Below are 56,755 nucleotides of genomic sequence, written 5' to 3'. Positions count from 1 at the left end.
GACGAGGCGGGCGTGCTGAGCCAGTTGGACATCGTCCGATGGGTGGGCCACCTGCCCTATTCCGCCCGCCTGATCCATGAGATCGACGTGCTGGCGGCACCGCCGGTGGCGGGCGCGCAGCATGGCCACGCCCTGCCGGACGCCTACACGGTGGAATTCTTCGGCGCCGCCCAGGCCCGCCATCACCAGGCCGATGTCGCCGCCGCCGGCTTCACCATCCTGGAGGAGGCGCCCGGCAGTTCCCTGCTGGTGGTGGAAACGACGGCGCCGGGCGAGGGCAGCCTGCGCGACAAGCTGCTGGCCCTGGCCCGGGTGCACGGGGTGAAGCGCATCGGCCGCCATGTGCTGCCCATGCCGTCCACCGACCAGGCCACCCGCATCATCGGCTCGGCCGGTGTGCCGGCCGACGCCACGGGCCTGGGACTGACCGGTGCCGGCGAGGTGGTGGCGATGTGCGACACCGGGCTGGATTCAGGCGATCCCGCCACCATCCACCCGGACTTCGCCGGCCGCGTCCTGGCCCTGGAAAGCTATCCCATCAGCCCCAGCTACGCCACGCGCATCAACAACCCAGGCGCCGACGACGGCCCCGCCGACGTCAACCGCGGTCACGGCACCCATACCGCCGGGGCCCTGCTGGGGGATGGCACCGCCAGCGCCGAGTTGCCCAACCTGGCCGGCCCGGTGCGCGGCTTGGCCTATAAGGCGCAGGTGATCATGCAGGCGGTGGAACAGTTCTTGGACTGGAAGCCCGTCGACGGACAAACCCCGCCACCGCCCTATTCCCTGGCCGGCCTGCCCAGCGACCTGAAGGTGCTGTACGGCGCGGCCTACGGCAAGGGCGCCCGTATCCATTCCAATTCCTGGGGCGGTGGCACCAAGCAGGCCTATAATTCCTACTGCACGGACATCGACACCTTCATCTGGAACAACCCGGACTTCTGCATCGTCTTCTCCGCCGGCAATGACGGCGCCGACAATGACGGCGACGGCCGGATCGATCCCGGCAGCGTCACCCCGCCCGGCACCGCCAAGAACTGCATCACCGTGGGCGCCTGCGCCAACAACAGGCAGAACATCGCCATCACCAACGGTGCCAAATGGGGCGCCAAGGCCGCCCCGGTCGACGCCTTGGTGGCGGGCGGCCCGGACCAGATGGCCCCCTTCAGCAGCCGGGGCCCCACCCAGGACGGGCGGATAAAGCCCGACGTGGTGGCCCCGGGCACCTTCATCCTATCGACCCGGTCGCAGCGGCTGGCCAGCTACAACGGCCAGACGCCCTATTACACCCCCGCCACGCCTTTCTACATGTATGAGAGCGGCACCAGCACGGCGGCACCGCTGGTCGCCGGCGCCATCGCCCTGATCCGTGAATACCTGCGCACCCGGGCCGGCTTCCCGGCGCCTTCCGCCGCCCTACTGAAGGCCGCGCTCATCGCCGGCGCGGTGCCCTTGAGCGGAACGGATGGTAGCGGAACGGATGGTCCGGTGCCCGACGTCAACCAGGGCTTCGGTCGCGTCCACCTGGATACCATCCTGGCGCCGGCGGCCCCCCTGCGCGCCACCTTCCTGGACGGCGACAGCGTCGCTACTGGCGACCTTTACCAACACAGCCTGCAGGTGGTGGTGGACGGCAGCCCCTTACGGGTGGTGATGGCCTACAGCGATTATCCCGGCGCCAGCCTGGTGAACAACCTGAACCTGGTGCTGCGCGGGCCTGACGGCTCCACCATCACCGGCAACACCGGACCTGGCGGCCAAGCCCCCAATGGTCAACCCCCCAATGGTCAGGCCCCAAGTGGCCAGACGATGGACAGCGCCAACAACGTCGAGGCCATCGCCGTGCCGGCGGCGGCGGCCGGCACCTGGATCGTGCAGGTGATCGGCGCCAACGTGCCCCAGGGGCCGCAGCCTTTCGCCCTGGCCCTGCTGGCCGCCAGTTGAATGGAAAAGGGCGGCGCCCCCAAGGCCGCCGCCCCTCTCTTTCAACGTGTCCGGGCAACACCGTTCCCAACACCAGCCCGGGGTCTGATCGCCGGGCTGGCCGGTGCCGTTGCGTCCCTTGACCGGCGGCCTTACAGCGCGTCGGTGTCGGTCTCGCCCGTGCGGATGCGGACGGCTTGCGCCAGTTCCAGCACGAAGATCTTGCCGTCGCCGATCTTGCCGGTGTTGGCGGCCGCCTGAATGGCCTCCACCGCCTTGTCGGCCAAATCGTCGGGCACGGCCACTTCGATCTTCATCTTGGGCAGGAAGCTGACGGCGTACTCGGCGCCCCGGTAAATCTCGGTCTGGCCCTTTTGACGGCCATAACCCTTGACTTCGGTGACGGTCAGGCCCTGGACCCCCAGACCGGTCAGGGCGTCGCGCACCTCATCCAGCTTGAAGGGTTTGATCACCGCGATAATGAACTTCATCAGACCACTCCCTGATTGGACATTCGTGATCGCCGGGGGCGGGGTCGGCCGGGTCAGTCTAACATCACCGGCCGATGTCCGTTCCCACGGAACCGCTTGGACTTCAGTCCCTTAGGGATAGCTTGGCCATCCCCCTTGGGATACGCAACCAAGGCTTAGTGGATGGACTCGCCATGCAGGGCGATGTCCAGGCCGTCGCGCTCGACTTCCTCATCGACGCGCAGACCGATCACCAGGTCAATCACCTTCAGCAGCACGAAGGTGATGACGCCGCACCACACGATGGTGAAGGCCACACCTTCCAACTGGGTGATGACCTGGGCGGCATTGCCCTCGATCAGGCCCAGCTTCGTGTCCGGCGCGTCCTTCAACGTGGTGGCGAAGGCACCCTCGCTGTTGGCCACTGCCATCTTGGCGAACACACCGGTCAGGATGGCGCCGACGATACCACCGATGCCGTGCACGCCGAAGGCGTCCAGGCTGTCGTCATAGCCCAGGGCCTTCTTCAGCGAGGTGGCCGAGAAGAAGCAGATGATGCCGACGGCGATGCCGATGGCGAAGGCGCCGACGGTATCGACGAAGCCGGCGGCCGGGGTGATGGCCACCAGGCCGGCCACGGCGCCCGAGATGATGCCCAGGACCGAGGGCTTGCCCTTAACCGCCCACTCGACGAACACCCAGGCCAGCGCCGCCGCGGCGGTGGCGACCTGGGTCACGGTCATGGCCATGCCGGCGCGCGGACCGGCCGTCAGGGCCGAACCGGCGTTGAAGCCGAACCAGCCCACCCACAGCAGCGAGGCGCCGATGAGGCTCAGCACCAGGTTGTGCGGGCTGAAGTCGGCGTTGGGGTAGCCCTTGCGCTTGCCGATCACCAGGCAGGCCACCAGGCCGGCGATGCCGGCGTTGATGTGCACGACGGTGCCGCCGGCGAAGTCCAGCACGCCCAGCTTGGCCAGGTAGCCATTGGGATGCCAGACGGTGTGGGCGATGGGGGCGTAGACGACCAGCGACCACAGCGTGATGAAGATCAGCATGGCCGAGAACTTCATGCGGTCGGCGAAGGCGCCGGTGATGAGGGCCGGCGTGATGATCGCGAAGGTCATCTGGTACATCATGAACACCGGCTCCGGGATCGTCGGGGCCAGGGCGTGGGTGCCGGTCGGGTCCATGCCCGCCAGCAGCACGCGGCTGAAGCCGCCGATGAATTCCTTGGCGTCGGTGGCGTCGCTGGCCGCGGAGAAGGCCAGGCTGTATTCGACCAGCGCCCACAGCACGGTCACCAGGCAGGTGATGGCAAAGCTCTGCATCACCATGGCCAGCACGTTGAACTTCCGGACCATGCCGCCGTAGAACAGCGCCAGGCCGGGGATGGTCATCATCAGCACCAGGGCGGTGGACGTCAGCATCCACGCCGTGTCGCCCCCACTGATGGTGGGCGCGGCGGGCGCCGCAGCGGCGGCCGCAGCCGCGGCGGGTGCCGCGGCATCCTGAGCGAAGGCCAGCGCCGGCGCCATGCCGGCCAGCGCCATCACCATCAATCCAAGTAAACGGTTCCCAAGCAAACGGTTCATCTGGCTCCCCATTCCCGTTCGTTTAAGCCGGTTCCGACACCCCCAGGTCTGCCCCCGGGAACCGGTCCGGCCATCAGCCAACCGTCCACCCCTTTCAAAGTTCGTGCCGCAGTGCGAACAAGGGCCCGGGATGGCGGGAACGCTGGGCCCCATACCCCCGCAGGCCACCCCCATTTGTTGCCAAAAGGTTAAAAAATCCGCACGCTTTTCGGGCTGACCGCCCGGCACCACAGGTCATTGCCCGTATTTTAGGCATTTCTCACTTTGCTGCAGCTTGTGGTTTCAGCTTATTTTTGAAGCTGTTTCAAGCGGCTGGGCCTAATGGTTGCGGTAACCGGTTCCAGGCGAAACGTACAATTTCGTTCCACGCCTAAAAATCGTGCATATTTTTTCAAATTTCCCTGCACCGGCACAACTTATGGAAACCAGTTTCACTCTCTACATGGTTTCTTACAACTTCTTAGCGTAAAAACGGCCTCAACAGGCCGGGGCCTGGCAAATCAACCTTTTGTGGCTGCCTCCATTGAACTGCGGCCAACCGTCTCAGGCGCCCGCGACCAGGACACCGCCTTATTTTCAGGCAGCGGGTGCGGTTGGCATCGATCTTGCTGCGACGCAATACGCAGTCATCGCCTACATAAAACAATCAACAAGCCTCACGGAGAATAAACAATGGCCTCAGTTCGGGAGATTGAAGTCGACTGTCCGCTTGCCACCCGCGCGCCGGCCCCGCGCGGGCGCGCCACCAAGACCGTCCTGCTGGCGGCCACCGCCGCCGCGGCCATCAGCCTGATGGTGGGTCTGTCCGCCATCGCCACGCCCGCGCTGGCGCAGGAGGCGGCCCCCGCCGCCGCCGCCCCCACCGAACCGCCGGGCATCAAGTGGTTCGCCTATGTCGAGGCCGGCGCCACCTTCAATAGCAACGGCCCCACCGGCGGCACCAACTACGGCCACCTGTTCACGGACAAGACCAACCAGCTGGTCCTGAACCAGCTGTCGGGCACCGTTTCCAAGGATCTGGACCCCAAGGCCGAAGGCTTCGACTGGGGATTCAAGGTGCAAGGCTTCTACGGCACCGACGCGCGCTACACCCATTTCCTGGGTATCCTGGACACCGGCATCAAGGAACGCACCCAGTTCGACCTGGTGGAAGCCAACGTCCTGCTGCACTTCCCCAGCCCCGGTGCCGGTGGCCTGGATCTGAAGGTGGGCGCGTTCTCCACGCCGCTGGGCGCGGAGGTGATCGCCGCCCCGTCCAACCTGCTGTACAGCCACAGCTACATCTTCAACTTCGGCCTGCCGCTGAAGCACACCGGCGCCCTGGCCACCCTGCACCTGACGCCGGACATCGACCTGTACGGCGGCATCGACAGCGGCGTGAACACGACGCTGAGCGATGGCGACAACAACGGCGCCGCGGCCGGCATCTTCGGTATCGGCCTGAACAACCTGGTGGACGGCAAGCTGACCGTGCTGGCCCTGACCCACGTGGGCCCGGAGAACCCCAGCCTGAAGGCGCCGCTGGGCTATGCCGACGCCAACAACGAGAACCGCTGGATCAGCGACATCACCGCCACCTTCAAGGCGACGGATGAACTGACGCTGATCACCGAGCTGAACTACATCAAGGACGACTTGTTCAACGTCGACGGCGGCGGCATCGCCCAGTACGTCAGCTACACCCTGTCGCCGGAACTGACGGCCACCCTGCGCGCCGAATGGTGGCGGGACGGCCACGGCTTCTTCGTGGCGGCCTTCCCCGGCAACCGCGATTTCGTCTTCCTGGAGAAGGGGGAGCCGCTGGAGAAGGGCGCCATCGGTCCCGGGGTGGGCACCAGCTATGGCGAGCTGACCCTGGGCCTCACCTGGAAGCCGGCAGACCTGGGCCTGTTGGACGGCCTGACCCTGCGGCCGGAGGTGCGCTACGACAAGGCCAACCACGCCGCCTACGACAACCTGACCAAGGACGATCAGTTCACGTTCGGTGTTGATTTGATCCTGCCTTTCGGCGGTTGATCCGCTAGTATGGGCGCGGGCGGGCGGTTCCCTGGGGCCGCCCGCCCCTCATGATTAAAAGCGAATGGGGTCCGACGCTGGCAAAAGCCGGCGTCCGTATTGTTTTCGTATTTCTGATCTGGCCGCTTGTGGACGTGGATACCACCCCGTGCGCCTCTGCTCCCTGTGCATCCCGCGGGATGCCCAAGGACACCGGATGGGAACATCGCGTCTTGAATGTCCGTATTGGGGTCGCGCGGAGGCGTGTTTGCTGACAGGTTTGCCGGTATCCTTGGCTATCGAGCCCCCACCCGCCATGACGGTTCCCACCCCGGCCGCGCTGGATGCGCCCGTCCTCCCCGAACCGCCCATCCAGGTGGTCGCCGCGGTTCAAGGGTCGGCGCCTGCGGAGGCCGACGCCGCCAATCCCGAGGACCGCTACCGCCGCCTGTTCGAGCAGGCGCCCTGGGGCCTGTTCCAGACCACCGTCGACGGCCGCTATCTGGATGCCAACCCGGCGCTGGCCCGGCTGTACGGCTATGACAGCCGCGAGGACATGCTGGGTACCTTGACCGATATCGGCGTGCAGCTTTATGTCGATGCCGGCCGGCGCGAGGCCTTCGTGGCGGAGATGCGGGCGCGCGGCGTGGTCCAGGGCTTTGAGTCCCGCATCCGGCGCCGCGACGGCACCATCATCTGGATTTCCGAGACCTGCCGCGAAGTGCGCGATGCCAACGGCCAGCCCCTTTATTACGAAGGCACGGTAGAGGAAATCACCACTCGCAAGGAGGCGGAGCAGGCCCTGCGCGCCGCCAATGAGAAGGCCCAGCGCGCCAACGAGGCGAAGGAGCGCTTCCTGGGCCTGGTGACCCATGAGTTGCGCACGCCGCTGCACGCCATCCTCGGCTTTGGCGACCTGATCGGCCAGCTGGACCAGGAGGAAGTGGCGGAGCGCGACGACTATCTGCGAGAAATCACCAGCGCCGGCAACCGGCTGCTGCGCACCATCAACCGCCTGCTGGACTATACCCGCCTGGCGTCGGGGTCCATCGAGAGCGAGTTGCAGTTGATCGAGCTGGAACCCTTCGTCACCCGTCTGGTCCGTCAGGTCGGCGGTGGGCGGGACAAGCGCGTGCGCGTCCGGCACGACGCGGAAACCACGGCGCCCTGCGTGCTGGAGATCGACGGCAATCTGCTGAACCGCGCCCTGACCGAGTTGCTGACCAACGCGCTCACCTACTCCCCGCCCGACCAGGCGGTGGTGGTGGAGATCGGCCAGCGGCGGGAGGGTGTCATCCTGCGCGTCATCGACCAGGGCCGCGGCATGTCGCCGGAGGAGTTGCAGGCCGCCGCCGTGCCTTTCGGCAGCGTCATCCTGCAGGCGCGCGCGCGTCAGCAGGGCCTGGGGCTGGGCCTGCCCATCGCGCAGAGCATCGCCAGCATGCTGGGCGGCCACCTGGATCTGGCCAGTTCCCTGCTGAACGGCACCGTCGCCACCCTGCACCTGCCGACGCCGGCGGCGCGTTAGACTTCATGCGCCCCTTGATGCCGCCCCTGGGGACCTAGACCGACACCCCCGACCGGGTGGCGCACAGTGCCTCCACCTTCGCGGCCAGGCGCTCCACCACCACCGGCTTCAGGAAGAAGGCGTCGGCGCCGCCGGCCAGCACCGCCTTCTCGTCCGACCGCTCGCTGTAACCGGTGTAGAGCACGCAGGGCAGATCAGGCCGGCGGGTCTTCAGCAGGGCGATGAGGGCCATGCCGGTCATGCCGGGCATGGTCTGGTCGCTGACAACGGCGTCGAAGGCCAGCGGGTTCTCCTCGAACACCTCCAGCGCCTCGGCCGGGGTTTCGCAGATGGCGACCTCATGCCCCCGGCGGGACAGGCCTTCCAGCAGCATGTCGCCCATCTCCGCCGCGTCGTCCACCACCAGGATGCGCAAGCGGCGGTGCGGCACCGCCTTCACGGAAGCGGGCGCCAGCATGGGGGCCGTCATGGCGCCCGGCCCACCCACCGGCAGCAGGACGCGCAGAAGGGACCCCTCACCTTCAGACGACATCACCGTCATGCCACCGCCATGCGCGCGAACGATACCGTAGACCACGGGCATGCCCAGCCCGGTGCCATGCCCCTTGCCCTTGGTGGTGAAGAAGGGTTCGAACAGGCGGGTCATGACCTCCATGGTCATGCCATGCCCTTCATCCTCCACCTCCAGCACCACGTGCGGGCGGCCCTTGTCGAAGGGCAGGGCCTCATGCTCCACCCAGCGCCCCTCCCTCACCCGCGCATCCTCCGGCGCGGGGCCCGGGAACAGGCGGACACGGATGCGCCCGCCCTCGCCCCGGCGGGCGTCGTGGGCGTTGATCACGAGGTTCATCAGCACCTGGACCAGCTGGGTGGGACTGGCGCGCACATTGGGCACCGAGCCCGCGATCTGGAAGCTCATCTCCGTCGTGGCCGGCACGGCCGAGCGCAGGATGCCCCGCGCATCCTCCAGCACCGCCACGGGCGACACGGCCTGCAGTTCCCCCTTGTCCGAGCGCGCGAAAGTCAGGATCTGCCCCACCAGTTCCTTGGCGCGCTTGCCCACGGCGTTGATGCGGGCGACATAGCTGTGGGCCTTGTCCTGCGGATCCAGGTCGTCCAACAGGAACTCGACATAGCCCAGCATGGCGCCCAGCAGATTGTTGAAGTCGTGCGCCACCCCGCCGGCCAGCCGGCCGATGGCCTCCATCTTGTCCTGCTGCAGGACCTGGCGCTGTAATTCCTCACGCTCGCGCGCCACACGGCGGGCGGCGGAGACGTCGCGCAGCACCATCACGATGTCGCCGTTGGGCCGCAGGCTCAGCGTCGTCTCGTACGCCTCCATGGTGCGGCCCCAGATGCTCTCCCACGTCTCGCTCACCATGTGGGCGTAGCCGGTGGACATGAGGTCGACGCGGCAGCGCTGGTGCCCCTCTTCCGACCGGGCCGCCGTCTCCGGCGTCAGCAGGTCGCGCCAGCATCGGCCCACCACCGCCACCCCGTCCGGCGCGCCCAGCAGGGATATGGCGGCGGGGTTGGCGTACAGCACGGTGTAGTCCCGGTCGAACAGCACGATGGCGTCCTTGGCGGCGCCCACGCCGGCCAGCATGCGCTCCAGCGCCGTCGTCCGCTCCTCCACCTGGGCGCGCAGGCGGTCACGCTCCGCCAAGGTGCCGCGGAAACGGTCCAGCGCCCGGGCGATGCCGCCGATCTGGTCGTCGCGCCCGGTGTCGGGCACGGCCACCGCCCCCCCCTTGTCCAGCAGGTCTATGGTCCGCGCCATGCGCGCGAGCGGCACGCCGATGATGGCGCGCACGGCCGCCACCAGCACCAGGCTGATCAGCAGCCCCGCCGCCAGGGCCGCCAGCATGATGGCGGTGCCGATGCCGGCGAAGGGCGCGCTCAGGCCATGCACCGGCACGTCCAGCAGCAACAGGCGGCGGCTGTCGCCGTCGAAGAACACCATGGGTACGGCATAGCGGCGGATGCGCAAGCCGTTCTTGTCCAGCCGTTCCACCTCATAGGGCTGAACCTTCAGCACCTGCGCCAGTTCATCCGCGCTCAACTGGAACTGCGCCCCCTCGCCCACCGTGGCCTTGGTGGCCAGCAGGGCGTGGTCGGGATGGTAGGTCCAGTTGCCCTCGCGGTTGATCATGTAGATGCTGCCGCCCAGGGGCCGGCGGCTGTCCAATTCCTGCGCCCGCGCCTCCAGCGACACATCGGTGCCGGCCACGCCGATCAGGCGCCCGTCCACGATCACCGGAATGGTGTAGGAGATCATCCAGACCGCCCGGCCCAGCACCGTATAGAGGTAGGGCGGGATGGCCTGGCGCACCCGGGACTGGGCCGGGCGGGTGTAATACTCATCGTGATAGAAGTCGGGCCGGACCTCGCCGGCCTTCACGCCACCCTGGCCATCGGCCACGTAATAGGTGGCGAAACGCCCGCTTTCCGGCAGGCCCAGGGTGGGGTCGCCGTCCTTGAACGTCTGGTCCGGGCCCATGAAGTCCGGCTCCGCCAGGAACCAGAAGCCCACCATGTTGGGGTGGGCCAGCGCCGTGCGCTCGATATACTTGGCCACCAGCCGCCGGTCGCTGGTGCCGGTGGCGGCCATGCTTTCCACCTGGCGGGCCAGGCCTTCGACGAAGGCGATTTTTTCCCGGGTGATGGCGGCGATCTCGCCCGCCTGCCTGTTGGCCAGATCCTGGCCGTAATCCACCGCGAACCGTTCCACCACCGCGCGGCTGGTGCGGACCGCCACGAAGGCGGTGCCGGCCGCCGCCAACAGCACCAGCGGCACCAGGATAGACAACAGGCGGGTGGTGATGCTGCCCTGCGCGAGCGGGGCCCGCGCGGAATGGGCGTCAGGCGGCAGGCTCACACGCCTCCTTCCCCGGCTGGGCCAGGAAGTCGGCCAGCATCGTGCCGAGGCCGCCACTGGCCTTTTCGGAAACGGCGGCCCCATAGATCAGCTGCGCCGCGCGCAGGCAGGGCGCGGAGATGGCCTCCGGCCCGTCGCTGAGGATCAGCAGGGGCATGCGGGGGTGCAGCGACCGGATCGCCCGGGCCAATTCCAATCCATCCATCTGCGGCATCAGCAGATCCGAAACAACGGCACGCACCGGTTGGGAGGCCAGCACGGACAGGCCCTCGCGGGCCGAGGCGGCCATGATGGGGGCGTATCCCAGGCGCCGAACCGCCTCGCACAGATAGTCGCGGAAATACGGGTTGTCGTCGACGATCAGGATGGCGCTCATTGGGATAGGCTTTCGGGCGATGAACAGGAATGGGTGGTCCAGGTTGCGGATCGCATATGATCGCAACCGTTCCCCATCCGCACCTGTCGCGAAGGCTATCGGTCCGGGGAATAGGGATAGTGAGGGATAGCGCGCCGCTATCCCACAACCTTGCATGGTCGCCATGCCCCGCGTCCGGCGCCAGCCGTCCCTGCGTTTCCTTCATTCCCAAGGCCTTAGCCCCCGCTCAACAGGCCAAGGTCGCGCGCCCGCGTCACCGCCTCCACCCGGTTCTTGGCGCCCAGCTTGCGCAGGATGCGGCGGGTGTGCAGCTTGATCGTCACCTCCTGCAGGTCCAGCAGCCGACCGATCTCCTTGTTGGTGGCGCCGCCGGCCAGATGCTCCAGAACCTGGCACTCCCGTTCGGTCAGCAGGCCGCCGCTGTCGGGTGCCGCGCTGGCACCGCCCAGGGGGGCCGTCAGGGGGGCTGGCAAAGCGCCAGCCATGCGCAGGGCCACGTCCGCCGGCACCACGCTGCCGCCCACCGCCACCACCTTCAGCATCTGCACCAGGGCCACGCTGGACAGCGTCTTGGGCAGGAAGGCGCAGGCGCCCCGGGTCAGCGCCTCACGCGCGATGGCGGCGTCATCGTGCCCCGTGACCACGGCCACCGGCGCGTCGATGCCGGCGGCGTCCAGGCGGTCCATCCCGGCGCCGCCCTCGCCCCCCGGCAACTGCCAATCCATGACCACCAGGTCGAAGTCCGGCGTTCCCGGCTGCTGCGCCAGGACGTCCAGTTCCTCCAGCGAGCCGACAGCGGTCAGGCTGGCCTGGGGCCAGTCGCGCATCAGGTACAGTTCCAGCGCGTCGCGATACATGGGGTGGTCGTCGGCGACCAGCACCCGCATCGGCCTATTCGCGGCACGTTCCACGGCATCCCCCTCCGGCCCCACGATCCCCCAGACGGTGGCGTCCGTTGCGCGGCGCCGTTCTTGGGCGCCATCATCCGCCCGCGCCCCGCCCAAAACAACAATTTCAAAACAACGCTTTGGCACAGGGTGCCGGCCACAGGCACCGCCGCCGGCCACAGGCGTCCCGTTTACATTTATCCGCCGCATCAGATACGGTGCCGGGCAGCTTGGGTCTAAAACCAGCGGCGCCGGCCTCAACGGCGCGCCGCCTTGGGAGGTCGATATGGGAATGGTGGGGCGCGCCGGCCGCGACGGCGCGGCGATGGGGGCTTGGCGTCGTATCCTGGCGGGAACGGTTTTGGCGGGCGCGTTGATGACGATGCCGGCCCTGGCGGCCGACGCCCCGGCGGGATCAGGTCCCGCCCTGACGGTGGAGCGCATGCTGGGTAGCCCGGCGCTGAACGGCCCCCGGGCGCGCGGCGTGAAATTCTCCCCCGACGGCACCCTGGTCACCTACCTGAAGGCCAAGGCCGACGACGCCAACAAGACCGACCTGTGGGCCTATGACATCAAGGCCGGCACCGACCGCCTGCTGGTCGATAGCAACCAGTTCAGCGCCAAGGAGAGCGAGGAGGAGCGCGGCCGCCGCGAGCGCCAGCGCATCCGCGACACCGGCATCGTCGATTACGGCTGGGATGACGAGGGGCGCACCCTGCTGTTCCCCATGGCGGGCGACGTCTTCATCATGCCCCAGGGCGGCAGCCCGAAGCGCATCACCGACAGCGCCACCACCAAGGACGCGGCCATCGACGCCCGCTTCGCCCCCGGCGGCACGCTGGTGAGCTACGTGCGCGGCAACAACCTCTATGTCTATGACCTGGCCAAGGGCCAGGAGCGCGCCCTGACCCACGACGGCGCGGGCACCCTGTCCTACGGCACGGCGGAGTTCGTGGCGCAGGAGGAGTTGAAGCGCAACACCGGTTATTGGTGGTCGCCCGGCGCCCGCTACATCGCCTATACCCGCGTGGACGAGTCCGACGTGCCGCTGGTCAGCCGCTACGACTATGGCGCGGAAGGCGTGACGGTGGTGCCGCAGCGCTATCCCTTCGCCGGCGGCCCCAACGCCAAGGTGACGCTGCAGATCATGGACGCCGCCAGCGGCAAGGTGGCCAGCGTCAACCTGGGCGACCCGGCCAATTACTACCTGGCCCGGGTGGACTGGCGCCGCGACGGCACGGAAGCGCTGGTGCAGCGCCTGAGCCGGGACCAGAAGCGGCTGGACCTCTTGGCCGTCAACCCCGCGACCGGCGCCGTGCGCACCCTGCTGACGGAGGAGAGCAAGACCTTCCTGAACCTGCATGAGGACCTGCGGGCGCTGGCCAACGGCAAGATCCTGTGGGCGTCGGAGCGCACGGGCTTCAAGCACCTCTACCTCTGCGACCATGAGGCCGCCCGCTGCCGCGCCCTGACCAAGGGCGACTGGATGGTGGACGCCGTGGCGGGGGTGGACGAGGCCGCCGGCCGCGTCTTCTTCACCGGCTTCCGCGAGGGGCCGCTGGACCACCACGTCTATTCCGTGGGCCTGGCCAAGGGCGATGTGAGAGCCCTGACCACCGAGGACGGCTGGCACGGCGCCGTCATGGCGGCCAAGGGCGGCAGCTGGCTGCACAGCTATTCCGGCCCGCGCCAGCCGCCGCAGCTGTCGGTGGAGGACGCCAAGGGCAACCGCGTGACCTGGCTGATCGAGAACAAGCTGGATGAGACGCACCCCTTCGCCCCCTATCTGGCCGGGGAGATCCAGCCGGAATACGGCGTGCTGAAGGCCGACGACGGCAGCGACCTGCACTACATGATGCTGGTGCCCCCCGGGGCGCGTGAGGCCGCGAAAACCAGCGGCAGGAAGTATCCCGCCATCGTCAACGCCTATGGCGGCCCGGCGGCGGCCCTGGTGACCCACGCCTGGGGCGACGCCCAGACGGGCTTCACCCAGGTGCTGGCGCGCAACGGCTACGTCGTCATGGTGCTGGACAACCGGGGCACGCCGCATCGGGGCCAGGCCTTCCTGTCGGCGACGTACCATCATTTCGGCTCGGTGGAGGTGGCGGACCAGGTGAAGGGGGCGACTTACCTGAAGTCCCTGCCCTTCGTGGACGGGCAGCACCTGGGCTTCTTTGGCCACAGCCACGGCGGCTTCATGACCATCATCATGCTGACCCGTGCCCCGGGCGTCTTCGCCGCCGGCGCCGCCGGCGCCCCGGTGACCGACTGGCGCCTGTACGACACCGCCTATACCGAGCGCTACCTGGGCATGCCTCAGGATGGCACAGCGTATGAGGACTCCAGCGTCTTCAAGGATTTGAGGAACATCAAGGGCCGGCTGATGGTCGTCCACGGCATGGCCGACGACAACGTCTTCTTTGACAACACCACCAAACTGCTGCGCGCCCTGCAACAGCAGGAGACGCAGTTCAACCTGATGACCTATCCGGGCCAGCGCCACGGCTTCTACGACACCTACGCCAACATCCACCGCTACAACACCATGCTGGACTTCTTCGACCGCACCCTGCGGCCGGCCGGCGGCGCTGGCGCGGTGACGGCGGGCGGCGCCCCGCAGGCCGGGACGCCGTAAGACATGGGCCGGGCATGGCCAATTGAGAGGAAGCGCCGCATGAGACAAGGCTGGTTCGGCCCCCGCGATGGCTGGTGGGGCGTGGGCTTCGGCCCAACGGGCTGGAAGGGCTGGCTGTTCATGCTGGCCTATGCCGGCGGCGTGCTGGCGCTGGTGGGCCTGTCCAAGATCCTGAACATCCAGCCCCTGCTGTGGGCCTGCCCCGTCTGGATCATCGCCGGCTCCGCCCTGATGCACCGCCTGCGGGATGTGCCCGGGGCGTAAGCCGGAACGATGAGGGAGGGGAAGCTCAGCCGCCGGCCCCAGCGCCCCAAAACAACAAAGCCACCGATCCGGCCGGGTCGGTGGCTTTTCTTTTGAAGCAAATGAAAGCGGAGAACCGGCCCGCTTACTCCGCCGCGCGGAGCACGGGCTCGGAGATATTGGCCGGCTGCCCTTCCTGGATCATCTCACGCATGGTGTCGAAGCACTTGCCGCAACGAGGCGAGCATCCCTGGGCCTTGAACACCGCCCCCACGCTCTGCGCCCCGGCCCCGACATGGGTGCGAACGGCGCGGCAATTGATGGCGTTACAGACGCAGACGTACATGGAGCAGGTACCCACCCAAGGACTGATCTGGCGCCTAAGATAGTGAGAGGCATTCGCAGAGGCAAGGATGATTCTGCGAGGCATTCGCGTATGGGTGGGGTGCGTTTCCGGGTGCCTTCTGACTTGACCGGTCCCGCGGATCGGCCGCATCCACTCACGCGTAAGTTGATAAGAACAAAATAAGAACATATGTTGCCTTTCCATCAACCCGGAGTATGATCATGGACGGTTGGCAACGTCGGTATGGTCTGAGCAACGGGAATGTTCCGCCGGTAATAAGAGGCCGGCCTTCGATGATTCCAATATGGCCGCTGCGGACGCGGATTTCCTTGAACTGCATGGAAAGACAGGAAAGGCGGCACGCAAGCGGGATCGGCTTTTGTGGAGCGCGTTCTCAGATTGCATGGGCGCCTTTTTAGGGCGCGACGAATGGTGACAAAGTACTTGTGGCGGAACGCCTGGTGACGGCCTGAACAAAGAGCGGTCGGAAGACAACTATTCCGGCCGCCTGAACTTTCCCCGCGCCCGCTCCACCTCCGCCCTCACCACGCAGCCCTCGGCGTGGTCATTGATCAGCCCCATGGCCTGCATGAAGGCGAAGACGGTGGTGGGGCCGACGAATTTCCAGCCGCGTTTCTTCAGGTCCTTGGACAGGGCGATGGAGGCGGGGGAGGTGGAGACGGTCTGGGGCGGGGTGCAGTCCTGCGGCCGGGGCTCGAAGCGCCAGAGGTAGACGGCCAGCGAGCCTTCCTGGCGCATCAGTTCCCGCGCGCGGGCGGCGTTGTTGATGACGGCCTCGATCTTGCCGCGGTGGCGGATGATGCCCTCGTCCTGCAGCAGGCGGGCCACGTCGGCCCCGGTGAAGGTGGCCACGCGGTTGAAATCGAAGTCATGGAAGGCGGCGCGGAAGTTCTCGCGCTTGGCCAGGATGGTGCGCCAACTCAAGCCCGACTGGAAGCCTTCCAGGCACAGCTTCTCAAACAGCCGGCGGTCATCGCTCACGGGGAAGCCCCATTCGTGGTCGTGGTAATGCAGGAACTCCGGCGCCGCGTCGCACCAGCGGCAGCGCGGCCGGCCGTCGGGGGCCGAGGTCGTCAGGGTCATGGGGGATCTCCTCAGCCCAGCAGGAAGGCCAGGCGGTCGTCGGCCCTGGACGGCGTGATCTCCGCGATCTCGGCCGCGACCACGCCCTGGGCCATGAAGGGATCGGCATCCACCCGGGCCTGCAGGTCGGGCAGCGTGGTGTTGTGCGCCAGGATGGCGCCACCCTGCTGGGGTTGCAGGCTGCCGGACAGCAGGAACACACCGTCCTCGAAACCCTGGCGCAGCCAGCTGTTGTGGCCGTCCATGTACTGGCCAGCCTCGGCGCGGTTGGTGGCGAAGGTGAGCGACACGACGAACATGACCTTCCCCCTATTATTGATGATGGTCAGCCTGGACCGGGCGCGCCGGCGGCCTGGGCGGCCAGCCAAGCGCACATCTGCTCCACCTCTTGCCGGATGAAGCCTTCGTCGCGGAAGGCCTGGGCCAGCGTGGCCACCCCCTGGCTGCGCGCCAGCAGGTGCAGGGCCAGCGCGTCGGCCTGCGCCCCCCGGCCCAGCAGCGTGAACTGTTGGCGCAGCCAATCACGGAACAGGGTGAACAGCTGGGTCGCCCCGCCCTGCGCGCCATGGCCCAGCTTGGCCAGCTCCATGGACAGCGTACCCACGGGGCAGCCGTACAGCATGATCTTGGCCTGGTTGGCGATCAGGATGTGGATGAAGCTGCGGATGCGGTCCACCGGCGTGGCGCCGCCCGCCGACCACCGCGCCAGAAGGGCGCGGGTGGCGTCCAGGCGGTGGGCGATCACCGCGTCCAGGATCTCGTCCTTGGTCTTGAAGTGATAGTAGAAGTTGCCGCGCGATATCCCCACCGCCGCCGCGATGTCCGAGAACGACGTGTGCTCAAAACCGTTCTGGTAGAACAGCTGGTCGGCGCACTGGATGATCTGATCGCGCGTCGCCTGGCCACCCACGCTTCCGCCCCCCTGGTTCATCCCGGCCCTCGGCCGCCTTCGCGGCCGGCGAATGGTGGACCGCCTGCGCGGCCGGCCCCTTAGGACAATTGTCCCAAAAAGGAGATTAGGACAATCATCCTAAACGGTCAAGTCCGGCCGCAACCCGCCTTTCAGCGGCGCGCGCGTCACTGCGCCCCGCATAGCGGCAGCGGCCTCGGTGGCGGTGGGGGATGGTCGCGGCGGTACTGGGCGATCAGCGGCGCCAGCGCCCCCTGGGGCCAGTAGGCGGGGGAGCCGATGGCGCGCAGGCAGGCGGCGTTCCAGTAGGCGCCCGCGTCCCCGTGGGCGACGGCGGCGATGTCGGCGGCCTCGGGATAGAGGTACAGCGTGGTGGGCGCGTCCTTCACCGCCGCCATGAGGGCGGCGGCGTCGGTGGGCGACCAGCTGGTGCAGCCGTTGCTGCGCCCGCCGGTATAGTCCACCAGCGTGCCCTGGAGGACATAGCCGTCGGCGTCGGCATGGGGGTTGCGCGGGTCGCGGCGGCGGCAGAGGCCCTTCAGGGTCAGGGCGGCATGGCCGCCGATGGCGCGCGGGCGGGCGTTGGCGGTATCGCCCTCCCCCTCGAACTGCACGAAGGACCGCACCAGGGGCACGTCGCCGCCGCCGGCCGCGCGGTAATAGCCCTTGAAGCTGTCCTTGATCTCGGCCGTGACATAGGCGCCGCCGGCGGTCAGTTCCGAATCCTGGGCGTTACCGAAGTTCCGCGCGCACTCCCGCCCATTGGCGAAGTCGGCCAGACCGTCGAGGCGGCGGCCGGCGCCGTGACCGGCGGAAATGGCCTGGAAGGTCCGCGCGGCCTCGCAAATCACATAGAACCGGCGGCCTGGCCCGCCATCCTCGGCGGTGTTGGGCCGCGTCGCGTCCATGGCGAAGTAGCAGGGGTTGCGCACCGCGCCCTCCGCCACCTTACGCCGATAAAGCGCCTGCGCCCGGGCCAGGACCAGCGGCGCGATCTGGCCCTCCCCCTCCCCGACATGGACGGCCAGCCAGGCCGGAACATCCGGCGCCCGCTGGGCACGCGCCGGCGTCGCCAGGGTCAGGGCGCCGATCAAGAGTGCCAATCCCATCCGCATCAGGCCCACCACGCCCTGCCTCCACCCATTGTCCGGGTGGCGAGTATAGCGGCATCGCCCCTACAGGCGCACGCTGGTGCGCAGGCCCAGCACCAGGCCATCGCCCACCGGCGTGGTGCGGCCGGGCACCAGGACGTTGCCGCCGGGGTGCACGACATACTGCACATTGGGTTGCAGCGTGGCCCAGCCGGCCACCACGGCCTGGTAGCTGAGTTCCACCAGCAACTCATGGTCCCGCACCGGATAATAGGGCCGGCCGTAGTGGCGGTAGTCCTGGTCCAGGCCGGCGGCGGCGGAGCCGATCTGGGCATAGGCCACGGCCAGGCCGGCGGTGTCGTCGGACCGCGTGGGCAGCGGGCCCTTCCAGGTCAGGCCACCATCGGCGTAGAAGGCGATGAGGTTGCGGTCGGCGGGCGCGCCCGCCAGGCGCAGGAAGGCGGCCAGGCCGCCGTCCGGCTTGTCGCCCGCGTGCCACAGCGGCACGTCGGCCACGCCATAGACGCCCCAATCGTTCCACCGGGTGGCCGGCACGCCGCCAGAGCTGGGGTCGGCCAGGGTCTGGCCGCCGACGGCGTGGTGCTCATCGCTGAAGGGGCCGCCGTGGAACCAGGCGCCCAGCTTGAACAGCGGGGCCTGGCCGCCGGCGCCCCACGGGCCGCCCTCGTCCACCGCCGGCTGGTACTGCGCCTCCACGATGGTGAAGACGTCGCCGGAGAAGCTGAAGGTGGTGCCGCTGGGGTCCTGGGCCTGGGCCTCACCGATCGCGCTGCCCGCCGGGTTGCCGGAGAAGACGGCGCCCAGGACGGTCAGTTCCGGCGTGGCGGAGACCTGGACGCGGGCGCCCGGCGTGGCCAGGGGATAGGCGGGGCCGCCGCCGGGCAGGTCCGCGCCGGTGATGGCCTGCCAGCCGAAGGTGCCGTTGACGAACAAGGCGGCCCCCCGGCTGGTCACGAACTCATCATCCGCCGCCAGCTGGCCGACGCGCACGGAGACCTGGCCGTCCCACAGGGTCTGCTGCGCCCACAGGGTGAACAGGCGGGCGCCGGGCAACGCCTCGATATTGCTGACGGTGGCGATGTTCTGCAGGCAACAGCGGCTGAGCCCGTGGCCATGGATGCCGTAGGCGGTGGCGTGGAACAGCAGGCCGTGCCAGTCGAAGGCCGTCTGGGCATCCAGCTCCACCGTCGCCTCGAACCGGCCATCGCCCACCGTGTCGCGCTTCACCCCACCCTGGGTCAGGCCGAACACCTCCCCCACATAGACCAGATTCAGGGACAGGCCGTTATCCGCCAGCCGGCCGCGCAGGCCGCCCCAGTTGCCCGTCAGGCCGTCGCGATCCCAGAAACCGGGCGGGGCATCCGGCCCCGGCGCGTCGGCGGGTCCATCGGCGCCCGGCTGCGCCCCCGCTGGTTGGGGCGAAACTGGCTGGGTGGAGGTCGGTTGGGTCGCCGGCGCCTGGAGCGAGCCGGGCTGGTCCGCCGCCTGCTGACCCCAGGCGGGCACGGAGAAGACGGGCACGGCGGCCAGCGCCAGGGCCAGCGTGGTCCGGAACAGGGCGTGGCCTTCCTTCCGCATCCCCGTGCCCCTATTGCGCCGCGGCGTCGAGGATGCGCCGCGTCATGTCGCTGATGAAGGTCTGCAGGTCGGCGTCCCGCCGCCCGCCCTGCACCTCCACCTGGCCGAAGACCTGGGCCTGGTAGCGGCCGCCGCGATAGAGCCGCAGTTCCACCGACATCAGGCGGTGCGTGCCGAACAGCCGGCCGCCGGCGGACCGGGGCGGCCCCACGCTGCGCGAGGCGCCGGCCGCATAGGGGTTGAGGCGGAAGGTCCATTCCACCCGGTCGGACGCCGGCCCGTCCGGCCCCTCCGGCATGGACACGGCGGCAACGAACGATTGCCCGCCGCCGGGCGTGTTCTTGCCGGCGGTGTTCATCACGATGGCCAGGAAGGGCGCCACCTCGCGCGGCAGGAAGCCCGGTAGGTCGCCCTTGGCCGTCACCGCCAGCACGCCGCCCTCGGCCAAGGCGGGGGCCAGGATGGGAGATGCCAGGCCGGCCAGCGCCACGGCCCCCAAGCCCAGCACCACGCCCCGGCGGGACGGCGGCGGCATGGGGACGGACGGCGGGCGGCACGGCATCACGGCATCTCGGAAAGCATCCTGGGTGACGATTGAGATAGCAGACGCCGGGGGCCGGTGCCGCCGCAACCCATCGTTGTCACAAAACAACAACGAAGCCGGCCATAAGAAAAGGCCGGCGCATGACGCGTCCGACCTTCCCTCCACATTCCGAGACGAAACGGCGTCTTACGACTCCGAGCCCATCTGCTCCTGCTGGTAGTTCTGCAGGCCCACGCGCTGGATCAGGTCCTGCTGGGTTTCCAGCCAGTCGATGTGCTCCTCGGTGTCTTCCAGGATTTCCCGCAGGATCTCCTTGCTCTGGAAGTCGCGCACCGACTCGGCATAGGTCATGGCGTCCTGCAGGCAGGTGCGGTTGTGCCGCTCGATGGACAGGTCGCCCTCGAACATTTCCGGCACGTCTTCACCGATCTTCAGCTTCAGCAGGTCCTGCAGGTTGGGCAGGCCTTCCAGGAACAGGATGCGCTCAATCAGCTTGTCGGCGTGCTTCATCTCGCCGATGGATTCCTCATAGACCTTCTTGGCCAGGCGCATCAGGCCCCAGTTCTTCAGCATGCGGGCATGCAGGAAGTACTGGTTGATGGCGGTCAGTTCGTTGGTGAGGATCTTGTTCAGGTGAACGATGACCTGCGGATCGCCCTTCATCACTAATTCTCCTTATAGGCGGGGCCCATCCCGAAACCGGACCACGACACCGTCTGCCGCGCGGCGCTTGCAAAAGCGTTCCAGTGGCGCGCGGCGGACGGTACCAGGGACGGATTAAACTTCGACTTGGGTCCCCAATTCCACCACGCGATTGGGCGGAATGTCGAAAAATGTCGTTGCGGACAAGGCCGTGGCCGACAGGGCGATGAACACCTGCTCCTGCCAGCGGGTGAGGTCGGAGCGGGAGGACGGCACCAGGGTCTCGCGCCCCAGGAAAAACGAAGTCTCCGCCAAATCGATGGCCAGGCCCAGCGGGCGGCACTCGGCCAGGGCGCGCGGCACGTTGGGCTGCTCCATGAAGCCGAAATGGGCGGTGACGGAGAAGAAGCCCTTGCCCAGCTTTTCCATCGACACGCGGCGCTCCCGCGTCACCCAGGGCACCTCTTCCGTCAGCACCCGCATCAGCACCACGCGCTCGTGCAGCACCTTGTTGTGCTTCAGGTTGTGCAGCAGGGCGTGGGGCACCTTATCGACGCTACCGGTCATGAACACGGCGGTGCCGGCCACGCGCACCGGCGTGCGGTCCGCCCGTTCCAGGAACAGCGACATGGGCAGGGCGTCGCGATAGATGCGATCGTACAACACCTTGCGCCCCAGCCGCCAGGTGGAGACCAGCACGAACACCGCCAGACCCACCGTCAGGGGCAGCCAGCCGCCCTGGGGGATCTTCAGGCAGTTGGCGGTGAGGAAGCTGAAATCAATGAACAGGAAGAAGCCGAAGACGACGGCGGCGCGCGGCCGGCTCCACCCCCATACGTCGCGGGCGGTGAACAGCGCCATGATGGTGGTGATGGCCATGCTGCCCGTCACCGCCAAGCCATAGGCGTCGGTCAGCTTGGCGGAACTGCCGAACATGATCACCAGCGCCGCCACGGCCACCAGCAGGGCCCAGTTGATGCGCGGCACATAGACCTGGCCGATCTCGCTTTCCGAGGTGTGGCGGATTTCCATGCGAGGCATATAGCCCAGCTGCACCGCCTGGCGGGTCAGCGAGAACACGCCGGAGATGACGGCCTGGCTGGCGATGATGGTCGCCGCCGTGGACAGCACCACCAGGGGCAGCAGCAGGAATTCGGGCACCAGCAGGAAGAAGGGGTTGTCGATGGCCTCGGGCTTGCTGAGCAGCAGGGCGCCCTGGCCAAAATAGTTCAGCACCAGCGCCGGGAAGACCAGGCCCACCCAGGCGTGGCGGATGGGCTGGCGGCCGAAATGGCCCATGTCGGCGTACAGCGCCTCGCCACCGGTGAAGGACAGAACGGCGGCGCCCAGGATGTAGAACACCGACCAGCCGTGGTTGAAGGCGAGGTCCAGGGCGTAGCGCGGGTCCAGCGCCTTCAGCACATGGGGAACCTGCAGGATGTGGACGAGGCCCATGGCGCCCAGGCAGGCGAACCAGAAGCACATCACCGGCCCGAACAGCCGGCCGACCGTGTTGGTGCCGCCACTCTGGATCAGGAACAGCCCCACCAGGATGACCACCGTGATGGGCACCACCCAATGCTGGACGTCGGGGGCGGAAATCTCCAGCCCCTCCACCGCCGACAGCACGGACACGGCCGGGGTGATCATGCCGTCGCCGTAGAACAGCGCCAGGCCCAGCATGGCCAGCACGGTCATCAGCCGGCGTTGCGAGCGCGACCGGTCCTTGCCGCTGAGCGCCAGGGTGGAGAGGGAGAGGATGCCGCCCTCGCCCTTGTTGTCGGCGCGCAGGATGAGGACGACGTACTTCAGCGTCACCACCAGCACCAGCGACCACACCACCATCGACAGGAAGCCGAAGATGTTGGCCTCGTTCAACGGCATGCCCGTGATGGCCGGGTCGAACGCCGTGTGCATGGTGTACAGGGGGCTGGTGCCGATGTCGCCGTAGACGACACCCAAAGCCCCGAGGGTCAGGGCCCAGTGGCGGCGACCGGCGTCGTGCTGGTCGCTAGAGTGGCTGGATTGCATCTGTGCGGAGGGGATCGGCGTGGACTGCGTTAGGATGGCGTGTTCGGGATACGGTCGGGTGGTATGGCTAAAAGAGATAGAGGTCCAATAGCAACGAAACGACAGTTGAAACACGACATCGGTGGCAAAGCGGCCGGATCGACCACGCCACCACCCTGGGACGGATTACGACCGCAGTCAACCATGACATCGCAGGTGCAGCATCGGGCGGGCTTGTCCAACGCTTGAAAAAACGACATTTCGCACCGCTTGGGCTATGGTGGCGGAAGCCCCGCAACCCCCGCTGAACAAACGGTTTTTCGCCCGTGCCACCCCATCGCCGACTGGCCCGCCTACACCAACGCCGCATCACCGTCGACGGCCGCCCCTTCGCCACCCTGAAGGGGGTGCCAGCCCTGCGCTGGCAGGACCCCTACCACTTTCTGCTCAGCATCTCCTGGGGCGGATTCTTCGGCCTGGCGCTGGCCATCTACTTGATCGCGAACCTGGTTTTCGCCGGCCTGTACCTGATGGAGCCGGGCGGCGTCACCAACGCCCGCATCGGGTCCTTCACCGACGCCTTCTTCTTCAGCGTGCAGACGCTGGGCACCATGGGCTATGGCGTCATGGCGCCCAACACCGTCTACGCCAACAGCGTGGCGGCCGCCGAGTCCTTCACCGGCATGCTGGGCGTGGCCCAGATCACCGGCCTGATCTTCGCCCGCTTCTCCCGTCCCAAGGCGCTGATCCTGTTCAGCCGCAACATCCTGTTCACCCAGCATGACGGGCACCCGGTGCTGATGCTGCGGGCGGGCAACACGCGCGGCAACCAGATCCTGGAGGCCGAGGCCAGCGTATCGTTCAGCACCATGCGCATCACGGAGGAGGGCACCATGATGCGCGGGTTCGAGGAGCTGAGGCTGGTGCGGGCCAAGTCGCCCCTGTTCGCCCTGTCCTGGACCATCGTCCACCGCATCGATGAGACCAGCCCGCTGTACGGTCAGACGGAATGGACCCTGCGGCAAAGCCACGCGACCTTCATCGTCCTGCTGAGCGGCACGGACGAAAACTATTCGCAGAAGGTCTACAGCCGCAAAACCTACGAGGCCGGCGACATCCTGTGGGGCCAGCGCTTCGTCGATATCATCAAGGTGCACGATGACGGCCACCGCCTGCTGGATTTCGGCCGCTTCCATGACACCGAGCCGCAGCGCCTGCCCAAGCCGCGGCCGGATGGGGGGCCAAGTCAACCGACCGCATAAACCGGACGTTAACGACTAGCCGATATACATAGACCGGAAGGCGTAAAGGCCGGGGCGGAATCCCTTCGCACCGGATCGCCGCAATCCTCCCCCCGCTGGAGTATCCGGTGCCCCGGCAACCGATCGTGACCCTGGCCCATCTTCTCACCAGCGGCGACGACATGCGCCCGCTGCTGACGCCGGCCGGGCACAGCCATGCCGTCACCCGGGAACGCCATGGCCTGATCATTGGCCGGGTGCGCATGCTGGCCCTGCTGCTGGCGGCCCTGACGGTGGGCTGGGTGGGGGTGGACGCGATGAGTTTCCGCTGGCCCGTCTGGGGTGCCCTGGCCGCCGACCGGCTGGTCAGCGCCGGCTGCTTCCTGGCCCTGGCCTGCCATCCCCGCTGGCGCCGGGGCCGCCTGGGCATCGCCCCGGCGCTGGGCCTGCTGGTGGGCGTCAGCCTGGCCTTCTACCTGGCCGCGCAGCTCATGTTGAGCCTCATGGGCGCCAGCGCCCCGGGCTTTTTAGGCGAAGGCGCCGCCAACACCGCCTACAACGACCTGCCCTACATCACGGCCGCCGGCCTGGCCCTCTTCCCCCTGACGGCGCTGGAAACCGGCTCGGCCGGCTTGGCCATCCTGGGGGTCACCGCTCTGTCCATGACCCTCTGGCCCGAGATCCTGGAGGGTGAGTCGCTGGCCAACGCCCTGTGGCACGTGCTGGTCACCGCCGGCATCGCCGGGATCGCGGGCGTTTGCCAGCTGCGACTGCTGATCACCCTGACAGACCAGGCCAGCCGCGACGGCCTGACCCAGGCCCTTACCCGGCAGGCGGGGGCCGAGCTTCTGGCCGTGCGCTTCGCCAAGGCCGAGCGCCTGGCCCAGCCGCTGACGCTGGCCTTCTTCGACCTGGACCAGTTCAAGGACGTCAACGACCGCTACGGCCACGAGGCCGGCGACACCGTCCTGCGCGAGGCGGCCCGCCGCATCCGCGCCAACGTGCGCGACAGCGACACACTGGTGCGCTGGGGTGGGGAAGAGTTCCTGCTGATCCTGCCGTCCACCACCCTGGCCGACGCCCTGCCCATCATCGACCGCCTGGCGGACGGCGGCCTGGGCCTGCGCCCCAACGGCACCCCCCAGACGGCCAGCATCGGCCTGGCGGAGCGGCTGTCCGACGGCAGCCGCGACTGGAACGACCTGGTGGCCATGTCGGACGTGCGCATGTATGCCGCCAAGCGCGCCGGCCGCAACCGTTACACCGCCGTCGCCGGCTGCCTGATCCCCTTCATCCGCCCCGACATCGCCGGGGCGGCTTAGTTCAGTTGTTCCCTCACGCGCCGGGCCGCCACATCAGTTTCCAGTCCGCTCCCCGGCAACTTCCGGCGGATGCGGTCGCATCCTAACAGCGGCATGGGGGATCCATGCCGCTGTGGTAGGTGACGGATTACTGAACGGAGGCTGGGCAAGTGTCGCCGGGGCCGCCGTCCAGGTCGACGCAGCGACCGTCGACCTCGCCAGGGGCCAGCTTGAAGCCCACCAGGGCGGCCAGCGTGGGCATGATATCGACCGTCTCGACGGACAGCGGCTGCTCGAAGGCGGTGATGCCCTTGCGCCAGAACAGGATGGGCACGCGCCGGTCATAGTCCCAAGGGCTGCCGTGGGTGGCGATATAGCTGGCCGGCTTGGACGGGATGGCAGTGATGCGCGGCTTCAGGAACACCACCAGGTCACCCGACCGGCTGGGGTCGAACGAGGCCCGCGCGCGGTCCAGCAGGGACCACGCGTCCGGGGCGCCGGTCGGCGCCGGCGCGGCCGCAACCTCCGCCGCGGTGTAGACGGCGGCAACCTGCGGGTCGGCGCGATAGAGGGCCAGCGCCTCGTTCAGCACCTTGGTCCGCCAGGTGCCGGCGACCGTCGGGCCCACCCAGACGTCGCCGTTGCCGCCGCCGAACAGCAGTTCCGCGCCGTCCACGCCCAGGGGCGCCACCTTCTTGCCCAGGTTCTCGGACACCAGGCCGTCGTCCACGCGGGCCGCCATCGGCATGCCGCGCAGGCGCTCACGCTCGGGGATGTCATTGCCGCCGTGGTCGGCCGACAGGGCCAGAACATAGTCCACCCCGGTGGCGTCCAGCGCGGCGACCAGCTTGCCCAGCGTGCGGTCCAGGTTGGCCACCTGGATGCACATCTCGGACCCTTCGGTGCCGTAGCTGTGGCCGATATAGTCGGTGGCCGAGGCGCCGACGGTCAGCACATCGACGGACTTGCCGTGGCCCAGCTTCATGTCCTTGATCAGGCGGACGGCCAGATCGACGATGGCGGCGTCGAACGCGGGGGATGCCCGCCACTGCGCCTCCGCCTTGGGGCCCGGCTGGCGGGCGAAGCGGCCGTTGCCCACCGTCAGGACGTCGTCCTTCCTCTCCACCGCCACCGGCATGTCGATGGCCTTGCACCATTCCGGCTCGGCATATTCCTTGGCGGGCTTGGCGATCTCGGCCATGGCGGCCTCGTTCACGGCGGCCACGGCGGCCGGCGCGGTGCGCCCCTCGTAGGAGATGAAGCCCTGGCCGTCCTTCCAGAACCACAGCTCGTCCACGGCGTGGCCGCCCATCATGATGGCGGCGCGGTCCTTGCCGGCAACGGAAACGGTGCGCACGTCCGGGTCGGCCGCCTTCATGCGCTCGCCCAGCGTCGGCACCTTCAGGTGCACGTCGGAGGGAACGTAGGCCTTGTAGCTGCCCTTGCTCTCATCCTCGGCACAATAAATCTTGCCCGGCCGGGGACCTTTGAAGCTGTACCAGTCGTTGGCGATGATGCCGGTGCGGGCCGGATGGTCGCCGGTCATCAGCGTGGAATGGCCGGGGCAGGTTTCCGTCGCCGCATGGCTTTGATAGCCGTTGGGGAACACCGCCCCGTCCGTCAGCCGGCGCAGGCCACCGGTGAAATGGCTGCGGTACTGCTGGAACAGGTCCGTGGAGAACTGATCGACCGAGACCAGCACGATCAGCTTGGGGGCCGGCGCCTCGGCATCTGCCGCGACGGCGGGCACGGCCAACAGGGTGGCCACGGCGCACACCGGCCCCATCAGGGGCGCCACCATCCTGGAATACCAACGCGTCATCATATCCCCCACTCACCCCTTGCGATCGGCGGGCCCTGGCGACCGGCTCCCATGCGACCGGGCGACGCAGGCCCGCACCCTTGTTTTCCATCGGCGGCCGGATCGCAACAGATGTCTGGCGTTGTCGTTGAAATGTCATGTGTTTCGCCCGGCTTGTCGCCAGGGGGCGCGTGACTTAAGGTGGAAATGCTGGGATGGCGTCATCTTGGGGGATGCATGACGGCGTTGGAAGTGCGGGGACTGGCCAAGGCGTTCAGCCGGCCGGCGGTGCGGGGTCTGGATCTGACCATCGCGCCCGGTGAGTTCTACGGCCTGCTGGGCCCCAACGGCGCGGGCAAGACCACCACGCTGCGCATGATCGTGGGCCTGCTGCGCCCGGACGCCGGCAGCGTCCGCGTTTTCGGCGTCGACGCCCTGGCCGATCCCATCGCGGCCAAGCGCCAGGTGGCCTGGCTGCCGGATGAACCGCTGATCTACGACAAGCTGACACCGTTGGAGTTCCTGGAGTTCGTGGCCGGCCTGTGGGGCGTGCCCGCGGCCGACGCCAGCGCGCGGGCGGAGGAACTGCTGCACCGCCTGGACCTGTGGGACCACAGGGCGGAACGGTGCGAGGGCTTCTCACGCGGCATGAAGCAAAAGGCGGCCCTGGCCGGCGCCCTGATCCACGACCCGCGCCTGCTGATCCTGGATGAGCCGCTGACCGGCCTGGACGCCGCCATCGCCCGCGAAGTGAAAGACATCCTGGTGGAACGGGTGCGGGCGGGTGCGACGATCATCCTGACTACCCACATCCTGGACGTGGCGGAGCGGCTGGTCGGCCGCATCGGCATCATCCAGGACGGCCGGCTGCTGGCCGAGGGCACGCTGGCGGAATTGCGCGGCAGGGTGGGCCGCGACGACAGCACCCTGGAAGACGTGTTCCTGGACCTGGTGGCCGCGCCCGCCGGCCAGACCGCGGTCGAACAGGCGCCGGCATGACCGCCGGGACCCTGCGCCCGGGAACCTTGGCCTGGCTGCTGCGGCATGAGCTGCGCCTGGCCGCGCGGGCCATCAAACTGTCATCCCCCGGCGTCTGGATCACCCTGCTGGCCATGGTGATCCTGTTCCACGTCCTGGGCGCCTTCCTGGCCCTGGGCGCCAGCCGGGGCGGCACCGACATGCAGCCGGCGATCGGCGCCATGGTGGCGGCGCTGGCCTCCTGCTTCATGATGGGCACAGCCATCTACCGCGCCATGGACACGATCTATGCCCGGGGCGACTACGACCTGCTGCTGTCATCCCCCTTGTCGCCCGCCGTCATCCTGCCGGCCCGCGCCCTGGCGGTGACGGCCGGGACCCTGCTGTTTCCCGCTGCCCTGATCCTGCCCATCGCCAACATGGGCGCCATCTTCGGCCACCCCAACTGGCTGGCCGCCTACCTGGCCCTGCCCGCCCTGGCCCTGGCCGTGACGGGGATCGCCCTGCTGGTGGCGCTGTTGCTGGTGCGCTGGGTGGGCGTGCGGCGTGCCCGCGTCGTGGGCCAGGGCATCGCCGCCTTCACCGGCATGCTGATGGGCCTGGCGGGGCAGATCCCCCGGCTGCTGGGCCCGCATGTCGACTGGATGGCGCGTACTGATGGGCTGCGGCATGGGCCGCTGGCGGCCTTCGTGCTGCTGCCGGGCCACGCGCTGCTGGGCGATCCCCTGTCCCTGGCGGCCCTGGTCATCGCCTGCGTCACACTCTTCGCGGTCGTCACGGCGCGCTGGGGCGCCACCTTCATCGCCACGGCCACCGCAGCAGCCGGTGCCACCACATCCGGGGCCAAGGCCCCGACCAAGGCCCATCGCTTCCAGGACCGACTGGGGCCGCTGCTGCGCCGCAAGGAATGGCGCCTGATGCGCCGCCACCCGCAACTGCCCCTGCTGCTGTTCCAGCAGATGAGCGGCGCCATCATCCTGGTCATTTCCATGCAGGACCAGTGGCGGACCGACCCGCTGACCCTGGCCGCCCTGGTGGTGCCCATGGCCGCGCTGACGGCCGGCACCCTGGCCAAGCTGGCCCTGGCGGACGGTGCCGCCGACCTGATCAACGCCGCCCCGGTTCCGCCCAAGCGCCTGCGCCAAGCCAAGGTGGAGGCCGCCGGCCTGCCGCCCCTGGCGGCGGTGGCCGTGGTGGCCGCGCTGGCCGGCGGCGTCAGCCTGTGGGGTACGCTGACCATTCTCAGCTGCGGCATCGCCGCCACCTTCTGCGCCGTGGTGGCCAGCCTGTGGGTGCAGCCGGTCAGCGGAAGCGAGGTGGACCAGGTGCTGAAACCGCGCAAGGGCGCCACCGGCAAGGTGGTGGGCCGCACCCTGCTGGAAATGATGATGAGTTACGGCTGGATGGGCGCCACCGTCCTGATGCTGCACCACAACCCCTTCGCCCTGCTGGTGGCGGGCGGGCTGCTGGGCCTGGTCGCCATACTGCGGGCGCCTCTTTAGGTCTCCCCTCAAGCGACGGGCGCGGCCATCCGCCCCTCGGCTATCCTCGCTGCGCCCCCCTTTACGTAAACTGGGTGTCTCGCTCCGGCGGCCCCGGTCGCGGCCTAAGTATCTTTGATAAACTGCTTCAGGCGCCAGCGGGGCATCCGCCCCTCGGCTATCCTCGCTGCGCCCTGCGGTGCTCGCTCCGGCGGCCGCGGTCGCGGCCTACAGTCTTTATCGGACAGCGTTCACTCCGCCGCCGCCAGCGTGGCGCTGTTGCGGCGGCGGTTGATGAACAGCACCATGATGGCGGTCAGCACGCAAGCCAGGCCGGCGACCTGGAAGGCGGGGAAATAGCTGCCCCACTCGGTGCGGATGATGCCGGTGCCGTAGGCGGCCAGGGCCGCGCCCATCTGATGGCCCGCCCCCACCCAGCCGAAGACCACGGGCGCGTCGCGGCGGCCGAAGCGGTCGGTGACCAGGCGCACGGTGGGCGGCACGGTGGCGATCCAATCCAGGCCGTAGAAGGCGGCGAAGACCGACAGGCCGTACAGGCTGAAGCCCGACAGGGGCAGGTAGAACAAGGACAGGCCGCGCAGGCCGTAATACCAGAACAGCAGCTTGCGGCTGTCCACCCGATCGGACAGCCAGCCGGACCCGGTGGTGCCCACCAGGTCGAACAGGCCCATCAGGGCCAGCAGGCTGGCGGCCGCCACCTCGGGGATGCCCTGGTCGAAACAGGCGGAGATGAGGTGGGTGCCGATCAGGCCGTTGGTTGACAAGCCGCATACGAAGAAGCTGCCGAACAACAGCCAGAAATCCACCGACCTGGACGCCCGGCCCAGGGTGGTGAAGGCGATGACGATGGGGTTGCTGCTGGCCCCCCGTGCACCAATTGGCGGCAGTTCATCCTCCAGGGTGCCGCCCAGGGGCGCCAGGCCCACGGCGCGGGGGCTGTCGGGCAGCAATAGGGCCACCAGCGGCACCAGCGCCAGGGCAGCACCCCCCACCGTCAGACCCACCGCCTGCCAGCCGAAATGGGTGGCCAAGGCCGCCATGCCCGGCAGGAACACCAGCTGGCCCGTGGCCGAGCTGGCGGTCAGCAGGCCCATGACCAGGCCGCGCTGCTTGATGAACCAGCGGTTCACCACGGTGGCCGCCAGGGTCATGGAGGTCAGGCCCGTGCCCAGGCCCACCAGCAGGCCCCAGAACAGCATCATCTGCCAGGGCCGGGTCATCAGGGTACTGGTGATGGTCGTCACCGCCAGCAGGCCCAGGCCTGTCAGGATCGTGCGCCGGACGCCGACAGCCTGCATCAGGGCGGCCGCGAACGGACCCATGAAGCCATAGAGGAAGATGTTCAGCGACACCGCCGCCGCGATGGTGGCGCGGTCCCAGCCCAGCGCCTGTTCCAAGGGCACGAACAACACGCCCGGGGCTGCCCGCACCCCCGCCCCCACCAGCAGCGTGGTGAAGGCCAGGGCGGCCGCCACCCAGCCATAATGGATGCGACCATCCACCCGCCGGGCCAGGTGCCGCGCCAACGGGGGAGCGGATCCATAGGAGTTCTTGGGGGCGATCACATCGGTCATGGCGGCGCTTATCCGATCGGGGTACGGGTCGGCCCTTATAATACGGGCAATTACCCATATTTCAAGAAGCCTTGAAACCCAGCGCTTTTCGGGTGTCATATGGCTGTCACGGTGCTGTCATAGGCGGCTGGACCGGGGGTTGGCGCCCCTGCCCTTCGTCTAGCACTATCCTATTTTGTTGAAGACTTCGGCCTATGAGGGGCGTAAGCTTTTGAAACGCGGCATGACCGCATCAAGGCGCCGATTGTCGCCCGATGACGGATGCGTCAATAAAAGAAAATATACGTTGGCGCCAGTCTTGCTGCGCCGGCGGCCAACGGGATGGAACTACTGCCAGAACCGGACCATCGTCTAAGGCACTCAGGGCGATCACGCCTTTATCCCTTGAACAGATAGCTGGAGGGAACTATGGCCACTGACAATTTCGTCGAAAGCCTGCGCCAGAAGCATGCCAGTTTGGAAGACCGTATCCATAGCGAGCTGGCACGCCCCTATCATGACAGCGCCCTTGTGCAGCGCATGAAATTCGAAAAGCTCAGGCTGAAAGAGAAGATCGACGAACACACGCGGCATTGATCCGTCGCGGGCCACTGGCCATTTAGGACCGCCGTCCATCCGAACCGGGTGCCGGGGTCCTGAAAGTGAAAGACCGGGTGGGGGGTCCCATCCGGTCTTTTTTATGCCGACTTCACCGCGCGGCGGACGAGGGGCTATTTCCTGTAAAGCCCCTGGTATTCCTGGCGCAGCAGGTTCTTCTGCACCTTGCCCATGGTGTTGCGCGGCAGGTCGTCCACGAACAGCACGCGCTTGGGCTGCTTGAACTTGGCCAGGCGGCCGTCCAGGGCGGCCAGCACGGCGGCCTCATCCACGGCCGCCCCCTTTTCGCGCACCACCACGGCCGTCACCCCTTCACCGAAATCCGGATGCGGCACGCCGATGACGGCACTTTCCACCACCCCGGGCAGGCCGTCGATCTCTGTCTCGATCTCCTTGGGATAGACGTTGTAGCCGCCGGAGATGACCAGGTCCTTGCCCCGTCCGACGATGTGGACATACCCCCGGGCGTCGATCTTGCCCAGGTCGCCGGTGATGAAGAAGCCATCCGGCCGGAACTCGGCCGCCGTTTTTTCCGGCATCTGCCAATAGCCCTTGAAGACGTTGGGGCCGCGCACCTCGATCATGCCGATCTCGCCCTGGGGAATGGCGGCCCCTGTTTCCGGATCCACCACGCGCAGGGCCACGCCCGGCAGGGGGAAGCCCACGGTGCCGGCCACCCGGTCACCGTCATAGGGGTTGGACGTGTTCATGTTGGTCTCGGTCATGCCGTACCGTTCCAGGATGGCCAGGCCGGTGCGGGCGCGCCAGCTGTCATGGGTCTCGGCCAGCAAGGGGGCGGAGCCGGAGATGAACAGCCGCATATGGGCCGTCGCCTCCTTGGTCAGGCCCGGATGCTGCAGCAGGCGGACATAGAAGGTGGGGACGCCCATCATGGTGGTGGCGCGCGGCAACTGGCGCATGACCTCGTCGGCATCGAAGCGGCCCAAGAAGATCATGGTGCCGCCGGCCAGCAGCAGGGTGTTGGTGGCCACGAACAGGCCGTGGGTGTGGAAGATGGGCAGGGCGTGCAGCAGCACGTCGCGGCCCGTGAACTGCCAATAGTCCACCAGGGTCAGGGCGTTGGAGGCCAGGTTGTCATGGCTGAGCATGGCGCCCTTGGACCGGCCGGTGGTGCCTGAGGTGTAGAGGATGGCGGCCAGGTCGTCGGCGCCACGGTCGATGTCCGCGAAGGTGCTGGACTGTTCCAGCGCCGCCGCCAGCAGGGTGCCGGCATCGGCCGCGCCCTGGCCCCCCAGCGTTTCCACCGCCGCCACGCCCTTGGCGTGGGCCAGTTCCGTCATGGGGCCCGCCTTGGCGGGATCGCACACCACCAGGTGGGGCGTGGCGTCGCCGATGAAATAGTCAAGTTCCGCCAGGGTGTAGCCGGTGTTCAGCGGGAGGTAGATGGCGCCCGCCCGCACGCAGGCGAGATAGAGCATGATGGCCTCGGCGCTCTTTTCCACCTGCACCGCCACGCGGTCGCCCGGCTTCACCCCCCGGGCCACCAGCAGATTGGCTATGCGCGCCGACAACGCCGTCATGTCGCCGTAGGTCAAGGTCCGCTCGGGCTGGCCCTTGGCGTCCGGAATGATGATGAACGGCGTCTCCGGCGCCGGCATGCGGCTCAGGATCAGGGAAAAGAGATGGTTGGCCATGGTGGTCTTCACTCTCCGGCGTCTTCTTGGGGCGTTGTTATTATTGAGACTTAAACGACAGGCGGCGGGGCGGTATCGGCGGCGGGGCGGGCGCGCTTGGGCGCCCCGTCCTTGCCAGGCCTGGGGTCAGGCTTGGACGGCTTGGGTTCGTCCGCGCCGCTCTCAGCCTTCAGGTGGCGGCGGACGGCCGCCGCGGCCACCACCTCCCCCTTGTCGGCGTAGCGCTCGTGGTTGGTTTCGATGTCGTCCAGCTTATAGAGGTAATTGACCATCAGGCCATGCGATTGGGTCAGGCCCTTGGGCGACAAATCGCCCAGGAAGTTCAGGCGTTCCAGCCGGGCGCCATTGCCCAGGTGGAAGCGGGCGACCGGATCCACCGGCTTGTTGCCGCGGGACTTGGCCTTCAGGAAATAGTGCGCCGCCGCCTGCAGCAGCACAGGCGACACGGTGGCGGCGGTGCCCGGATCGCGCTGCCAGTCCGGCTGGTCCAGCGCCGCCAGGATGGCCTTGTCCGCCGGCGCCAGCACGGCAGACGCCTCGTCCCCGCGCTCCCGCGCCAGCCATTTGGCGAAGGCCGGCACGGGCGACAGCGTGACGAAGGTGCGCAGGTTGGGCAGTTCTCCCCGCAAATCCTCCACCACCTGCTTGATCAGGAAGTTGCCGAAGGAAACGCCGCGCAGCCCCTCCTGGCAGTTGGAGATGGAATAGAATACGGCGGTGGTCGCGTCTTCCTCCGCCATGGGCGCGCGGCCTTCCGCCAGCAGGGCGTCGATACTGGCCGGGATGTCCGGCGCCAGCGCCACCTCCACGAAGATCAGCGGGTCGTCGGGCAGCTGGGGATGGAAGAAGGAGAAGCAGCGGCGGTCGGCCGGCGCCAGGCGGCGTCGCAGGTCGTCCCAGTCGCGGATGGTGTGCACCGCCTCATACCGGATGATCTTTTCCAGGATGTTGGCCGGCGTCGTCCAGTCGATGTGGCGCAGCACCAGGAAACCGCGGTTGAACCAGCTGGCCAGCAGGTGGCTAAAGTCGGCGTCCACCGCCTCCAGCGCCTGCTTTTCCACGCCCTGCGCGTCGGCCATCACCCGGAACAGGGCCTCGCGCATGCGCACCACCGCCTCGGTCCCACCGGGGGCCAGGTTCAGACGGCGGAACAGCTCCTGCCGCCGCGCCTCGGCCGCGTTGTGCAGGGCCAGCGCCGTGTCGGCGCCCGGCGCCGCGCGATAGGCGTCAATCGCCTTGTCCAGCTTGATTGGATCGGGCCCGAAACGATAGGCCAAGTCCAGCAGGAAGGCGCGCTGGCCCGTGGTGTCCAGCCGCGCCCACTGGTCCAGAATCTGGCCCGCCAGCGCCACGCCAGAGGCCTCACCCCGGCCGGACAGCAGGGTGTCGCACAGGGTGGGCAGGTCGCGCTTGGGCTGCCCCTTGGCGGACAGCGGCATCAGCTTGGCCGCGTCCTCCAGTAAATCCTCCACCATGGGGCCGTGACGGCGCACCAGGGCGCGGCCACGATCGGCGATGGTCGTCAACAGGGACCGGAAGAAGGTGCTGCTGCTCATGGGCTGGACCTCATGGCCTTGCAAACTGGAATGGGCAAACTGGAATGGGCGAACCGGGGTGGGCGAACCACGGAGTGAGATAGCGGCGAGCGGTCACCGCACAATGGTAGGCCGGCCGAGCGTACCCGCCAAGGCCGGCGGAGGGCTGGACACGGCCTGCGGTGTCGACATGTTGGACACGAAGTCGGACAGGCTGTCGCCCTGGATGCCGATGTGGCGCCGCATCAGGCTTTCCGCCCGATCGGGGTCGCCCTCCAGCAAGGCGCGCACCACGTCGTCATGCTCCTGCACCGACTTCGCGACACGCCCCAGTTGGTGCAACTGGTTGCGGCGATAGGGGGACAGCCGGTTGCGCACCCGCCGCGTCTCTTCCTCCAGCTGGCGGTTGTGGCTGCCGGCGTAGATCACCTCGTGAAAGCGGGTGTTCATGGCATAGTAGACGTCGGGGTCGCCGGCCGCCGCCAGGCGCTGGCACTCGGCGTGGACGGCCATCAGATCCGCCCGTTCCGCCGGCGTCATGCGGCGGGCGGCCAGGCGGGCGCACAAGCCCTCCAGCACGGCCATGATCTCGAACAGCTCAAGCACCTGGCGCACGTCCAGGCCCACCACCACGGCGCCCTGACGCGGGCGGATTTCCACGAAGCCCTGGGCCGCCAGCATCTTCAACGCCTCCCGCACCGGGGTGCGCGAGGTGCCGAAACGCTGGGCCAGCACCTGTTCGTCCAGCCGCATGCCCGGCAGGGCGCGGCCGGCGCAGATATCATCTTCCAGCGCGCGGGCCAATTGCTCGGAACGGGTTTCGGGAAGGGCCATGGGTCACCTCATCCGGGGCAGGGCAGGCGTTATCGGCGGCCGACGACCGACATCCCCTTGCCTGATTTTACGCATACACCAGTCATCTTCATGCATGCAAGACACACAATCTTGCGTTTCAGAGATTGACGCCTCCGGGTCGCTCTGACATGCTTCCGTTACCCAAGCATCTGCAAATAAACACATATTTCGCCATTGCAGCATTTACTGAGCAATTGCGGAAGCCGGGAGGATGGCGCGCCGGAGTTGGCGCCCAAGTGCTGGAGCGGACCGCCACATCCGGCCCCGTCTTTATCTGTTTCCTTGTCAGAACCGACGCTTCAGGCCCAACCCCACGCCGGACCAGAAGAAGACCGGCGCCTGCCCACGGTGAGGAACACGCCCCCATGCCGACCGATCAGACTTCGACCGATCAGACTTCGACCGATCAGACCTCGACCGATCAAAGGTCCAACATCGCCTTGTCGCGCCGCGCCCTGCTGGGGGGCATGGCGGCCAGCCCCGTCGCCCTGACCCTGGGCGGCACGGTGCTGAGCGCCGGCGGCTTGCTCCCCACCCTGGCCCAGGCCCAAACCACCTTGAAAATCTCCCACCAGTTCCCGGGCGGCACGCTGACGGAGGGCGATTTCCGTGACCGGCTGTGCCGCAAGTTCGCGGCGCAGGTGGAGGCGGAGACCAAGGGCGCCCTGAAGTTCGAGGTCTACCCCGCCTCCTCCCTCATGAAGACGGTGGCGCAGTTGCAGGCCCTGCGGAAGGGTGCCTTGGACTTCACCCTTTATCCCATGCCCTACGGCGGCGGCGAGGTCCCGGAGATGAACCTGGGCCTGATGCCCTGCCTGGTGACCACGTATGAGCAGGGCCTGGCCTGGAAGAAGAAGCCCATCGGCGAGGCGCTGACCAAGGCGCTGGAGGCCAAGGGCGTGAAAATCCTGACCTGGGTGTGGCAGGCGGGCGGCGTCGCCGCGCGCGGCACGCCGGTGCTGCATCCCGCCGACGTGAAGGGCATCAAGATCCGGGGCGGGTCACGGGAAATGGACATGATGTTCAAGGCGGCCGGCGCCGCCGTCTCCTCCATTCCGTCCAACGAGATTTATGCCGGTATGCAGACCGGCAACCTGGACGCCGCCGTGACCAGTTCCACCAGCCTGATCTCCTTCAAGCTGGAAGAGCAAAGCAAGAGCCTGACCGCCGCCCGGCAGAAAAGCTTCTGGTACATGCTGGAACCCTTGATGATGTCCAAGATCGTGTTCGACGGCCTGCCCGCCGCCCAGCAGAAGGCCCTGCTGACGGTGGGTGAGTCGCTGGAGCCCTTCGGCCTGGAAGAAGCCAGGAAGGACGACCAGCGCGTGGCTGAGATCTACGCCAAGGCGGGCTTGAAAGTCGTCGACATGGACGACAAGGTGATGGGCGAGTGGCGCGCCATCGCCCGCGACACCGCCTGGAAGGATTTCGCCGACCGTTCCGCCGAGGCCGCGGCGCTGTTGAAGCTGGCCGAGGATGTGGCATGAGGGCTGCCGAGCTTGACAAGGGGCCAGGGGCTGCGCGCCTGCCCCGGGGAGCGTCGGCCCCCATCCGCTGGACGGGCATGGCCTTGGCCTGGACCAACCGCATCATCGCCACCGTCGCGGCGGTGGCGGTGGTGGCCGCCGGCATCGTCATGACCGAAGAGGCCTTGGCACGGTACTTCCTGCACCAATCGTCCGACTGGCAGGACGAGACCGCCATTTTCCTTCTGGTCGGCGCCACCTTCCTGTCCGCTGCCTATGTCCAGTCGCGCCGGGGCCATGTCGCCATCGAGGCGGTGGGCGGGCTGCTGCCCGCAGGCGTGGAGCGCATGCGCCGCTGGGTGGCGGATCTCATCTCCTTCCTGTTCTGCGGCTTTTTCTCCTGGAAATCCTGGGTGCTGTGCCATGAGGCTTGGGTGGAGGGGTACGCCACCTTTTCCTCCTGGGCGCCGCCCCTGTGGATTCCCTACCTCGCCATGTCGGCGGGCATGACCCTGCTGACCCTGCAGATCGCCCTGCAATTGCTGGCGCCCCATCCGGTGGATGCTTCGAACCAAGGACATGCCCATGGGCACGGTTGAGATCGGCCTGCTCTACGGCGGCGCCACCCTGGTGGCCCTGTTCGCCGGCCTGCCCATCGCCTTCGCGCTGGGCGCCGTCGCCGTGGTCTTCATGTACTTCTTTATGCCGGCGGCATCGCTGGATACCGTCACCCAAAATGTGTACGAGGAGATGGCCAGCATCACCATGCTGACCATCCCCCTGTTCATCCTGAAGGGTGCCGCCATCGGCCGGTCACGCGCCGGTTCCGACCTTTATTCCGCCCTGCATGTATGGATGGGCCGGGTGCCGGGCGGCCTGGGCGTGGCCAACGTCTTCGCCTGCGCCCTGTTCGCCGCCATGGCCGGCAGCAGCCCCGCCACCTGTTCCGCCATCGGCAGCGCCGGCATTCCCGAGATGCGCCGCCGCGGCTATTCCCCCGGCTTCGCCGCCGGCATCATCGCCGCCGGCGGCACCCTGGGCATCCTGCTGCCGCCCTCAATCACCCTGATCCTCTATGCCGTCGCGGCGGAACAGTCGCTGGGCCGCCTGTTCCTGGCCGGGATCGGGCCGGGCGTGCTGATGGTGGTGCTGTTCGCCATCTACGCCGTGGCGCGCTATCGCCAGGAAAAGGCGGCGGCCACGGCGGCCTACGCCCAGGGCGGGACGTGGTCGGAGCTGCTGCGCACCGACACCTTCACGGCGCGCGAACGCTTCGCCGCCATTCCGCGCGTGCTGCCCTTCGTCATCCTGCTGATCGGCGTCATGTTCGCGCTGTACGGTGGCATCGCCACCCCCTCGGAAACGGCGGGCCTGGGCGCTGTCCTGGCGCTGGTGATGGTGGCCGGCATCTACCGTATCTGGCGACCGGGGCAGATGGGCCCCATCCTGATGTCCACCCTGCGGGAGTCCACCATGCTGATGATGATCATCGGCATGTCGCTGCTGTATTCCTACGTGATGAGCTACCTGCACATCAGCCAGGGCGCGGCGGAGTGGATCGTGGGCATGCACCTGTCGAAGTGGGTGCTGCTGGCCGCCATCCTGGCGCTGGTGGTGGTGCTGGGCTTTTTCCTGCCGCCGGTCAGCATCATCCTGATGACGGCGCCCGTCATCCTGCCGCCGCTGAAGGCCGCCGGGTTCGACCTGATCTGGTTCGGCATCATCATGTCCATCGTCATGGAGATGGGCCTGATCCACCCGCCGGTGGGCCTGAACATCTTCGTCATCAAGAACATCGCGCCGGACATTCCCCTGCGCGACGTGGTGATGGGCGTGCTGCCCTTCGTGGGCCTGATGCTGGTGTCCATCCTGGCGCTGTGCGTCGTGCCGGGCCTCGCCACCTGGCTGCCCGCCGCCGTTTACGCCGGGTGAACCAGCCGCCAGGAGGAAGGGGGCGGTCCCGCCAGGGCCACCCCCTGCCTCTTTTCCGGATCTGGCCTCCGTATCAGGCCGCGTCGGTGCGAATCTCGGCGACCACGCCGTCCACGACGGTCTGCAGCTTTTCCACCCGGCCGGACAGCAGCTTGGACAGGTCGGCGATGCCGTCGGCGGAGCCGTTGGTGTCGGTCCAGGCCGACAGCGTCTCCTCACAGCCCCGGGCGGCGGCACCGGCGCTCTGCACCGCCTCGGCGGCGCTGCGGGCGATCTCCTTCGTGGCGGCATCCTGTTCCTCCACCGCCGCCGCGATGGCAGAGGTGGCGGCGTCCACGTCGAAGATGACGGTGGCGATGGATTCGATGGCCTCCGCCGCCTCATGCGTGCTGTCGCGGATGGCGGCCACCTTCTGCGCCACCTCCGAGGTCGCCAGGCCGGTCTGGCCGGCCAGGTTCTTCACCTCCGATGCCACGACGGCAAAGCCCTTGCCCGCCACGCCGGCGCGCGCCGCCTCGATGGTGGCGTTCAACGCCAGCAGGTTGGTGCGTTCCGCGATCTCGCTGATGGTGGCCAGCACGCTGCCGATGCTGGAGGCCGCTTCCGACAAGCCGTTGATGATGGCCTGGGCGGAGCGCGCCCGCTCCGCCGCCTCGCGCGTCACGCCGGACGAGCGGGTGACCTGGCTGCTGATTTCGGCGATGGCCTCGGACAACTGCGAGGCCGCGTCCGCCACCTGCGCAGCGCTGTCCAGCGCGTCCCCGCCCGAGGCGGCGATGGCGCCGGCGTTGTCCGACCCGCGCCGCACCAGGGCGCGCAGATCGTCGGCACAGCCGCGGGCGTCGGTGGCCGCCCCCGCCACCTCGCCGGCCAGGCCGCCGACATCGCTTTCCAGGCGCCGGGCCAGGGCCAGCATCAGGCGGTTGCGTTCGTCCCGCGCCTGGGCGGCCATGGCCTCGCGCGCGGATGTCGCCTGGGCCAGTTCCTCATGCGCCTGGCGGGCGTCGGCCAGGGCCTCGTCCGACCGCTGGAAGGACCGGGCCATGGTCTGGGCCAGCCAGGCCAGCAGGGCACCCTCGAACACCACCAGCCAGACGTACATCAGAATGCGCAGGTATTCCCCACCGCGGACACCCGCCGACTCCGGAACCGTCAGCCCGCCGACAATGAAGAACATCGCCACGGCCGCCGCGGATGCCGCCAGCGTGCGCCCGTCGCAAAAGCCGGCGGACACGGCGACCAGGATGTAGACATAGACCTGCATGCCCGTCTGCCACGCGTTGCCGGCGAAGGCCCAAATGGACAGGGCGCCGGCCAGGGGCAGGCAGGCGGCCAGCACCAGGCGGCTGGCCGGGGGCGGCAAGGTCGCCCAGGCGCCCGCCGCCGCCACCACGACCAGCAGCGTCGCCGCCGGCTGGCGCCAGTCGAACCCGCCCAGAACCACCAGTTGGGCAGCCAGAAGAACGAAAATCTGCGCCACCAGCAACGTCAGCACCAACAGCGTGGTGGTGCGGCGGACACGGTCCAAGGGCGACAGATTTGCAGCAGAGGCAAGCGATGCGGCAGGCATGAGGCCAATCTCCCGGAAAAGGTTTTCTCAGATAATCGTTCCCGGTATGCCTCGCCTTGACTTGGATCACTAATGTGCAATGAAGCGGGGCCCCACTGAGGCCCCCTCATTGGGGGCGCCCATTGGGGCCCGATGGCCTGGCATCAACCCATGGCGCGGGAAGCGGCGATCAGAAGAACGCCTGGCTCAGGTTCTGCTGCGGCGCCTGCACGGGGGTCGCCAAGGTCTCCACCGACGCCAGCCACTGGAAATAGCTGACCACGACCACGCGCACGGCGCTGGACAGGCTGGTCTCGGCATCACGCGAGCGGTCGATCACGTCCAGCAGCTCGGCGATCTGGCAGCCTTCCTGGCGGGCCAGCAGGTCCAGGCCGGTCCAGAACTGCGGTTCCAGCCGCATGGAGGTGCGGCGGCTGCCCACGCGGACGCTGCGCGGCACCAGGGACCGCGGCGCCGTCGCCTGATGCACGGCGGCCAGAACCGGAAACGGAAGGCGATGGCTGGTCAGAACGGTCATGTCCATGCTCCGAGACAAGGATCCGGAAGCGCTACCGGAGCGCATTATCCGGGGGTGTGATGGCGGTCCTTATCAAAGCGGGGGAAATGTAGTTACATAACTGTAGACTCATACAGGGTTAGGCGCCTTTGACGCGAAAGAGGTGCCCCAACCCGTCAATCGCGCGCCCCTCCCGGGCCCCTTGGACGCTTTCCCATGATCCTGGACGAAGCCCTGAACCGGTTGGGCCAGCCCGACAATCCTGATGATTTATTCAATACATTCAGTCAGTTGGCCCGGGACCTCGGCTACGCCGCTGTCAGCTACATCGACAGCCGCCCGGGCCCGGCGCCGGGCGAACCGGACCTTTTCGTGCGCACGACGGTGCGGGAGGATTTTCTCCACACCTATCTGTCCGAAGGGTATATGAGCCACGATCCGCTGATGGCGATGGCGAAGCGACAGGCCGCCCCCCTGACTTGGGCCGACGTGCCGGAGTTCCATGCCAGCCTGCAAGCGCCCTCCAAGCTGGATCTGCCGGCGCGCGGCCGGGCCAAGCAGGATGCCCAGCGCGCCATCGCCGTCATGACCTCAGCCGCCGATCACGGCTACACCCAGGGTTATGTCATTCCCACCCACACGGTCGACCCGCAGGGCCGGCTGGCCTCGGCGGTGGTCAGCCTGTTCTGGACGCAAAAGCCGGAGGGGCTGATCAGCCCGGATTCCGCGCCGGCGTGGCTGCGCCTCAGTGCCCTTTATTTCCATGAACGGGTGGTCAGCATGCGCCTGACACCCGTCGCCCCGCCGCCGACACTGACCCAGCGTGAACAGGAGGCCCTGGTATGGGCCAGCCGGGGCAAGACGGTGGAGGAAACGGGCGAGATCATCGGCGTCTCTGGCCGCACCGTGACCTTCCACCTGCAGAACGCACTGGAAAAGCTGGGCTGCTACTCCAAGATCCACGCCGTGGCCAAGGCCATTCAGATGGGCCTGATTTATCCTTAACTTGGCTTCAGGCGCCAGCGGCCGCATCCGCGGCCTCGGCTATCCTCGCTCCGCCCTACGGTGCTCGCTGCGGGGCTCGCGGTCGCGAGCCTAGTGGCCTTAATTCGGCTTCAGGCGCCAGCGGCCGCATCCGCGGCCTCGGCTATCCTCGCTCCGCCCTACGGTGCTCGCTGCGGGGCTCGCGGTCGCGAGCCCGGAAAAGGGCGCCGGGGGACAGCCGGCACCCTTCACACTGAGGGACCTCAGAACTGCGACGCGCGGCGACGGCTGACCAGGCGCTGCAGGTACTGGCCGTAGGGGCTGTTCTTGTAGGCCCGGGCCTGGGACAGCACGGCCTCTTCATCCACGAAGCCGAGTTCGAGGGCGATTTCCTCGGGACAGCCGATCTTCAGTCCCTGGCGGTGCTCGATGGTGCGCACGAACTCCGCCGCCTCCAGCAGCGAATCATGGGTGCCGGTGTCCAGCCACGCGGTGCCGCGGCCTAGGCGTTCCACCAGCAGGTCGCCTTGCTGCAGATAGACGTTGTTGACGTCGGTGATCTCCAGTTCGCCGCGGGGCGAGGGCTTGATCTCGCGGGCGATGTCCACCACTCGGTTGTCGTAGAAGTACAGGCCGGTCACAGCCCAGTTGGACTTGGGCTCCTTCGGCTTTTCCACGATGCTGATGGCGCGACCCTGCTCGTCGAATTCCACCACGCCATAGCGGTGAGGATCCTCGACCCAATAGGCGAAAACGGTGGCGCCATCCCTCACCGAGGCGGCCTTCTGGGCCTGGGCGCTCAAGCCCTGGCCGTAGAAGATGTTGTCGCCCAGCACCAGGGCGCAGGGGTCGTTGCCAATGAAGTCCCGGCCGATGATGAAGGCCTCCGCCAGGCCGTTGGGCGCCGCCTGCTCGGCGTAGGACAGGCTGATGCCCCAGGGCGCGCCATCGCCCAGCAAATCCTGGAACAGGGGCAGGTGGTCCGGCGTGCTGATCAGCAGGATGTCGCGGATGCCGGCCAGCATCAGGACCGACAGCGGGTAATAGACCATCGGCTTGTCATAGATGGGCAGCAACTGCTTGCTGACACTCTTGGTCAGGGGGTGCAACCGGGTGCCGGAACCGCCCGCGAGGATGATGCCCTTCATTTGAATAAGCCTTGCATCTTATAAGGTTAAAGGAAAATCCGCAGTTGCGGCGCCAGGATCAGGCCGGCAGCAGGACGTCCAGGCTGCGGGCCAGGCTGTCCTGCCAGGCCGGCGCCCGCCAGCCGAAGACCTGTTCCAGCAGTGCGCAGTCCAACACCGAATTGGCCGGCCGCCTGGCCGGGGTGGGATAGTCCGCCGTGCCGATCGCCACCAAGCGCGGCACCTTGGCGCCCCGCGCCTGGGCCTGGGCGAAAATCTCCGCCGCGAAGCCGTGCCAGGTGGTGGCGCCGGTGCCGCACAGGTGATAGGTGCCGAAACCGTCGCGCTGGCCGTCCAGGATGCGGTTGCCCACCGCCACCAGGGCGTCGGCGATGTCCGCCGCCGCCGTGGGACAGCCGTGCTGATCCGCCACCACGCGCAGTTCTTCCCGCTCCGCGCCCAGGCGCAACATGGTCCTCAGGAAATTGGCGCGGTCGGGGCCGTACACCCAGGCCGTGCGCAGGATGACATGGGCCGGCAAAGTTGCCCGCACCGCCTCCTCGCCCGCCTCTTTCGAGGCGCCGTAGACGCTGACGGGACCGACGGGGTCGGTTTCCACGTACGGGCCCACCTTGGTGCCGTCGAAGACGTAATCCGTCGACAGGTGCAGCAGGGGGGTGTCGCGCACGGCGCAGGCGCGGGCCAGCGCCGCCGGGCCGTCACGGTTGGCGGCATAGGCCGCATCGACCTCGCCCTCGGCCTTGTCCACGGCCGTGTAGGCGGCGCAGTTCACCACCAGATCGGCGGCCGACACCGCCCCCTGGACAGCATCGGCGTTGGCGATGTCCAACGCCTCGCGGCCCGGGGCCGAGACTTGCCAATGGGCAGGCACCGCGCGCTGGAAGGCCAAGCCCACCTGGCCGGCCCCGCCCAGCAGCAATACCCGAACGGTCCCCACGCTCTCTCCCGTCATGAACGGTCCCCTCAGCCGACGGCAGCGGCGGCGGGGGCGGTCACGCCCAGGCGCTGGCCGGAATACTTGGCCTCGCGGATGGGTTCCCACCACCAGCGGTTCGCCAGGTACCAATCGACCGTGCGGCGGATGCCTTCCTCGAACGTCACCGACGGTTCCCACCCCAGCTCGCGCTTGATCTTAGAGGCATCGATGGCGTAGCGCTGGTCGTGGCCCGGACGATCGGTCACGAAGGTGATGAGATCGCGGCGCTTGGTGCTGCTGGGCAGGCGCTCGTCCAGCAGGTCGCAGATGGTTTCCACCACGTACAGGTTGCGCTGTTCGGCGTTGCCGCCGACGTTGTAGCGCTCACCCGGCACACCCTTGCGCATGATCAGCACCAGGGCGCGGGCATGGTCCTCCACGAACAGCCAGTCGCGGACGTTGTCGCCCTTGCCATAGACCGGCAGCTTCTTGCCCTCCATCCCGTTCAGGATCATCAGCGGGATGAGCTTTTCCGGGAAGTGGAAAGGGCCGTAGTTGTTGGAGCAATTGCTGAGCAGCGTCGGCAGGCCATAGGTGTGGTACCAGGCGTTGACCAGATGGTCCGACGCCGCCTTGCTGGCGGAATAGGGCGAGTTGGGCGAATAGGCCGTGTCCTCACGGAACAGCCCCTCCTCACCCAGCGAGCCATAGACCTCGTCGGTGGAGATGTGGTGGAAGCGGAAGGCGGCCTTGCGCTCCTCCGGCAGGGCCTGCCAGTACTCGCGCGCCGTTTCCAGCATCACGTGAGTGCCGTTGATGTTGGTGCGGATGAAGACGCCCGACCCTTCGATCGAGCGGTCGACATGACTTTCCGCCGCCAGGTGCATCACGGCGTCCGGCTGGTGGCGCTTGAAGATGTCGCGCATGGCCTCGACATCGGCGACGTCGGCCTTTTCCAGGACGGCACGGCCGCCGGCCAGAACCTCACCGATGGCTTCCAGGCTGGCCGCGTAGGTCAGCTTGTCCACGCACACCAGATCGTCCTGCCCTTCGGACGCCAACAGGCGGCACACCGCGGACCCAATAAAACCGGCCGCACCCGTCACCATTATCTTCACGCGCCAAACTCCTTGAAGACCCTCGTCCTGCCATCCCCGGGCGGCAGGTCTGAACAATGCGCCCGAAAATACAACTCCGTCCCGGCCAAAAGCAAACCCGGTGACGTATGTCTTTATCGTTCCGGCACGGCGAGCCGACAGAGCATCCGCGACGTCCCGCCAAAAGTAGGGTCGTCCGGCCGCAGGTCGTACACCCCTTCGCTATTAACCTAGGGCAACGCGAATAAACAACTGCTCGCAAGCCTACGCTATAGGTCTGCGTCATAAATCAGAGACAGCCGCGGCCAGGATATTGATGTACGACCAAAGCAACCGTGACGAATGCGCCGGATACGATACTGTTGAGGACGAAAAAACGCCCGTCAATACAGGGCATCATATGATCAAGCGGACCTGAGAACGGAGAGAGAAATGGCTGGCAAGAGCGGACTATTGATCACCGGCGCCGTTATCGTGGTTCTGGGCGTGCTGGCCCTGGCCGTGCCCATGTTCACCACCAAGGACACCAAGGAACTGGCCAAGATCGGCGACCTGAAGGTCACCGCGAAGGAAGAGAACACCCACGTCGTCCCCCCCTTCGTCGGCCCCGCCGCGCTGATCCTGGGCGTGGTGCTGATGGGTGCCGCCCTGGTGCGCCGCTAACGCGGCCGTCACCGCTCAGCGCTTTCCCACACGCCGCCCGGTGAAGGGGTTCCAGCCCGTCTCCGCCAGGGCGGCCCAGGCCGTGGCGCCCAGATGGGGCTGGTGGTAATAGCGGAAGTCGTCCGTGGTTGAGCTTGGGCCCACCGCCAGGCCGGTGCTGACCGTGCCGGCGGCGGTGGCGTAGAGCAGCCCGCCCGGGTCCCTGGCCGCCTGGACGGTGGCCAGGGCCGCCGCCGCCTTGTCCGGCTGGCCCAGCATCTTGTAGGTAAGGGCCGCCTGCGCCGTACCTTCGATCCAGACGCCGTCGCGGTCGTCATTGAAGTCGAAGCCGCCGGCGGTGGCGTGGTGCGCCTCCGCCCAGGCCAGCGACCGGCGCCAATCGGCCGGCGCATCCCCGATGCCCAGATGCGCCCACAACTGTATGTCCAGCGCCGCCCCGGGTGCCCAAGTGCGGCCATCCGGCTTGGTGCCGATGCGGAAACGCCCTTCCGTCCCGTCCCAGGCCGCCGCCACGAAGCCGCGCGCCAGGGCGGCGTGACGGGTCCAGTCGGCGTCGCCCGTCAAGCGCGCCAGCCAGGTGAAGGCCGCCGCCGCGTCAATGTTGTGTTCCGTCGCCTTGTAATTCAGGCGCTGTTGGGCGGGATCGAAGCCATCCAGCCCGCCGATGAACCCGCCCGGCTGGGCGGGATCCGCCATCAAGTCCGCCACCCAGCGCATCAGGCCGGCGGCGCGGTCACGATAGCCCTCCTCGCCTGTCGCCTCGTGCAGCGTCAGCAGGGCCAGCGCCGCCCAAATCACGTTTCCCGTGGCGCTGCCGTCCTGATAGCCGTCCTCCGCCCACTGGCCGGCCTTGTCATCCCACCAGCCTGGCGGCAGGGGGGGGCTGGCGGCGGCACCGGCGCGGTAGGCATTGCGGACCCGCCCGTCCTTGAAGGTCCGGTCAGTGGTGGCCGCCCGCGCCAGGGCGTCGCCAACAAGGCGGGCGTCCTCGACATGGCCGCATGCCACCAAGGCGATGGTGGTCAGGGCGTTGTCATAGGTGAACGCGCTGTGCGCCAGGGCGGGATGGGTGTCGCCGGGGTAGCTGCCCACGAAACGGGGGGCCGATCCGGGCGCAGCGCCCCGTACGGCATGCTGCAATGCAACACAGGTCTGCGCAGCAGCCGGCCCCAAGGGGCTTGCCAAGCAAAAATAGATCGTCGCCAGGGCAATTTTCCTAAAATGCATGATAATTTCCCAAAACAAACGACAGATATATTCTCATAGTTTGTCGGAATGATGGTGGCGGGGCAGTAGGTGGTCCAAATATACACCTCACCGGTTCCACAACCCCGCGTGCAACGCAGCCCAACGATGCATGCGGGACTTGTTTTCATCTTGGTAAGGTTTTGCTAATAAACCGCCCGTAAACAATTGGCCGCCGTCGCAGGTGCAGCATAAGGCATTGGGTCCAACACCCCCTTGTGCTACGCGGCAAAGAATGGCGGACCACCGGGGCAGCAGAGAAGAGAGATCAGCGATGAACACGAAGTTCCTGGGCATTTTGGCCACCGTTTCCCTTTTTGTCGCCGGCCCCGCGCTGGCCGAGTGCAGCACGCACGCCAACCCGCCGTCCATCCCCGATGGCGCCGGCGCCACCACCGAGCAGATGACCAGCGCCAGCGCCTCGGTGAAGGGCTACATGGCGGACATGCAGGACTTCCTGAAGTGCCTGGAGAATGACAAGGCCGCCGGCTCCGCCAAGTACAACGCCGCCGTCGATCAGATGCAGACCATCGCGAACGAGTTCAACAAGCAGCTGCGTGCTTTCAAGGCCAAGGGCTGATTGTCCGCGCGCTCAGCACTTGATTTCAGAAAAGGAAGGATGGACCCGCTGCCATCCTTCCTTTTTTATTGGCTTCTTTTATTGGCCTTTTTTTAGGCCCCGCAGTCAGGTGGCGGTGGACCAGTCCAGCTTGTCCGCCCGCCGCAGGGCCGGGAACAGCACGCACCACAGCGCCACCACCGCCACCGTGCCGATGCCGCCCACCACCACCGCCAATTCCGTTCCCAGCCAGGACGCCGTCAGGCCGGACTCGAATTCGCCCAGCTGGTTGGACGCGCCGATGAACAGGCCGCTGACGGCACTGACCCGGCCGCGCATCTCATCAGGCGTGCCCAGCTGCACCAGGGTCTGGCGCACGAAGACGCTGACCATGTCGACCGCCCCCATGACCAGCAGGCTGAGCAAGGCGATGGCCGGGGAACGGGTGAGGCCGAAGACGATGGTGGCCAGGCCGAACACGCCGACGCAGGCCAGCATGATGGGCCCCACCCGGCGCTTCAACGGCCAGGCGGCCAAGGTCAGGCCCACCAGGATGGCGCCTGCCCCCGGCGCACCGCGCATGACGCCCAGCAGCATGGGCCCCGTGAGGCCCAAGAGACCGGCGTCGGCGGAGAACTGGTCCCGCGCCAGGGCCGGCAGCAGGGCGGTGGCGCCGCCCAGCAGCACCGCGAACAGGTCCAGCGAGATGGCGCCCAGCACGATGGGCTGCCGGCGGATATAGCGGACGCCGCCCAGGATGCCATCCCAGCTGACCGGGGCGCGGGTCACGGCGCGCGATGGCGCGGATATGCCGATCACGATCAGGCCGGCCAGCACCAGGAAGCCGGCGCCCACGCCGAACACCCAGTCATGCAGGCCGGCATAGAGCACACCGCCCAGCGCCGGCCCCAGCACGCCCGCCACCTGCATGGCGGATGAGCTGATGGCCACCGCGTTGGGGAAGTCGGCCTTGGGCACCAGGTTGGGCAGCAGGGCGGAGGAGGCCGGCGCCTCGAACGCACGGGCGGCGCCGAACAGCATGACGGCGGCATAGACCAGCCATACCGGCAGGTCGGGTGATGCCAGCACCACCCCGGTCATGGCCATGGCCGCGGCCTCCACGCCCACGCAGATGGTGATGATCAGGCGGCGGTCCAGCCGGTCGGCGGCATGGCCGGTGACCAGCACCAGGCCGACGGAGGGCAGGAACTGCGCCAGGCCGATCAGGCCCAGGTTCATGGTGCTGCCGGTGCGGTCGTAGATGGCCCAGCCGGCGGCCACCGCCTGGATCTGCAGGGCGCCCATGGACAGGATGCGGGCCAGCCAATAGCGCAGGAAGGCCGGGTGGCGCAGAGCGCCGCCCCAGCCCTTGCGGGCCGGCCCATCCTGGGGCGTGGGGTTGGGGGCGGTGGCGTTGGAAGGGGGGCTGCTCATTACGTCTCTGCTGCTTACGGGCCGGCGGGGTCGGGCACGGCGGCGAAGGATCCGGCGGGGCCGGGATAGACAACCGGGCTGGCATAGCCATCTTTGGAGACGGCGGCGACACCGAAGAACCAGTCGTCGATGACGACATTGGGCAGGGCCACGGTGGTGGCGTCCCCGGCCCAGCGGTCATGCTGCCAGGTGGGCGCCAGGGTGTCGCGCCACCAGGCCCGGTAGCCCACGGCGCCCGGAACCTTGCTCCAGCTCAGCGTGGTATCGTGCTTCAGGGCGCCCTCGACCTTCACGTCGCCGGGTGGGGCCGGGGCCCAGGCCAGGCTGGCCATGGTCAGGGCGTTCAGGCGGGTCACCTGGGCCAAATAGGGGAAGTCGACACCATCGATGGTGTCGCCATAACGCACGCCGCCCTCGGTGCGCAGGTCCTGATGCTGGCGGGTGTAGTTCTCATGCGCCTCAGTCACCCGCACGGCGGGGAAGCCGGCCTCGAGGAACGGCACCTGGTCGCCGCCGCGGCCAAAGCGGTCAGTGCGATAGACCATGCGCACGCTGAAATTATCCAGGTAGCGGGAGGATATGCCGGCCATGTAGCGCGCCAGGTTGCGCGAGGGGCTGTCGACCTCGCCCCCGGAATAGCGGCGCTGGTTGGCCTGCTTCACCGTCTCCACCGCCTTGGTGCCTTCGGAAAAGACGCGGACATGGGTGTTGTCCACCACGCCGTCCTCGCCCTGGGTGTTGCCGACGATGTCGTTGTTGAGGTCGGCCTCCACCAGCCAGCCCTGCTCCTTGGCGTAGTCGGCCAGCACCTTGCCGCCCAGCAGGCCCTGTTCCTCACCCGACAGGGCCGAGAACACCAAGGTGGCGCGGAACTTGTGATGGGACAGCACACGGGCCGCCTCGATGGCCGCCGCCACGCCGGAGGCGTCGTCGTTGGCCCCCGGCGCGTCGGCGGTCGCGTTCATGACATCCGTCACGCGGCTGTCCAGGTGGCCGGCAATGACGATGACCCGTTGCGGTTCCTCCGTGCCCTTCAGCACGGCCACCACGTCCATCACCTCCGTCGGGTTGGGCACGCGCTTGCCCGACACGGTCTGCGCCGGCGTCACCACGGTCAGGCAGCCGCCACAGTCCTTGGAGATGGCCTCGAACCGGCTTTTGACCCAGGCGCGGGCGGCGCCGATGCCCCGGTCAGGCGACATGGTGTCGGACAGGGTGTGGCGGGTGCCGAAGGACACCAGCTTTTCGATCGTGGCGTGCAGCTGTGCCGGGTCGACCTGGGCCGCGATCTCCCGCAGCACCGGGTGGTCGTCAACGGGCCCGACGGCGGCCGCCTCGGCCATGGGGGCGTCGGGTTTGGCGGGCTTGGCCCAAGCCCCGGCACCATGGAGCGCCGCCCCGGCCAGCAGCAGGACGGACAGCGAACGCACGGACCGAGGGCGTTGGGGCATGGGGCCTCCCTATGATTTGGTGACTGAACTGCCGGAATCTTATGGCGCCACGATGCTGTAGCGTCCCGCCCCAGGCAAGGGCCGGTACACAGCTCGCGCCGTCGCAAGCGGCAGTCCTGCCATGCCTTGCCCGGTTGACTTGTGCTACTGTACTGCAGAGCAACGCCAAAGGGGCAGGACCGCGATGGGCGGATGGATACGGAAAGCCACCTTGTTCATTGTCATGGTGGTGATGATAGGGGGTGGGGGGTACATCGTCGACCGGCAGATTCTGTCCCACCACGCCATTTTCTGGCGTGGTTTTTTCATGGGCGGCTTCTTGTTGGCCTTCGGCCTGTATGTGCTGATCGACGACTTCATCGCCCCCCTTGTCCGGCGGCTGCGGACCACCGGGCGACGCGCTTAATCCTCCCCCGCCAGGTATCCCGCCGCCGCCTGGGCGATGGCCAGCAGGCGGGCGTCAGCGCCGCGCGGGGCCAGCAATTGCAGGCCCACAGGGCAACCGGCATCGTCCGTGCCGACCGGCAGGGTGACGGCCGCCATGTCCCCCAGGTTGGCGACGCAGCAGTTGCGCAGGGCCATCAGGTTGGCGCGGCCATAGGCGGGCGGCTCCGCCAGGTCGGCCAGCAGCGGCGGGGTGATGGCCACCGTAGGCAGGGCCACCACATCGACATCGTGGAACAGGGCCTGCACGCCATTGGCGAAACGGTCGAGGAAGGCGACGCGCGCGTCACAATCCAGCACGTCGGCCGATGCGCGGATGCGGGGGCCGACATAGGCGTCCAGGCTGGGCAGCCAGGCCGGCAGTTCCTGGCTGAGGAAGCCATAAATCTCCGCCCCCGCCAGGCCGCCCCGGCGGAACAGGGCCAGGGCCTCGTCCAATTCCGGGATGGTCACGCTGTCGACCGGTCGGAACAGGCCGGTCAGTCGCTCCAGCGCGGTGTCCACCGCCGCGACCACGCCGGGGCTGCAGTCCTGCCACAGCGTGTCCGGCGCGCGGCCGATACGGATGACGCCAGGGTCCATCAGCGGATCGATGGGGGTGCCGGTCAACAGGCGATAGCCCTGGGCCAGGTCATCTGCCGTCAGCGCCAGGATGCCCACGGTGTCCAGGCGGGGCGACAGCGGCACGATGCCATCGGTCGCCAGGTGTCCCCGCGCGCTTTTGTAGCCATAAAGGCCGTTCCAGGCCGCCGGGATGCGTACCGACCCTGCCGTGTCGGTGCCCAGCGCCAGCAGGGCGGACCCCTCATGCAGGCTGAGCGGCGCGCCGGTGCTGGACCCACCGGGCACGCGGTGGTGATCACGGTCCCAGGGGTTGCGCGGCGTGCCCCAGTGGCCGTTGGCCCCCAGGCCGCCGAAGGCGAATTCCACCATGCGGGTCTTGCCGGTGACGACCGCGCCCTGGGCCAGCAGGCGGCCGACCACGCCGCCCGGCTGGTTCCACATCGGCGGCAGGCGGCGGGGGGAGCCGGCAAATACCGGCCACGTGCCGCCACACACCGTTCCGGTACCGTAATTATCCTTCAGCGACAGGGGAATGCCGTCGAAATCGCCCAGGGGGTGGCCCGCCCGGCGGCGGGCGTCGGCGGCATCCGCCTGGGCGCGCAGCAGGCCGGCGCTGAAGGCGACATAGGGATTGTCGCGGGCGTCGGGCCGCTCCGCCCGGGCGGCGATGCAGGCCTCGGCCAGGTCACGGGCGGTCAGGGTGCCGTCCTTCAGGGCGGCGAGGGCGGTGGTGAGATCCATGGGACGGCGCCTTCGGAAGGGGCGTTTTTCGGGGCCGGCCGGATCCTGGCACGGGGACGGTCCCAGCCACAACCTGGCAAGAGGGCAACCCGGCAAGAGGTGCGACAACCGGACGCCATATCCGGCCGCTATCGAATTCATATCCCCCCTGCATTTCACAACGCCAGGGGTGCGGGGTTAGCGTCAGCCCATCGCAACCACCCACCAAACCTGAGGGGATTTCAAAATGCAGACCACCACCGTTTCCCGCCGCCTGGGCCTGGGCCTGATCGTCGCCACCGCCGTCGCCGGTGCCACCCTGGCCGCCGCCCCGGCCAAGGCCGCCGACATGGAGAAGTGCTACGGCGTCGTGAAGGCCGGCCACAACGACTGCAAGACCGACAGCAACTCCTGCGCCGGCCATGCCACCAAGGATCGCGACCCCGGCGCCTTCATCGCCGTGCCGGCCGGCACCTGCGCCAAGATCTCGGGCGGCAGCACCGAACCCGCCAAGAAGTAAGCCTTAATACCAGAAGCCAGGGAGGGAGCCGTCATGGGCATCACCGGTATCGGCCTGAAGGCCCGCCATACGGCCGAGCTGTTGGCCCGCCGCCCCTCCCTGCGCTTTCTTGAAGTGCACGCCGAGAACTACATGGGGGCCGGCGGCCCGGCGCACCGCTGGCTGGCCGCGTTGCGCGAGACGTATCCGGTGTCCATCCACGGCGTCGGCCTGTCCCTGGGCGGGGCGGAGCCGCTGGACACCGATCACCTGGCCGATTTGGCGGCCCTGGTGGATCGCTATCAGCCGGAATTGGTGTCGGAGCATCTGGCCTGGTGCCGCATCGACAGCACCTATCTCAACGACCTGCTGCCCATTCCCTATACCGACGCCAGCCTGTCCCTGGTGGCCGATCACATCGACCAGACGCAAACGGCCCTGCGCCGCCGCATCCTGGTCGAGAACCCGTCCAGCTACATGGCCTTCCCGGAAAGCGATTGGGACGAGGCCGCCTTCCTGGCGGAACTGGCCCGCCGTACCGGCTGCGGCATCCTGCTGGATGTGAACAACATCCACGTCAGCGCCCACAATGTCGGGCTGGACGCGGGGGCCTACCTGGCCGCCCTGCCCACCGGCGCCGTGGGCGAAATCCACGTGGCGGGGCATGAACCCGTCGAGCATGAGGGCCGCGCCGTGCTGCTGGACACCCACGGCGCCCCCGTCGCGGCCGCCGTCTGGGACCTGTACCGCCAGGCGCTGAACCGCTTCGGTCCCGTCCCCACCCTGGTGGAGCGGGACGCCAACATCCCGCCCCTGGCCGAATTGCTGGCCGAGGCCGCCATCGCGGACGGCATCGCCGCAGGCCTGTCGGACGCCGTTTTAGACAAGGAAGCGGCCCATGCCCACGCTGCTTGAGCGCCAGCGCGACATGCGCGACTGGGTGCTGGCCGCCGCCGGCACCCCACCCCTGCCCAACGCCGGCCTGCACCGCGACAACACCCTGGGCGGCCTGGCGGCGGTCCTGGCCGCCGGCTTCCCCGTCAGCCACCGCCTGGTGGGCGAAGCCTGTTTCATCGGCCTGGCCCAGGCCTATATCCGCCATGAACCGCCTTACGAGGCGCCGTTGCTTCGATACGGCACGGGCTTCCCCGCGTGGCTGACCGGGCAGGAGGTGGCGCGGCAGCTGCCCTACCTGGCCGATGTCGCCCGGCTGGAGGCCGCCTGGACCCATGCCTACCACGCGGCGGAGGCGGCCCCCCTGGACGCGAGCACCCTGGCCACCCTGGCCACCCTGGGCGACGCGGTGGAGGACGCCGTCTGGCGCCTGCACCCCAGTCATCGCTTCGTCACCAGCCCCTGGCCGGTGGACCGCATCTGGCGGGCCAACCAGCCGGACGCCGCCGACGCGGCGGTGGACCTGGACACCGACGGCGACACCCACCTGCTGGTGGTGCGACCGGCGGCCGAGGTGCTGCTGATCCGCCTCGGGCCCGGCGCCTTCGCCCTGCTGATGGCCCTGGGCGCCGGTTTGCCTCTGGGCAGCGCCTGGGACAACGCACTGGCCCTGGACGCGGGCTTCAATCTGGAACACGAATTAACCGGCCTGCTGGCGGCGCAGGTCTTCACCGGAGTGGAACTGCCATGACCCTGCCCCCGACGCCCACCACCGCGCCCGGCAAGCCCGCGCCCATCGTCCTGGCGCTGGCCCTCATCCACCGGCTGGAGCGGTTTCCCCGGGGGCTGGACGCCCTGCTGTGGCGCCTGGCGGCCGCCACCGTCTTCTGGCGGTCCGGTCAGACCAAGGTGACGGGCTTCCACATCAACGACACCACGTTCGACCTGTTCCGGGATGAGTACAAGGTGCCCCTGGTCCCGCCGGAGGTGGCGGCCGTGCTGGCCAGCATCACGGAAAACCTGTGCGCCGTGTTGCTGGTCGTCGGCCTGGCGTCGCGCCTGTCGGCCGGCGCCCTGTTCGGCATGACGATGGTGATCGAGATCTTCGTCTATCCCGAAAGCTGGCCCGACCATCTGCTGTGGTCGGCGGTGCTGGTGCCCATCATCCTGCGCGGCCCCGGCGCCCTGTCGCTGGACCATCTGATCCGCCGCCGGTTCGAGTAGCCAGCACCCCTGCCCATGGGCGACACTGTACGTTCCCAATGTCGGGATTGTGATACGGCCGCCCCTCCCATGGAAATGAACCAGGTGCGCTACTTCGTGGCGCTGTGCGAGACCCTGAACTTCACCAAGGCGGCGGAGGCCTGCGGCGTGGCCCAGCCCTCGCTGACCAAGGCCATCCAGAAGCTGGAGGAGGAACTGGGCGGGCCGCTGTTCGTGCGCGAACGCACCCTGACCCATCTGTCCGACCTGGGCCGCCTGATGCGCCCGCACCTGGAGGCGGTGTTCCATGCCAGCGAGTCCGCCAAGCTGGAGGCGCGCAGCTTCGGCAAGCTGGAACGCGGCCGGGTGCGCCTGGGCGTCATGTGCACCATCGGCCCCACCCGCCTGGTGGGCTTCCTGAAGCGTTTCCGCGCCGCCCTGCCCTCGGTGGAGGTCGCCTTGCGCGACGCGCCGGGGCGCGAGGTGCTGGCCCTTCTGATGGAGGGGGAGCTGGACTGCGCCTTGCTGGGCCTGCCCGACCTGCCGGAACGGGTGGAGGTGCAGCCCCTGTACCGGGAGCGTTACACCGTCGCCTTCGCCCCCGGCCACCGCTTCGAGGCCATGGACGTGGTGCCCCTGGCCGAACTGGACCAGGAGGACTACCTGAACCGGGTGAACTGCGAATATCCCCAGCATTTCAACAGCCTGGGCATCCCCGACCCCGCCGACGTCCGCGTCTGTTACGAGAGCGAGCGGGAGGATTGGATCCAGGCCATGATCCTGGCCGGCCTGGGCTGCGCCGTGATGCCGGAATTCCTGCCCATGCTGCCCGGCATCGCCACCCGCCCCCTGATCGAACCGGAACTGTCGCGCACCGTCAGCCTGGCCAGCGTAGCAGGCCGCCGCCACTCGCCCGCCCTGCGTGAGTTCATGGCCCTGGCCCGCCGGTACGACTGGGGTGGCACGGCCCAGACGGCCGCCGCTTAAGCCCTTCCCGCATCGGCCCGTTTTGCATATTGTATCCAATGTTGGTCCCAATAAGAGGGCCATGGGGACAGGCGGAAGGGTCTCGCGTGATGAAGCAGTTGATAAAACCGGCCGTGGACACATCCGCCGGCGGCCCGCGCCGCCGTGACATCATGCTGGCCGCCGGGGGCGTGGCGGCCGGGGCCGTACTGGCGGGCCCCGCCGCGGCGATGGCCGGCACGGCCAAACCAGCCGCGCACGCCTTCGCCCTGACCTTCGACGGTTCCGGCCTGACCAGCCTGCGCGCCGCCGGCGACACCTTCGACACCGACTATCTGGAGCCTGGGCAGGCGCTGGGCCACGCCGTCCTGGCCTGGCGCCGCGACGCCGCCGCGCCCTGGCGCACCATCGACACGGCCAACCTGCCGCCCACCCGCCTGGCCCAGCCGGACGGCCAGGCCCGCGTGGCCGACTATGACATCGCGGATGAGGCCGGGCCGGCCCTGGGCCTGACCCTGCGGCTGGGCGTGACGGACGGCGATCTCGCCTGGCAGGTCACGCTGACCAACCGCGCCGGCACGGCGCTGGAGATCGGCGACCTCGCCCTGCCCCTACCCTTCCATACCGAGTTCAAGGCCAAGCAGCCGGCCACGGCCACCGTGCTGAAGCACAGCTTCGTCTCCGGCCATGGC

General features: G+C 68.1%; 50 protein-coding genes and 1 pseudogene (2 of these 51 running past the window's edge). 23 read left to right on the top strand and 28 right to left on the bottom strand.

Translation table 11 applies throughout. The features are described 5' to 3' along the window. Positions 1-1,944: the 3' portion of a S8 family serine peptidase gene (locus FBZ89_RS02325; protein WP_145748400.1), read on the top strand. 417 nt of this gene lie to the left of the window's left edge; only the last 1,944 of its 2,361 coding nucleotides appear in the window; its start codon lies beyond the left edge, outside the window; it ends in the stop codon at positions 1,942-1,944. A 131-nt stretch (positions 1,945-2,075) separates the two neighbouring features. On the opposite strand, the gene FBZ89_RS02320 is transcribed toward FBZ89_RS02325, so the two are convergent. Continuing rightward, the gene (locus FBZ89_RS02320; protein ID WP_004271938.1) at positions 2,076-2,414 is read right to left on the bottom strand and encodes a P-II family nitrogen regulator; all 339 of its coding nucleotides are present in this window, start codon (positions 2,412-2,414) and stop codon (positions 2,076-2,078) included. Between the two features lie 155 nt (positions 2,415-2,569). Then, positions 2,570-3,985 (bottom strand): ammonium transporter, encoded by a 1,416-nt coding sequence (locus FBZ89_RS02315; RefSeq protein ID WP_145748399.1) that lies wholly within the window; start codon positions 3,983-3,985, stop codon positions 2,570-2,572. A 672-nt stretch (positions 3,986-4,657) separates the two neighbouring features. Between FBZ89_RS02315 and FBZ89_RS02310 the strand changes: the two genes are divergently transcribed. Further along, positions 4,658-6,001 carry an outer membrane beta-barrel protein gene (locus FBZ89_RS02310; protein ID WP_145748398.1) on the top strand — a complete coding sequence of 448 codons (1,344 nt, stop codon included), beginning with the start codon at positions 4,658-4,660 and terminating at the stop codon, positions 5,999-6,001. 295 nt (positions 6,002-6,296) lie between these two features. Next, complete coding sequence (locus FBZ89_RS02305; RefSeq protein WP_186457149.1) at positions 6,297-7,508, top strand: PAS domain-containing sensor histidine kinase; 1,212 nt, start codon at positions 6,297-6,299, stop codon at positions 7,506-7,508. Positions 7,509-7,542: 34 nt separating this feature from the next. On the opposite strand, the gene FBZ89_RS02300 is transcribed toward FBZ89_RS02305, so the two are convergent. From FBZ89_RS02300 to FBZ89_RS02290, 3 genes are all read right to left on the bottom strand, one after another. Further along, on the bottom strand, positions 7,543-10,386 hold the full coding sequence (locus FBZ89_RS02300; protein WP_186457148.1) for an ATP-binding protein: 2,844 nt from the start codon (positions 10,384-10,386) through the stop codon (positions 7,543-7,545). Continuing rightward, the gene (locus FBZ89_RS02295) at positions 10,370-10,762 is read right to left on the bottom strand and encodes a response regulator (protein ID WP_186457147.1); all 393 of its coding nucleotides are present in this window, start codon (positions 10,760-10,762) and stop codon (positions 10,370-10,372) included. The genes FBZ89_RS02300 and FBZ89_RS02295 overlap by 17 nt, the downstream gene beginning before the upstream one ends. 215 nt (positions 10,763-10,977) lie before the next feature. Next, positions 10,978-11,649, bottom strand: coding sequence for a LuxR C-terminal-related transcriptional regulator (locus FBZ89_RS02290; RefSeq protein ID WP_145748394.1), 672 nt, complete (start codon positions 11,647-11,649; stop codon positions 10,978-10,980). 376 nt (positions 11,650-12,025) lie between these two features. Here FBZ89_RS02290 and FBZ89_RS02285 point away from each other — a divergent pair, with 376 nt between their 5' ends. Together FBZ89_RS02285 and FBZ89_RS02280 are read left to right on the top strand one after the other, a co-directional pair. Then, entirely contained in the window at positions 12,026-14,284 is a 2,259-nt protein-coding gene (locus tag FBZ89_RS02285; RefSeq protein WP_186457146.1) for a S9 family peptidase, read from the top strand. 39 nt (positions 14,285-14,323) lie between these two features. Beyond that, the gene (locus tag FBZ89_RS02280; protein ID WP_145748392.1) at positions 14,324-14,548 is read left to right on the top strand and encodes a hypothetical protein; all 225 of its coding nucleotides are present in this window, start codon (positions 14,324-14,326) and stop codon (positions 14,546-14,548) included. 124 nt (positions 14,549-14,672) lie between these two features. Here the strand turns inward: FBZ89_RS02280 and FBZ89_RS02275 are convergent, their stop codons facing one another. From FBZ89_RS02275 to FBZ89_RS02235, 9 genes are all read right to left on the bottom strand, one after another. Beyond that, on the bottom strand, positions 14,673-14,888 hold the full coding sequence (locus FBZ89_RS02275; RefSeq protein WP_246171991.1) for a (2Fe-2S)-binding protein: 216 nt from the start codon (positions 14,886-14,888) through the stop codon (positions 14,673-14,675). Between the two features lie 480 nt (positions 14,889-15,368). Continuing rightward, positions 15,369-15,977, bottom strand: coding sequence for a DNA-3-methyladenine glycosylase I (locus FBZ89_RS02270; RefSeq protein WP_145748391.1), 609 nt, complete (start codon positions 15,975-15,977; stop codon positions 15,369-15,371). Positions 15,978-15,988: 11 nt separating this feature from the next. Further along, on the bottom strand, positions 15,989-16,276 hold the full coding sequence (locus FBZ89_RS02265; RefSeq protein WP_145748390.1) for a YciI family protein: 288 nt from the start codon (positions 16,274-16,276) through the stop codon (positions 15,989-15,991). A gap of 26 nt (positions 16,277-16,302) precedes the next feature. Next, entirely contained in the window at positions 16,303-16,887 is a 585-nt protein-coding gene (locus FBZ89_RS02260; protein WP_145748389.1) for a TetR/AcrR family transcriptional regulator, read from the bottom strand. A gap of 167 nt (positions 16,888-17,054) precedes the next feature. Then, entirely contained in the window at positions 17,055-17,990 is a 936-nt protein-coding gene (locus tag FBZ89_RS02255; protein ID WP_211115070.1) for a hypothetical protein, read from the bottom strand. Between the two features lie 72 nt (positions 17,991-18,062). Then, on the bottom strand, positions 18,063-19,577 hold the full coding sequence (locus FBZ89_RS02250) for a carbohydrate porin (RefSeq protein WP_145748388.1): 1,515 nt from the start codon (positions 19,575-19,577) through the stop codon (positions 18,063-18,065). Positions 19,578-19,587: 10 nt separating this feature from the next. Next, positions 19,588-20,139, bottom strand: a complete 552-nt coding sequence (locus FBZ89_RS02245) for a hypothetical protein (RefSeq protein WP_145748387.1) — start codon at positions 20,137-20,139, stop codon at positions 19,588-19,590. 168 nt (positions 20,140-20,307) lie between these two features. After that, on the bottom strand, positions 20,308-20,784 hold the full coding sequence (gene bfr / locus FBZ89_RS02240) for a bacterioferritin (RefSeq protein ID WP_004271553.1): 477 nt from the start codon (positions 20,782-20,784) through the stop codon (positions 20,308-20,310). A gap of 114 nt (positions 20,785-20,898) precedes the next feature. Next, entirely contained in the window at positions 20,899-22,794 is a 1,896-nt protein-coding gene (locus FBZ89_RS02235) for a potassium transporter Kup (protein ID WP_145748386.1), read from the bottom strand. Between the two features lie 305 nt (positions 22,795-23,099). Between FBZ89_RS02235 and FBZ89_RS02230 the strand changes: the two genes are divergently transcribed. Next, positions 23,100-24,035: an ion channel gene (locus FBZ89_RS02230; protein ID WP_145748385.1), complete on the top strand. Its 936-nt coding sequence runs from the start codon at positions 23,100-23,102 to the stop codon at positions 24,033-24,035. 107 nt (positions 24,036-24,142) lie between these two features. Further along, positions 24,143-25,336: a GGDEF domain-containing protein gene (locus tag FBZ89_RS02225; protein WP_145748384.1), complete on the top strand. Its 1,194-nt coding sequence runs from the start codon at positions 24,143-24,145 to the stop codon at positions 25,334-25,336. A 127-nt stretch (positions 25,337-25,463) separates the two neighbouring features. Here FBZ89_RS02225 and FBZ89_RS02220 read toward each other — a convergent pair whose 3' ends face one another. Next, positions 25,464-27,140, bottom strand: coding sequence for an alkaline phosphatase family protein (locus FBZ89_RS02220; RefSeq protein WP_211115069.1), 1,677 nt, complete (start codon positions 27,138-27,140; stop codon positions 25,464-25,466). Positions 27,141-27,419: 279 nt separating this feature from the next. Between FBZ89_RS02220 and FBZ89_RS02215 the strand changes: the two are divergent. Both FBZ89_RS02215 and FBZ89_RS02210 read left to right on the top strand, forming a co-directional pair. Continuing rightward, positions 27,420-28,115, top strand: a pseudogene (locus tag FBZ89_RS02215) (ABC transporter ATP-binding protein); the annotation flags it as partial. Next, positions 28,112-29,596, top strand: a complete 1,485-nt coding sequence (locus tag FBZ89_RS02210; protein ID WP_145748382.1) for a hypothetical protein — start codon at positions 28,112-28,114, stop codon at positions 29,594-29,596. The pseudogene FBZ89_RS02215 and the gene FBZ89_RS02210, both read left to right, overlap by 4 nt. Positions 29,597-29,826: 230 nt before the next feature. Here the strand turns inward: FBZ89_RS02210 and FBZ89_RS02205 are convergent, their stop codons facing one another. Next, positions 29,827-31,170 carry an MFS transporter gene (locus tag FBZ89_RS02205; RefSeq protein WP_145748381.1) on the bottom strand — a complete coding sequence of 448 codons (1,344 nt, stop codon included), beginning with the start codon at positions 31,168-31,170 and terminating at the stop codon, positions 29,827-29,829. 408 nt (positions 31,171-31,578) lie between these two features. On the opposite strand from FBZ89_RS02205, the gene FBZ89_RS02200 reads away from it, so the two are divergent. Beyond that, positions 31,579-31,746, top strand: coding sequence for a YdcH family protein (locus FBZ89_RS02200; protein ID WP_081486311.1), 168 nt, complete (start codon positions 31,579-31,581; stop codon positions 31,744-31,746). Positions 31,747-31,880: 134 nt separating this feature from the next. Here FBZ89_RS02200 and FBZ89_RS02195 read toward each other — a convergent pair whose 3' ends face one another. The 3 genes from FBZ89_RS02195 to FBZ89_RS02185 form a co-directional block, all read right to left on the bottom strand. Next, on the bottom strand, positions 31,881-33,422 hold the full coding sequence (locus FBZ89_RS02195; RefSeq protein ID WP_145748486.1) for a malonate--CoA ligase: 1,542 nt from the start codon (positions 33,420-33,422) through the stop codon (positions 31,881-31,883). Positions 33,423-33,472: 50 nt separating this feature from the next. Next, a complete protein-coding gene (locus tag FBZ89_RS02190; protein ID WP_145748380.1) occupies positions 33,473-34,978 on the bottom strand; it encodes a malonyl-CoA decarboxylase in 1,506 nt (501 codons plus the stop codon). Between the two features lie 93 nt (positions 34,979-35,071). After that, positions 35,072-35,791, bottom strand: a complete 720-nt coding sequence (locus tag FBZ89_RS02185; RefSeq protein WP_145748379.1) for a GntR family transcriptional regulator — start codon at positions 35,789-35,791, stop codon at positions 35,072-35,074. A 386-nt stretch (positions 35,792-36,177) separates the two neighbouring features. Between FBZ89_RS02185 and dctP the strand changes: the two genes are divergently transcribed. From dctP to FBZ89_RS02170, 3 genes are read left to right on the top strand one after another with little or no spacing between them, the layout of a single operon-like run. Continuing rightward, on the top strand, positions 36,178-37,299 hold the full coding sequence (gene dctP / locus FBZ89_RS02180; RefSeq protein WP_246171990.1) for a TRAP transporter substrate-binding protein DctP: 1,122 nt from the start codon (positions 36,178-36,180) through the stop codon (positions 37,297-37,299). Beyond that, on the top strand, positions 37,296-37,877 hold the full coding sequence (locus FBZ89_RS02175; RefSeq protein WP_145748378.1) for a TRAP transporter small permease: 582 nt from the start codon (positions 37,296-37,298) through the stop codon (positions 37,875-37,877). Before dctP ends, FBZ89_RS02175 begins: the two co-directional genes overlap by 4 nt. Beyond that, positions 37,864-39,210 (top strand): TRAP transporter large permease, encoded by a 1,347-nt coding sequence (locus tag FBZ89_RS02170; RefSeq protein ID WP_145748377.1) that lies wholly within the window; start codon positions 37,864-37,866, stop codon positions 39,208-39,210. The genes FBZ89_RS02175 and FBZ89_RS02170 overlap by 14 nt, the downstream gene beginning before the upstream one ends. Before the next feature lie 73 nt (positions 39,211-39,283). Here the strand turns inward: FBZ89_RS02170 and FBZ89_RS31365 are convergent, their stop codons facing one another. Further along, complete coding sequence (locus tag FBZ89_RS31365) at positions 39,284-40,780, bottom strand: methyl-accepting chemotaxis protein (RefSeq protein WP_246171989.1); 1,497 nt, start codon at positions 40,778-40,780, stop codon at positions 39,284-39,286. A 169-nt stretch (positions 40,781-40,949) separates the two neighbouring features. Continuing rightward, on the bottom strand, positions 40,950-41,297 hold the full coding sequence (locus FBZ89_RS02160) for a ribbon-helix-helix domain-containing protein (RefSeq protein WP_186457145.1): 348 nt from the start codon (positions 41,295-41,297) through the stop codon (positions 40,950-40,952). 195 nt (positions 41,298-41,492) lie between these two features. Between FBZ89_RS02160 and FBZ89_RS02155 the strand changes: the two genes are divergently transcribed. Then, positions 41,493-42,281 (top strand): helix-turn-helix transcriptional regulator, encoded by a 789-nt coding sequence (locus tag FBZ89_RS02155; protein WP_145748375.1) that lies wholly within the window; start codon positions 41,493-41,495, stop codon positions 42,279-42,281. A gap of 242 nt (positions 42,282-42,523) precedes the next feature. On the opposite strand, the gene rfbA is transcribed toward FBZ89_RS02155, so the two are convergent. The 3 genes from rfbA to rfbB are packed head-to-tail and all read right to left on the bottom strand — an operon-like array spanning position 42,524 to position 45,442. Beyond that, complete coding sequence (gene rfbA, locus FBZ89_RS02150; protein WP_145748374.1) at positions 42,524-43,408, bottom strand: glucose-1-phosphate thymidylyltransferase RfbA; 885 nt, start codon at positions 43,406-43,408, stop codon at positions 42,524-42,526. 58 nt (positions 43,409-43,466) lie between these two features. Beyond that, positions 43,467-44,360 (bottom strand): dTDP-4-dehydrorhamnose reductase, encoded by an 894-nt coding sequence (rfbD, locus tag FBZ89_RS02145; protein WP_145748373.1) that lies wholly within the window; start codon positions 44,358-44,360, stop codon positions 43,467-43,469. An 11-nt stretch (positions 44,361-44,371) separates the two neighbouring features. Beyond that, a complete protein-coding gene (gene rfbB, locus FBZ89_RS02140) occupies positions 44,372-45,442 on the bottom strand; it encodes a dTDP-glucose 4,6-dehydratase (protein ID WP_145748372.1) in 1,071 nt (356 codons plus the stop codon). 411 nt (positions 45,443-45,853) lie between these two features. Between rfbB and FBZ89_RS02135 the strand changes: the two genes are divergently transcribed. Next, positions 45,854-46,084, top strand: a complete 231-nt coding sequence (locus FBZ89_RS02135) for a hypothetical protein (protein WP_145612381.1) — start codon at positions 45,854-45,856, stop codon at positions 46,082-46,084. 15 nt (positions 46,085-46,099) lie between these two features. On the opposite strand, the gene FBZ89_RS02130 is transcribed toward FBZ89_RS02135, so the two are convergent. Next, a complete protein-coding gene (locus FBZ89_RS02130) occupies positions 46,100-47,176 on the bottom strand; it encodes a YyaL domain-containing protein (RefSeq protein WP_145748371.1) in 1,077 nt (358 codons plus the stop codon). Between the two features lie 427 nt (positions 47,177-47,603). On the opposite strand from FBZ89_RS02130, the gene FBZ89_RS02125 reads away from it, so the two are divergent. Continuing rightward, on the top strand, positions 47,604-47,909 hold the full coding sequence (locus FBZ89_RS02125; protein ID WP_040846122.1) for a hypothetical protein: 306 nt from the start codon (positions 47,604-47,606) through the stop codon (positions 47,907-47,909). Between the two features lie 105 nt (positions 47,910-48,014). Here the strand turns inward: FBZ89_RS02125 and FBZ89_RS02120 are convergent, their stop codons facing one another. Continuing rightward, the gene (locus FBZ89_RS02120; RefSeq protein ID WP_145748370.1) at positions 48,015-49,322 is read right to left on the bottom strand and encodes an MFS transporter; all 1,308 of its coding nucleotides are present in this window, start codon (positions 49,320-49,322) and stop codon (positions 48,015-48,017) included. A 14-nt stretch (positions 49,323-49,336) separates the two neighbouring features. Further along, positions 49,337-50,773 (bottom strand): M20/M25/M40 family metallo-hydrolase, encoded by a 1,437-nt coding sequence (locus tag FBZ89_RS02115; RefSeq protein ID WP_145748369.1) that lies wholly within the window; start codon positions 50,771-50,773, stop codon positions 49,337-49,339. Between the two features lie 211 nt (positions 50,774-50,984). Between FBZ89_RS02115 and FBZ89_RS02110 the strand changes: the two genes are divergently transcribed. After that, positions 50,985-51,179 (top strand): hypothetical protein, encoded by a 195-nt coding sequence (locus FBZ89_RS02110; protein ID WP_145748368.1) that lies wholly within the window; start codon positions 50,985-50,987, stop codon positions 51,177-51,179. On the opposite strand, the gene FBZ89_RS02105 is transcribed toward FBZ89_RS02110, so the two are convergent. Further along, positions 51,176-52,522: an amidase gene (locus FBZ89_RS02105; RefSeq protein WP_186457144.1), complete on the bottom strand. Its 1,347-nt coding sequence runs from the start codon at positions 52,520-52,522 to the stop codon at positions 51,176-51,178. The two genes, FBZ89_RS02110 and FBZ89_RS02105, sit on opposite strands and share 4 nt — an antisense overlap. Positions 52,523-52,748: 226 nt before the next feature. On the opposite strand from FBZ89_RS02105, the gene FBZ89_RS02100 reads away from it, so the two are divergent. The 6 genes from FBZ89_RS02100 to FBZ89_RS02075 all read left to right on the top strand — a co-directional run. Further along, entirely contained in the window at positions 52,749-53,021 is a 273-nt protein-coding gene (locus tag FBZ89_RS02100; protein WP_088874274.1) for a BufA1 family periplasmic bufferin-type metallophore, read from the top strand. A 33-nt stretch (positions 53,022-53,054) separates the two neighbouring features. Next, complete coding sequence (gene bufB / locus FBZ89_RS02095) at positions 53,055-53,915, top strand: MNIO family bufferin maturase (RefSeq protein WP_145748366.1); 861 nt, start codon at positions 53,055-53,057, stop codon at positions 53,913-53,915. Next, positions 53,899-54,645 carry an HvfC/BufC N-terminal domain-containing protein gene (locus tag FBZ89_RS02090; RefSeq protein WP_145748365.1) on the top strand — a complete coding sequence of 249 codons (747 nt, stop codon included), beginning with the start codon at positions 53,899-53,901 and terminating at the stop codon, positions 54,643-54,645. The genes bufB and FBZ89_RS02090 overlap by 17 nt, the downstream gene beginning before the upstream one ends. Further along, entirely contained in the window at positions 54,642-55,118 is a 477-nt protein-coding gene (locus tag FBZ89_RS02085; RefSeq protein ID WP_145748364.1) for a DoxX family protein, read from the top strand. The genes FBZ89_RS02090 and FBZ89_RS02085 overlap by 4 nt, the downstream gene beginning before the upstream one ends. Before the next feature lie 69 nt (positions 55,119-55,187). Further along, complete coding sequence (locus FBZ89_RS02080; RefSeq protein ID WP_186457143.1) at positions 55,188-56,084, top strand: LysR family transcriptional regulator; 897 nt, start codon at positions 55,188-55,190, stop codon at positions 56,082-56,084. 89 nt (positions 56,085-56,173) lie between these two features. Next, positions 56,174-56,755, top strand: partial view of a DUF5695 domain-containing protein gene (locus tag FBZ89_RS02075; RefSeq protein WP_186457142.1) — the 5' portion only. It continues 2,208 nt past the right edge of the window; the window shows 582 of its 2,790 coding nt (coding positions 1-582); it begins with the start codon at positions 56,174-56,176; the stop codon falls past the right edge of the window.

Source organism: Nitrospirillum amazonense, assembly GCF_007828045.1.
Lineage (GTDB): Bacteria > Pseudomonadota > Alphaproteobacteria > Azospirillales > Azospirillaceae > Nitrospirillum > Nitrospirillum amazonense_C.
The sequence above is the reverse complement of the archived record's forward strand: the minus strand, read 5'-3'. Positions and strand labels throughout refer to the sequence as shown.

Bases quoted from the DNA above. Each gene is read 5' to 3' on its own strand.
- FBZ89_RS02320 (WP_004271938.1), bottom strand. From the start codon at position 2,414: ATGAAGTTCATTATCGCGGTGATCAAACCCTTCAAGCTGGATGAGGTG.
- FBZ89_RS02315 (WP_145748399.1), bottom strand. From the start codon at position 3,985: ATGAACCGTTTGCTTGGGAACCGTTTACTTGGATTGATGGTGATGGCG.
- FBZ89_RS02310 (WP_145748398.1), top strand. From the start codon at position 4,658: ATGGCCTCAGTTCGGGAGATTGAAGTCGACTGTCCGCTTGCCACCCGC.
- FBZ89_RS02305 (WP_186457149.1), top strand. From the start codon at position 6,297: ATGACGGTTCCCACCCCGGCCGCGCTGGATGCGCCCGTCCTCCCCGAA.
- FBZ89_RS02295 (WP_186457147.1), bottom strand. From the start codon at position 10,762: ATGAGCGCCATCCTGATCGTCGACGACAACCCGTATTTCCGCGACTAT.
- FBZ89_RS02290 (WP_145748394.1), bottom strand. From the start codon at position 11,649: ATGCGGGTGCTGGTCGCCGACGACCACCCCATGTATCGCGACGCGCTG.
- FBZ89_RS02285 (WP_186457146.1), top strand. From the start codon at position 12,026: ATGACGATGCCGGCCCTGGCGGCCGACGCCCCGGCGGGATCAGGTCCC.
- FBZ89_RS02280 (WP_145748392.1), top strand. From the start codon at position 14,324: ATGAGACAAGGCTGGTTCGGCCCCCGCGATGGCTGGTGGGGCGTGGGC.
- FBZ89_RS02270 (WP_145748391.1), bottom strand. From the start codon at position 15,977: ATGACCCTGACGACCTCGGCCCCCGACGGCCGGCCGCGCTGCCGCTGG.
- FBZ89_RS02265 (WP_145748390.1), bottom strand. From the start codon at position 16,276: ATGTTCGTCGTGTCGCTCACCTTCGCCACCAACCGCGCCGAGGCTGGC.
- FBZ89_RS02250 (WP_145748388.1), bottom strand. From the start codon at position 19,577: ATGCGGAAGGAAGGCCACGCCCTGTTCCGGACCACGCTGGCCCTGGCG.
- FBZ89_RS02245 (WP_145748387.1), bottom strand. From the start codon at position 20,139: ATGCCGTGCCGCCCGCCGTCCGTCCCCATGCCGCCGCCGTCCCGCCGG.
- bfr (WP_004271553.1), bottom strand. From the start codon at position 20,784: ATGAAGGGCGATCCGCAGGTCATCGTTCACCTGAACAAGATCCTCACC.
- FBZ89_RS02235 (WP_145748386.1), bottom strand. From the start codon at position 22,794: ATGCAATCCAGCCACTCTAGCGACCAGCACGACGCCGGTCGCCGCCAC.
- FBZ89_RS02220 (WP_211115069.1), bottom strand. From the start codon at position 27,140: ATGATGACGCGTTGGTATTCCAGGATGGTGGCGCCCCTGATGGGGCCG.
- FBZ89_RS02210 (WP_145748382.1), top strand. From the start codon at position 28,112: ATGACCGCCGGGACCCTGCGCCCGGGAACCTTGGCCTGGCTGCTGCGG.
- FBZ89_RS02205 (WP_145748381.1), bottom strand. From the start codon at position 31,170: ATGACCGATGTGATCGCCCCCAAGAACTCCTATGGATCCGCTCCCCCG.
- FBZ89_RS02200 (WP_081486311.1), top strand. From the start codon at position 31,579: ATGGCCACTGACAATTTCGTCGAAAGCCTGCGCCAGAAGCATGCCAGT.
- FBZ89_RS02195 (WP_145748486.1), bottom strand. From the start codon at position 33,422: ATGGCCAACCATCTCTTTTCCCTGATCCTGAGCCGCATGCCGGCGCCG.
- FBZ89_RS02190 (WP_145748380.1), bottom strand. From the start codon at position 34,978: ATGAGCAGCAGCACCTTCTTCCGGTCCCTGTTGACGACCATCGCCGAT.
- FBZ89_RS02185 (WP_145748379.1), bottom strand. From the start codon at position 35,791: ATGGCCCTTCCCGAAACCCGTTCCGAGCAATTGGCCCGCGCGCTGGAA.
- dctP (WP_246171990.1), top strand. From the start codon at position 36,178: ATGCCGACCGATCAGACTTCGACCGATCAGACTTCGACCGATCAGACC.
- FBZ89_RS02175 (WP_145748378.1), top strand. From the start codon at position 37,296: ATGAGGGCTGCCGAGCTTGACAAGGGGCCAGGGGCTGCGCGCCTGCCC.
- FBZ89_RS02170 (WP_145748377.1), top strand. From the start codon at position 37,864: ATGGGCACGGTTGAGATCGGCCTGCTCTACGGCGGCGCCACCCTGGTG.
- FBZ89_RS31365 (WP_246171989.1), bottom strand. From the start codon at position 40,780: ATGCCTGCCGCATCGCTTGCCTCTGCTGCAAATCTGTCGCCCTTGGAC.
- FBZ89_RS02160 (WP_186457145.1), bottom strand. From the start codon at position 41,297: ATGACCGTTCTGACCAGCCATCGCCTTCCGTTTCCGGTTCTGGCCGCC.
- FBZ89_RS02155 (WP_145748375.1), top strand. From the start codon at position 41,493: ATGATCCTGGACGAAGCCCTGAACCGGTTGGGCCAGCCCGACAATCCT.
- rfbA (WP_145748374.1), bottom strand. From the start codon at position 43,408: ATGAAGGGCATCATCCTCGCGGGCGGTTCCGGCACCCGGTTGCACCCC.
- rfbD (WP_145748373.1), bottom strand. From the start codon at position 44,360: ATGACGGGAGAGAGCGTGGGGACCGTTCGGGTATTGCTGCTGGGCGGG.
- FBZ89_RS02135 (WP_145612381.1), top strand. From the start codon at position 45,854: ATGGCTGGCAAGAGCGGACTATTGATCACCGGCGCCGTTATCGTGGTT.
- FBZ89_RS02125 (WP_040846122.1), top strand. From the start codon at position 47,604: ATGAACACGAAGTTCCTGGGCATTTTGGCCACCGTTTCCCTTTTTGTC.
- FBZ89_RS02120 (WP_145748370.1), bottom strand. From the start codon at position 49,322: ATGAGCAGCCCCCCTTCCAACGCCACCGCCCCCAACCCCACGCCCCAG.
- FBZ89_RS02115 (WP_145748369.1), bottom strand. From the start codon at position 50,773: ATGCCCCAACGCCCTCGGTCCGTGCGTTCGCTGTCCGTCCTGCTGCTG.
- FBZ89_RS02105 (WP_186457144.1), bottom strand. From the start codon at position 52,522: ATGGATCTCACCACCGCCCTCGCCGCCCTGAAGGACGGCACCCTGACC.
- FBZ89_RS02100 (WP_088874274.1), top strand. From the start codon at position 52,749: ATGCAGACCACCACCGTTTCCCGCCGCCTGGGCCTGGGCCTGATCGTC.
- bufB (WP_145748366.1), top strand. From the start codon at position 53,055: ATGGGCATCACCGGTATCGGCCTGAAGGCCCGCCATACGGCCGAGCTG.
- FBZ89_RS02090 (WP_145748365.1), top strand. From the start codon at position 53,899: ATGCCCACGCTGCTTGAGCGCCAGCGCGACATGCGCGACTGGGTGCTG.
- FBZ89_RS02085 (WP_145748364.1), top strand. From the start codon at position 54,642: ATGACCCTGCCCCCGACGCCCACCACCGCGCCCGGCAAGCCCGCGCCC.
- FBZ89_RS02080 (WP_186457143.1), top strand. From the start codon at position 55,188: ATGGAAATGAACCAGGTGCGCTACTTCGTGGCGCTGTGCGAGACCCTG.